Origin of the sequence: Micromonospora sp. NPDC050187 (genome assembly GCF_044459745.1) — a bacterium.
Taxonomy (GTDB): Bacteria; Actinomycetota; Actinomycetes; order Mycobacteriales; family Micromonosporaceae; genus Micromonospora.
Genome location: NZ_JBITJH010000010.1, coordinates 1 through 57,342, shown reverse-complemented (window position 1 = coordinate 57,342; position 57,342 = coordinate 1). Strand labels below are relative to the sequence as shown.

The window sequence follows — 57,342 nt, the reverse complement described above, 5'->3', positions numbered from 1 at the left end:
CGGCACGCCGACGTTCCCCGTCGAGCCACTCGCTGATCAGCCGCCGGTAGAGGTCCGCCACGGTGACCCGGCCGCCACCGGAGGCGGCGGCGCGCAGCCGCTGCTCGTCGATGTCGGCGATGAAGGCGAGCATTCGTGGGTTGCGGGCCATCCCCAGCAGGCCGCCGACCCGCCCCAGCAGTTCCAGCCGGACCCGCGCCCGCTCCGGGCCGCCGAGCCGCCGGGCGAGGAAGTCGCTCATCCGCTCCCGGTCCAGGCCGACGAGGCGGACCCAGCGAACCGCCGCGTCGGTCGGGTCCCCGGTGGCGTACGGGCCGAGCGCGTCGGCGAGCAGGTCGGCGTCCCGACCCACCAGGACGACCTTGCTGCGGCCGGGCCAGATCCGCGCGCCGGCCTCCCAGCCGGCCACCCAGTCCCGCAGCTTGTCGTGGGCGGTACGGGCCGCGAAGTCGTCGAGCCCGTCGCACAACAGCACGACGCGCCCCTCGTGCAGCAGGTACCGGCTCAGGTCCAGGTCCACCCGACGTACGCCGCCCCGAGCCAGGTTGATCGCCATCAGTTCAGCCAGGCCGACCCGCAGGTCCAGGCTCCGCAGGTCCACCAGGATCGGCACGACCGGGTCATGGTCGGCGTACAACCGACGTGCCAACTCCCGGAGCAGGAACGTCTTGCCGCTTCCCGAGTCGCCCCACACCGCGATCATCTGCCCCTCGGGGGCGGCGAGCCAGTGACGGAGGCGGGCCAGCAGGTCGGGCGCGGGCTCGACCGCCGCCCGAGCCGGCGGGGCCGATCCGGTGACGGGGTCGAACAGGACGTACGGCTGCGGGACGTACCAGGTGGCCGGGAACGCCGTGTCGGCGGCGAGCCACGCCGCCCGACCCTCGGCGTACCCGAGCACGTCGTCGCCGAGTTCGAAGTCGGCGAAGGTGACCAGCCGGACTCCCTGGCCGAGGGCCTGTTCCCGGAGTCCGGGGTCGGTCGGCGCCGAGCGGCAGATCAGCGTGGCGTCCCGGTGCGGACCCGCCGGCCGGACCACGTCGTCCAGGAACCGCCGCACGGTCTCCGCGCGCGGCTCGCCGTCGAACACACCGATCCGGTACGGAGCGGAGAGGTGGTCGCCGGCCGGCGAGACCACCAGGTAGCCGGCCACGGGCGCGTCGCGGGACGCACCCGGCCACCGGTGCTCCGCGACGAGGGCACCCGGTGTGCGGGACCGGTACGCCCGGGCCACCCGGGCCACCAGGTCGGTTCGGGTTCCGTCGGTCAGGTCGTCGACGTCGCCGCCCGGCGCACCGGTGTCCGGATCACCGGGCTCGGATGGCCACCAGTGGTCGCCGAAGGCGTGCGAGGCGGCCGGCGCGCCCGTCCGGCCCGGCCGTTCGCCGTCGCCGCGCGGCAGCACGCGCAGCGTTCCCGGCCGGAGGTCGACCAGCTGGTAGCGGTACCCGCCGGCCGTCCCCGCCCGGTCCGCGTCCGGTGGCGTGGAGGCGTCCGCGTCGGGCAGACCGACCGCCGGCACCCCGGTCAGGCCGATCTCGCGTACGCCGCCCCGGTGGCCGTGCAACACCACGTCGAGTTGAGGAGCGAGCAGGCGGGTGAGCGCGCCGGTGTCGCGCAGTCCCGAGTCGTCCGCACCGTCGGTCGGGTCGTGGTGCAGGACGCCGACGCGCAGCCAGCCCCGACGTTCGTAGTCGCGCAGCCGGTCGGCGAACCACCGCAGCTGGGCGTCACCGAGCCGGCCGAACCGCTCGCCGGGCAGGTGGCTCACGGACATGGTGGAGTTCAGTACGGCGACCACCGTGCGCGCGGCGGGGAGCGGGAGCAGCTGCCACGGCTGGTGCGGCTGGAACGCCGTCGCGCCGGGCAGGCGGGCGGTCAGCTCCGCGAACGGTTCCCACTTCGGCCAGTACGGCGGGACCGGCTCCGCACCGTCGGCCGCCCGGTCCAGGAAGTGTGCCCGGCACCGGCCCTCGTTGACGTCGGACAGACCGGGGACGACGACCATCCGGCCGGTGGGCAGGCCCAGCCGCGTCCGCACGTCCTCCAGCAGTCGGTACGCCACCTGGTACTCCGCCGGGGTGGCCCGCCGGGTCAGGCCGGCGGTGACGACGACCAGGTCCGGTTTCATCCGGTCCCGGCGGCACGTGGCCACGAGGTCGTCGAGCAGTGGGCCGAACCGTCCCGACGCGGCCCCGGAATCGCCCGCGCCGCCCGGCGCGTCCGGGTCGTCCACGTGGGCACCAGCCGGGTCGCCACCAGCCGGACCGTCTGCCCTGTTCGGCGTCGACCCGGTCAGGTGCAGGATCGTCAGGCGGCCGAGGGCTGCCGCCGCCGGACCGGGCCGCGTCCGCCGCGCCGGGACACCCGTCGACGGCCCCGGGCCGCCCGCCGGCTCCGCGTCACCGGCTGGGCCCGTACGCCCGGCCAGCCTGCGCAGCACCTCGGCGCGGATCTGCGCGAACGGCTGACGCAGCGCCGGGACCGTCAGGCCACCCACCGGCGCGGACACCACCGCGGTGAACGACGCTCCGGTCCGTTCCAGGTGCCGCTCCACGAAACCGGAAACGTCGGCGAGCACCCGGCCCGCCTCCGCCCGGTGCAGCGTGCCCAGCAGCACCTGACGTACGCCCGGATGGAACTCGAAGTGCTGCTCGTCGTCCGCCGCGCCGCCCGACGACACCGGGGTGAGCAGCCCGCCGTACAGCACCTCAGCCAGGTGGGACGGGCGGGCCCGGGGCACCATCGCGGCCTGCACGAGGCGGATCACCGCGAGGTTGAGCGGCACCGCCGCCGACAGGTACCGGGCGAGGTGGTACGCCGGGACCGAGGCTCCGGCCCGGAACTCCCGTACCCGCCGCTCCGCAGAGGGCTCGGCCGGCGGCTGCGCTGCCTCGCTCGGATCCGCGCCACCCGCCGGACCGCCGGTGACCGACACACCGGCGGGTGTCGCGATCGCGTCGATGCCGCCGACCGTCCGGCCGGCGACCAGGTTCGCCCAGGGGCGTAGCCAGCGCGGGTCGAGTTCCAGGACCGGCACCGGCCCGCTGCCTTCCGGCAGGTCGCGCCGCCGCCAGGCGGAGGTGAACCCGTACGCCGCGCTCGGCGCGCCGGCACGCGGGGCTGACAGCCGGCCGGGTACGGGATCGAGACCGGTACGGGACCACAGCCGCTCCGGCAACGGCTGGAGGACCGCCACGGGAGCGCGGCGGGCCCAGTGCCCCAGCACCCGGGACATCTCACCGTCGTGCCAGGGGCGGCTGACGCAGTCGCTGAGCAGCAGGACGAGGTGGTCACCGGTCAGGTCGGTCAGACCCGCTGGTGAGCGCGGTACGACGGTCGGGCCCGATCCGCCGGGCCGGGCGCGCGGGGTGACACCCATGGTCCCGTCGGGACGCAGGCCCAGGTGCACCACCCGGATCGTCCGGAACGCCCCGAGCCGTTCCAGCAGAGTCCGGACCTCGTGCCCCAGCCGCGCCCAGACCCCGTCGACGGAGCTGCGGTCCAGCACGAGGGTGAGGTGCAGCCAGCGGTCCGTCGCCGGCTGCCAGACCGGCGTCCACAGCCGACGCTCGGCGATCTGGCACGCGGTGGCCACCTCGTCGAGGGTGGCGCGGTGGCCGGACCGGACGCGCCGCTTCAGCGGGCGCAGCGCGCGCAGGACCTGTCCACCTTCCGGCAGCGCGCTGGCGGTGGGCACCGACAGGGGCCAGCCGGGCACCGCCGCCACGCTCGGCCCGCCGTCGGCATCCCCGCCCCCCGGGACGGCGGCGGGGGTGCCGGGCACCGGCGATGCCGGTCCGTCCGCCCCCTGCCGGGCCGGGTCACCCGACGCTCCGGTCACCCGGTCGGCCGGCTGCGGGTTCTCGCCGGTGGGCACCGGCAGGCGCAGGTCGACCTGCTCCCGGTCGGCCGGACGAGACGCCGGCCCCGGCACGGAGTCCGCCGCACCGGATTCGGGGTTCTGCGTGGACCCACCGGTGGAGGCGTCGACGGCCGGGGCCGACATCCGCCCGGTCACGTCCACCCGCAGGGCGAGCCAGATCGCCTCGGCGAGTTCGGCAGGGGTCAACCGAACGCCGGCGGCGTCGAGGACGGCGAGCAGGCGGTCGATCCGTGCGGTCACCCCGGACCGCTCAGCTCTCGCAGGACCACGTCGACCAGTTCGTCCCGGTCGGGCCGGCCGTCGCCGCTGGCCCGGTGAAGCAGGTACACCGCGTTGAGCAGCTGGTCCGTGGCCAGCTGCCCCTGTTCGCGGCGGGCCAGGAAGTCCTCGACGAGGTCAGCCGCCTCGGCGAGGGCGGCGTCTCCCAGGTGCGCCCGGACGATCGCGGCGATCCGCCGCTCGTCCGGCTGGGCCAGGTCCAGCTGGACGCAACGGCGCAGGAAGGCCGGCGGGAACTCGCGCTCCCCGTTGCTGGTCAGGACGATGAACGGAAACTCGTGACAGCGGACCCGCCCGTCGTTCACGGTCACCGGACCGCCGTTGTCCGCCGGGCGCACCCGCACCTGCGGGACGAGGTCCGCGATCCGTTGCAGTTCCGGGATGGCGTACTCACCCTCCTCGAACACGTCGAGGAGCTCGTTGGGCAGGTCGATGTCGCTCTTGTCGATCTCGTCGACGAGCAGCACGCGGGGCGACGCGTACGGGGCGAGGGCGGTGCCGAGCGGCCCCAGCCGGAGGAACCTGCCGATGTCGACCGGACCCCACCGACCCGGTTCGCTCCCGCTGCCGCTCGCGGCGTCCGGCTCCGGGATGGCCGGGGCGGTTCCGGAGGTCGACAGACCGGCCTGGCGGGCGTTGGCCTCCTCGATGCGTCCGACCGCGTCGTACTGGTAGAGGCCCGAGGTCAGGGTGGAGCGGCTGGTGATCGACCACCGCAGCACCGGGCCGAGCCGCAGCTCGTGCGCCACGGCATAGGCCAGGGTGGACTTGCCCGTGCCGGGATGACCGGTCACCAGCAGTGGACGACGCAGGTGGAGCGCGACGTTGACCAGTCTGACCGTGTCCTCGTCGGCCTGGTAGGGCACTGTCCTGGTCCGGTACGGGAGTTTGCGGCCCACCGGCGCGTCGCGGTCCAGCGGGGTCAGCGGCTCCCCGTCGAACACCCGCCACGGTGGGGGTTCCGCCCGCCGCAGGATCCGGTCGTCGTCGCGGTCGGCGACCCCGGTGCCTCGATAGATGAGGAACTCACCCAATGGACCGCTCCCCCGTCGGTGGCGCCATCCGTGGCCGCGGAAGCCGGCGGCCCGGGTCGTCCCACAACAGGACGACGTCGTGTCCGCACTCGGGATGCCCGTCGGCGCCGGCCCGGTTGCGCAGTCGCATGACCCGCTCCGGGACGTCCTCCCGGCCGGCCTTGCCGAACTCGGCCACGACCGCTTCGGCGAGACGGCTGCCCGGGCAGTCCCGATGCGAGACCTCGGGCTGCCCGGTGCACCCGCGTCGACGCCACACCATGATCGGAATGCCACAGTGGAGCCCGACCTCGAGCGCCGCGCGTGCGGGCGCCTCCTGCGGTGAGCACGGCAGCACGAGCGCGCCCAGCGTGGGTTCGAGCTGGAACCAGGCGTGCAGGGCCCGGTGTCCCCGCCGTTCCGCGCAGGCGACCGGGGTGAGCACCGCGCCGACGTCCTGGCCGTCGAGCGCCTTCCAGCGTCGCCGCCAGGCACCGAGGCGGTCGTCGTCCTCGTCGAACCGCTCCAGCTCACGGACCACCACGGGGTTCGTCTGCCCGATCACCGACCAGGGGTTACGGTCCGGGGCCTCCAGCCAGTGGTCGACGTCCTCGTCGAGAAGGTGGTGCGGAAGCACGAGTTCGATCCTGGGACGTGGCCCGTCGTCGGGTCCGCCACGGGCCAGTTCCGGCAGCCGGGCCCGCAGGTGCCGGCGCAGCTCGTCCAGCGACCGGTCCGGGTCGTCCGTGGCGATCGGCGTGATGTCGTCGCCGTCGTCGTAGCGCCACAGTTCGCAGCGGTAGCGCCGCCGGTCCTGGCCCGCCGGGCGTACGTACACCAGCACCGACGGCGTCCGGGAGGTCCCCGTGTCCGGGACATCGGCCCGCCCGTCGGCCAACCGGGTGGCCGCCTCGTCCCGGTCCCGGGGAAACTGGGGGGACATCCGTGCCCACACCCGCAACGACTCGGCGATGGACTGGTCGGCGACGACGAAGGACAGGTCGATCGCGTACGCCAGCACGTGCGGGAAGCCGTCCTCGGCCGGTAGCAGCCCGGCCAGCTCGCTGATCACGTCGCCGTGGTCGTGCAGGGGGTGCCGGGGCGGCACCGCCAGCTCGCCGGCCACCGCCCGGTAGGCCGTCAGGTGCTGTTCGTGGTCGGCCGCCGGCAGCCCCGCGAGTATCGCGCGCAGCTCCCGCTCGGCCCGGCGGCTGACCGGCCCCGCCGCACCCGCGAGGTCGTCCGCCAGTCCGGTCCAGCGCCGGTTGCGTCGGTGGTAGGCGTCGTGCTCCCGGCGCAGACGCCGGTACGGGGCCGGTTCCATGATCTCCCGGAGGGCCCGCACCGGGACGGCGACGCCGCCCGAGGGCTGTCCCGACCGCCGGGTCGCCTTGGTGATGCCGCACACGCCACCGGTCTCCGCGTTCAGGACCGGCGCGCCGGACATCCCCGGCGCCACCTCGTCCCCGGTCAGCCGGATCATGTCCTCGTAGTCGCCGCCGTGGGCGAACCACCCCGAGGTCCGGCCGACCTGCGGACCGTACGTCCGGGCGTGTCCGACGACGACGAGCCGGGCCGACATGGCCGGCAGATGGTCGTCCAGCCACACCGCCGGGTGGCCGCCGGACGGCACGGCCACCTCGACGACCGCCAGGTCCGGGTACGGTGCGATGCCGCGACCGTTCAGCGTGGAGGCCCAGCGGACGGTGCCCGGCAGGGCGGCGTCCCGCCACTGCACGGTGACAGGGTCGCCGGTCGCGCCGGCCACATGGGCACAGGTGGCCACCAGTCCGGGGCCGACGAAGAAGCCGCTCCCCTCACCGCGCCCGGAAACCAGCACCAGGCAGCCCTTCAGCAACGTGGTCAGCTGGTCGGTCGGGTCCTGGACGGCCATGCCGTCACCGGGGTTGCGCGGCCGAGGGTTCCGTGCCCGGGTCGTCGTCGTCCGGCCCCCAGCTCATCGTCACCTTGACGGCGGTCTTGCCCCCGAGTCCACCGAGCGCGGCGACCAGGCCGCGCTCCCCGACCGCCAGCTCGACGCCGAGCTCGGCGGTCAGCCGGTCCGGCTTGGCGTGCCGGAGTCCGGCGGTCACCCCGGAACTCACCCACTCGACGATCTCGGCCAGCCCGGGAAGCTGGGCGAACCGCTCGCCGAACCCCACGTCGCGTGATTCCTGGTCCGAGTCCACGGTGACCCACATGGACCGCCCGGAGGGAAGTTGGACCTCGATCAGCTCGCGCACGCGTGCTCCTCCGTCCCGATGCGGTGACTCTTCGTGCAACGGTAGTGCCACCGGGACTCCCGAAGAAGAGCCGATCTCGGATCCGCCCGGTCCGTCCACCAAGGTACGAATGGCCCGCCACGGACTCCGGCATCACGTGCCGACGGCCGTCCGGCGCGACCGGACGTGACCACGGCCCGACTTTTCGCTCCCGCCCCTACGGCCGGCGACGCTCCGTGACCGGCTCGGCCACCACGCCAACGGTGGAGCCGCCCCCCACGTGCTGGACGCGGCTAACCACCCAGGTCAACGGGGGTCGATCGACGACCGCAGGTGAGGCCCACCGGAACCCGCCCGCTACGGTAAGGCGAACCTAATCTCGTGTTCGTGGGAGACCCGTGACCGCCCTCGTCAGCCAGCCGGCCGCCGCCGGCCACCGCAGCGGCGCCCGGAGTGGCCGCCGGTTCGCGGTCGCCCTCGCGGCCGCCGTCGTGCTGCTCGTCGCCGTGCTGGCCAGCTTCGCCCTCGGCAGCCGTCCGCTCACCGTGGACCAGGTGTGGCACGCGCTGGTCTCCCCGGACGGCGGTGAGGCGAGCACCATCGTCCGCGAGCTGCGCATGCCGCGTACCGCTCTCGGTCTCGCCGTCGGCCTGGCGCTCGCAGTGGCCGGGGTGCTCTTCCAGGCCCTCACCCGTAACCCGCTCGCCGAACCCCGGATCCTCGGCATCAGCGCCGGTGCGTCGTTCGGCGTGGTGCTGGCCATCTCCGTGTTCGGGGTCGGCACGCTGGCCGGATACGTGTGGTTCGGGATCGGCGGCGCGGTCCTCGCCGGGTTGCTGGTCCTCGCCGTCGCGGCACGCGCCCGGGAGGGTGCCAGCCCGGTGACCCTCGCGCTGGTCGGCGCGGCCCTCGACGCGAGCCTCGCCTCCGTGGTGTACGCACTGCTCAGCATCGACGCCCGGACCTTCGAGGAGTACCGGTTCTGGGTGGTCGGCGGGCTCGCCGGACGGGACATCTCCGTCGCCGCGCAGGTCCTTCCGTTCGTACTGGCCGGACTGGTGCTGGCGGCCCTGGTCGCCCGTGGTCTGGACGCGCTCGCCCTCGGCGACGATGTGGCCCGTGGCCTGGGCCACCGGATCGGCCTGGTCCGGGTCGGCGGAGGCGCGGCCGGCGTGCTGCTGACCGGGGCCGCCGTCGCAGCCGCCGGGCCGATCGCGTTCGTCGGGCTGGCCGTGCCGCACCTGGCCCGGGCCCTGGTGGGCGCCGACCACCGATGGACCCTCACGGTCTCCGCGCTGCTCGGGCCGGCGTTGCTGCTCGGTGCCGACGTCGTCGGCCGGCTGGTCGCCCCGCCCGGTGAGATACCCGCCGGCATCGTCACCGCGCTGATCGGCGCGCCCCTGCTCGCCGTCCTGGTCCGCCGCGCCCGGTTGGTGACCACATGACCGCTGCTGCCGAGCGCACCGGGCGGGGCTCCGCCGCGCCGGACGACACCTTCACACCACCCGGTCGCTGGCTGCTGCGGGCCGGGCCGGTGGGTGTGCAGGTCCGACGCCGCTCGGTGCTGGTCGCCGTCGCGTTGACCGCGCTGCTGGCGGTCGCCATGGTGCTGAGCCTCTCCATCGGCACCCCGTACGTCGCCACGCCCGACGTCCTGCGGGCGCTCTCCGGCGCCGGCACCCCCTACGACCTGGTCGTCCTGGAGCTGCGGCTGCCCCGGCTCGTGCTGGCCGCGGTGGCCGGCGCGGCGTTCGGGGTGGCCGGCACGCTGATCCAGAGCGTCTCCCGCAATCCCCTCGCGAGCCCGGACGTCATCGGCATCACCCAGGGGGCGGGGCTCGCCGCGACGATCGCCCTGACCGGTGGCGCGGCTGCCGTGCTGGTCGCGCCGGCGGCGCTGACCGGCGGCCTGGTCGCCGCCGCCGTGGTGCTCGCCCTCGGCGCCCGGCACGGACTCGCCGCCCAGCGGTTCGTGCTGGCCGGCGTGGCGATCGCCTTCGCCCTGCGGGCGCTGACCGAGGTGGTCATGCTCACCGCCGACCCGATCGACGGGCTGCGCGCGCAGGTCTGGCTGATCGGTACGCTCGCCGGCAGGGGCTGGACGGAGACCGCCTGGATCGCCGCCACGCTGCTGGTCCTGCTGCCCGTGCTGCTCTGGGCCGGCTGGGCGCTGAACAGCGCCGCGCTGGACGACGACACCGCCCGGGGCATCGGGCTGCGTCCGGTGGCCCGCCGGATCGGGCTCGCCGGCACCGGTGTGCTCTGCGCCGCGATGGTCACCGCCCAGGTCGGCGCGGTCGACTTCGTCGCCCTGGTCGCGCCGCAGGTGGCGCGGCGGCTGGTGCGGGCGGAACGACCACCGCTGCTGTGTTCCGCGCTGTTCGGTGCCCTGCTGCTGGTGCTGGCCGACCTGGCGGCCCGGCGGCTCTTCGCGCCCACCCAACTGCCGGCCGGCGTGCTGACCGCCGCGATCGGCGGCCCCTACCTGCTGTACGTGCTGCTGCGGGGTCCCCGGAGGTCGCGGTGACCACCGCCGGTGACCGGCGTCCCGCCACACCCCCCTGTCGATCCCCACGAGGAGGCGTGATGCTCTCCACCCGCGACCTGGTCGCCGGCTACGACGAGCGGACCGTGCTGGACGGGCTGGACCTGGATCTGCCCGCCAACGCCTTCACGGTCATCGTCGGGCCGAACGCCTGCGGCAAGTCGACCCTGCTGCGGACGATGGCCCGGCTGCTCACGCCACGGCGGGGCACCGTGCTGCTGGACGGTGCCGCCATCCGGGAGGTGCCCACGAGGGAGGTGGCCCGCCGGCTCGGCGTGCTGCCGCAGAGTCCGCTGGTGCCGGAGGGCGTCACCGTGGCCGACCTGGTCGGCCGCGGGCGGCAGCCGTACCAGCGCTGGTGGCGGCAGTGGTCGGAGCAGGACGCCGCCGCGGTGGACCGGGCGATGGCGTTGGCCAACGTCGCCGACCTCGCGGCCCGGCCGGTGGACACCCTCTCCGGTGGTCAGCGGCAACGGGCGTGGATCGCGATGACCCTCGCCCAGGACACCGAGGCGCTGCTGCTGGACGAGCCGACCACCTTCCTCGACCTGGCCCACCAGGTGGAGGTCCTGGACCTGCTGCACCGGCTGCGTGTCGAGCGCGGCCGCACCGTCGTCGCCGTGCTGCACGACCTCAACCAGGCCGCCCGCTACGCCGACCATCTGATCGCGATGCGCTCCGGCGCCGTGGTGGCGGCCGGGCCGCCACGGGAGATCCTCACCGCGGACCTGGTCCGCGAGGTGTTCGGGCTCGACTGCGTGGTCGTGCCCTGCCCGGTGACCGGTGCTCCGCTGGTGGTGCCCGCGCTGACCACTCCCACGCTGGCCGTCGGTGCCAGCACCCCGGCCGCCGGATCGTCCGGCGCCGTGCCTGTCGCCGGCGAGGAGGCCCTCGCCGGCTCGTACCCCTCGGAAGGAACCTGATGCGTCGTCTCGTCGCCGCTCTCGCCGCGACCGCCGCCCTCGGCGTCGGACTCACCGCCTGTGGTGAGAGCGACCCGATCGCCGACACCGCTGGCGGCCAGACCCGGGAGATCACCCATGTCATGGGCACCACCAAGGTCCCGGTCGAGCCCAAGCGGGTCGTCGTCCTCGACACAGACAAGATCGACACCGCGTTGACACTCGGCGTCACACCGGTCGGCGCCGCCACCGCCGGCGAGGCGCGGAGCTGGCCGACCTACTTCGGCGAGGAAAAGCTCGCCGGCATCAAGGAGGTCGGCGTCCTCACCGAACCCGACCTGGAGGCGATCACCGCCCTCAAGCCCGACCTCATCCTCGGCAGCAAGTTCCGCCAGGAGAAGTTCTACGACGAGCTGAGCGCCATCGCGCCGACGGTCTTCACCGAGATGGTCGGCATCACCTGGAAGGAGAACTTCCTCTTCGACGGCGCGGCGCTCGGCAAGGAGCAGCAGGCCAAGGACCTGCTCGCCCAGTACGAGGCACGGGCCGAGAAGTTCGGCACCGACCTCGGTGACGCCGCCACCCGCAAGATCTCCATCGTCCGGTTCATGCCGACCGAGATCCGCGTGTACGGTCCCGACTCGTTCTCTGGCATCGTCATCGGCGACACCGGCCTGGGCCGGCCCGAGCGGCAGCTGCTCACCGGCAAGGAGGACCGGCGGATGGACCGGGTCAGCCCCGAGCGGATCAGCGAGGTCGACGGTGACGTCGTCTTCGTGACGGCGTACGGCGAGAAGGGCACCACCGAGCAGAGCAAGATCACCGGCGGTACGCTCTGGAAGGGCCTGTCGGCCGTCAAGGCCGGCAAGGCGTACGTGGTCTCCGACGAGGTCTGGATGACCGGCATCGGCGTCGGAGCCGCCAACGCGATCCTCGACGACCTCGAGAAGCACCTGGCTGCCTGACCTCGGCCCCACCTACCACCCCGTGGTGGCCCGCCGGCTCCCCGTGCCGGCAGGGCCACCACGGCTGCGTCCCGGGCCCGACCGTCCGGCGCGAATTCCGCTACCGCGGTGACGGCGTGGCTGTCTACCCTCGCGCCATGGCCAGGAGCCGCCAGCGGGAGATCCGCGTCGACGGTGTCGACTACCGATGGGCCGTCCGTCACCTCGACCCCGGCCACGTCGTCGTCCGGGTCTGGCACACGGCGGCCCGGCGGGGCACCCCGTTGGAGGTCCGGGTGGCCTTCGACGACCCGTGGCTCACCTTCGGGCCGATCGTCACCGCACCCCCGGGCCGGGTGGCCGAGGTGTTCACCCTGACCCCGGTCACGCCGCAGCTGGTCGCGGATCTGATCCGGGCGGCACTCGCTGCGGGCTGGCAGGTGGACGACGACGGGCCCCGGCGCTTCCGGCTCACTCGCGACCGGGAACGACTGGAGCCCCTGTCCGGGTAGCAGACCCCCTGCACAGGCACGGACCACGACCACCCGGAACGCGGCAGCTCGGTACGCTCGACCGGCGGGTCACGCGGTGTCGACCGGCCGATGGGTGAAGCGCGCGACGAAGGCACGCTGGGCCTCGTTGAAGGCAGGGTCCTGGTAGGCCGCGAAGAGCGCACCGAGCCGCGACCCCTCGAAGGACGGGAGCCGGCTGTCCTCCAGGTGCCCGAACGTGCGCTGGTAGTCCGCGAAGAGCTGGTCGACATCGGTCGCCGGCGTCTCGGCGTCGAGCGCGCTGAATCGGTTCGCCAGGGAAGTGGTCGCCGGTAGCAGGTCGGGGTGGACGAGCGCGGTGAAGAAGTCCGTCAGAGCCCGTCTGCCGTCCTCGTCGAGAACGTGGTGCATGAGTGTCAACAGGTCCCGGTCCTGTCGCGCGGCGGCCGGTGTCACGCCCGGCTGGCCGCTCGTGACCGCGACAAGCCCGGCCAGTTCCGGTGGTGTGTCGGGGCTCGCCCCCGCCGCGCGGAGCCGGGCGATGACCTCCCGGCGGGCCGTGAGCCGCTCGATCTGCACGGCCAGTTCGCCGTCGAGCTGCTCCAGGACGGAGTCGGCGTGGTCGGTGGAGGCGAGCAGCGGTGGGATCTCGTCGAGCGACAGGCCGAGATCGGTCAGACGGCGGATGCGCAGCAGCAGGATCAGGTCGTGGACGGTGTACTCCCGGTAGCCGTTCGCCCGTCTCCTGGGCTCGGGAAGCACGCCGACCCGGTGGTAGTGCCGCAGGGTGCGGACGCTGACTCCGGCCAGGCGCGCGATCTCACTGCTGCTCATGGTGCTACTTCCTCCGCTTCCAGACTACGCGGCCGGCCGCTGCCGGAGGGCTGCCGTTCCAGGTCGCGCAGTGGCCTCGCCCAGAACGCGACGACGCCGGTGGTGATCCACACGGCGGCGAGGGCGATCGCGGCCGTGCCCGCCCCGGTCGTCTCGGTGAGGATCGCGGCGCCACCCAGGCCCAGGGCGGGCGCGAGGGTGAGGATGGCGTTCTGGGTGCTCAGGACACGGCCCTGCATGCCCTCCGGGATCCGCTCGACCATGAGCACGCCGATCAGGCTGCCGAACAGCCCGTTGCCGAGACCGACCACGGCGGCGGCGGCGAGGAGGACCCAGGGGGCGGCCAGGGACGCCATCGCGGCGAATCCGGCGACGGTGAGGGCGAGGCCGGCGAGGAACCAGGTCCGGCGACGGCCGCGACTTCCGGCTGCGGCATACACTCCCCCGCCCGTCAGGAGGCCGAGCGCGAGCGCGCTGAGCACGAGACCCAGTAGCTCCGGCCGGGCGACCACGGTGAAGTGGACTGGCAGCACCAGGGCCTGGAAACCACTCAACACCAGCACCAGGACCGCGCTGAGGGCGGTGGTCGCCAGGAGGAAGGGTGACCGGGTCAGCGTGTGCCATCCGTTCCGGAAGCCCATCCTTCCGGTTCGAGGGCTGGAAACGGCGGTCGCGCCGACCCCGTGTGGGATGGTCATCGTGACGAGGGCGGCCGCCGTGGACGTCGCCGCGGTGACCCACAGGATCGCCGTACCGTCGATGACCGCGATCATCGCGCCCGCCGCCGCAGGGCCGAGCAGCAGGACCACCGCGCCGAGGGACTCCCGCAGACCCAGCAGCCGCTCGACGCTCATCCCGCCGGCCCGGGTGATCGCCGGGAGCATCGCCTCCCGCGCGGTGAGGCCGGGCACGTCGCCGAACGACCCGACGACGGCGAACAGGACGAACCACCCCAGAGCCAGCCCCACCGTCGAGTCCACCACCGGTAGTGCGGCAACCGACAGGGCGGAGATCAGGTCGGTGAGCACCGACGCCGTCCGCCGGTTGATCCGGTCGATCACCATGCCCATGACCAGGCCCGCGAGCGCCGCCGGCACCGCGGAGGCCACCGCGACGGCCCCGGCGGCCAGGGCGCTTCCGGTGCTCTGCAGGACGATCAGCGGCAGGGCGACTCCGGCGATGGAGTTACCGAGCAACGACAGGACATACGAGGCGAGATACGCCGACGACGTGCGGTTCACTCGGTCATCGGAAACCATGACGTCGCGTCGGGGTCAACCACCGCTCCCGCGGGCCACGCTCCTGCACCCGGGGTGACGCGGGTTCCCCTCGTCCTCTTGCCACATCAACAACCACCTCTTTATCCTCCTGGGAGGAAAGCGCTTTCCAGTAGCACCCGGATCGTCCCATCCGACGTGGCGAGCGCCCACCCACCTGTGCACACCTGCACGCACCGACCACCACGACAAGGCGAGGCGAAAATGAGACGACCAGTCGCACTGCGACTTAGCGCGGCGCTGGCCACGACGGCCGTCGGGGCCGCGATCTGCGTGGCCCTACCGATCCCCCAGGCGTCGGCGGCGACCGGCAGCGCCACCGGGTTCGCGACCCAGAACGGTGGGACCACCGGCGGTACGGGCGGACAGACGGTGCGCGCCACCACGGGCACCGCGATCCACACGGCCCTGTGCACCCGGCCCAGCAGCAGCACCCCGATCATCATCCAGGTCGAGGGAACCATCAACCACGGCAACACCAGCAAGGTGTCGGGCGACAGCTGCAACACCGCCGCCGGCGTGATCGAGCTCAAGCAGATCAGCAACGTCACGATCATCGGGGTCGGCAGCGGTGCCGTCTTCGACCAACTGGGCATCCACATCCGCGACTCCAGCAACATCGTCATCCAGAACGTGACCATCCGGAACGTCAAGAAGTCGGGCTCGCCCACGTCCAACGGCGGGGACGCCATCGGCATGGAGAGCACCGTCCGCAACGTCTGGGTCGACCACGTCACGCTCGAGGCCTCGGGCGGCGAGGACGAGGGCTTCGACGGCCTCTTCGACATGAAGGACAACGTCCAGTACGTGACCCTGTCCTACAGCATCCTGCGCAACTCCGGCCGGGGCGGCCTGGTCGGATCCAGTGAGAGCGACCGCTCGAACGGCTTCATCACGTACCACCACAACCTGTACGAGAACATCGACTCCCGTACGCCCCTGCTGCGGGGTGGCATCGCCCATGTCTACAACAACCACTACGTGAACCTCCACGAGTCCGGCATCAACTCCCGGGCCGGAGCACGCGCCAAGGTGGACAACAACTACTTCAAGGACTCGAAGGACGTCCTGGGCACCTTCTACACCAGTGAACGTGGCTACTGGCAGGTCAGCGGCAACACCTTCGACAACGTGACCTGGTCCAGCCCGGGCACCGACAACTACCCGGCCGGCCCGAACCCGCAGTCCAACACGACCGTCAGCATCCCGTACTCCTACCGGCTCGACGGAGCCAGCTGCGTGCCGGACGTCGTGCGGCAGACGGCCGGCGCCAACAAGGGTCTGCGGGTGTCGGACGGCAACTGCACGCCGCAGACCCCGACGCCGGGGCCGACCAGCCCCACGCCCGGACCGACCAGCCCCACCCCGGGGCCGACCAGCCCCACGCCCGGACCGACCAGCGGGACCAACCTCAGCATCGGTGCCGGCGCCGACGGCTCCAGCAAGGCCAGCGGAACCAGCTACGGCAACGTGCGGGACGGCAGCCTGAGCACCTACTGGTCACCGGCCGGCGCGACCGGTTCCATCTCGATCAAGTGGGGTTCCGCCACCGGGGTCGCCCGGGTCGTCATCCGTGAACCCTCCGGCACCCAGGGCAGCATCGGCTCCTGGCAGCTCGTCAACCACGAGACCGGCGCCGTCCTGGCCAGCGGCAGCGGAGCGGGAACCATCACCTTCCCGGCAGTCTCCCTGACCAAGATCACCTTTAAGATCAACAGTTCGTCCGGCGCCCCGAGGGTCGCCGAGTTCGAGACCTACGCAAGCTGACAGCGCGGTCCGCTGTCCGGCGGGGCCGGTGTCCCCGACCCCGCCGGACAGCAGCCGGGCTACGGCCGACCGTCCAGAAACATCCGCAGCCGGACCACGGTCTGCCGGTCGTCCCCGGGGACGTGCCCGTTGACGGCACGGCAGACCCAACCGAGGCGCAGCGCCACCCGGACCGCGGCCACCAGGTCACCGGCGAAGCGTTCGGCGTACGGCCGGAGGTAGGCGTCCCGGAACGGCGCGATGTCGACCGAGTCCTGAACGTCCTCCAGGCCCCACGCCACCCCACCCTCCAGGGTGACGGAGAGGCTGAAGAAGGGGTGCGACACGCAGGCGTCGCCCCAGTCCATCACCAGGTGGCGGCCGTCGCGCACGAAGACCTGGGCGTCGTGCAGATCGTCGTGCTGGAGCAGCTCCGGCAACCCGTAGCCGGCGAGTTCGTCGCACAGGTCAGCCACCATCGGCACCGCGTCGTGGAAGCGCCGGTCCGCGCCGACCTCGTCGAGCAGCCTCGCGTACGCCTTGGGCAGGGTGGCCAGGCGCAGGTCGGGCACCCCGAGCGCGAGCAGGTCGTCGACCTCGTCCGCGAGGTCCAACTGGACGCCGGCGTAGAGCGGCAGGACGGCGTGCCACCGGTCCAGGCTCTGCTCGCGCTGCGTAACCACCCGCAGCGTCTCCCCCGCGTCCGGCATCAGCATCCAACCGGTCGCGGTGTCGGCCGCCAGCAGCGGCGGCACTACGTCGGGACGGCGGGCGGCGATCCGCTGCACGAGGGCGGCCTCGTGCCGCAGCGACTCGCTGTTGGCCTTGAACCAGACGTCACCCTGATCCGTCGGTACGCGCAGCACGGTCGACCACGGGTAGACGTGCGGCTGGGCGGCGGAGCCCCGCCGCGTCACGCCCAGTTCCCCGAGCCGATCGTCGATCCACTTCCCCACCTCGGCCAGCCACACCGGGTCGCGCCACCGCCTGTCGTCCACGGGCCGATGCTAGTGAGCCGTCCGCGCCGGGCGGCACTCCTTTTTCCGCCCTGAGCACCGGGCCGGGCAGCCTCGGCCGTCGCGCGGTGGCCCACGCCGGCTAGGGTGCCGTTCCTTTGCGGAGGGCACGGGCGAGGCGACGGACGGCCTCGTCCATGAGGTCGGGTGGGGCGGCGGCGTAGGTCAGGCGCAGGTGCGGGGCCGGGGGTTCGGCGGCGTACCAGGGACGACCGGGGAAGACGACGACACCTTCGGCGGCTGCGGCGGCGGCCAGCGCGACGTCGTCGGTCCCCTCGGGCAGGCGGACCCAGAGGTGCAGGCCACCGCGCGGGACCGGCTGCCCGACGACGTCCGGGAGGTGCCGGCGGAGCGCGCTCAGGAGCGCCTCACGGCGGGTCCGTAACGCGGTCCGCAGGGCACGGCGGTGACGTGCCCAGGCCGGGGCGGTGACGAGTTCCAGTGTGGCCTGTTGCAGCGGACCGGCGACGAAGAAGTCGTCGAGCAGTCGGGCCGCACGCAGCCGGGCGCCGGCCGGGCCGCGCGCGCCGATCGCCGCGACGCGCAGCCCGGGAGCCGCCGACTTGGTCAGTGAGCGCAGGTAGACGACGTGTCCGTCGGCGTCGTCGGCGGCCAGTGGGGGTGGTGGCTCCCCGTCGATGGTGAGGTCCCGGGCGTAGTCGTCCTCGATCAGGAACGCGCCGGCCTCGCGTAGGGCCTCGGCGACCCGGGTGCGACGGTGACCCGCCAGTGTGGCGCCGTGCGGGTTGGCATGGAGCGGCTGGCAGTAGAACAGCCGGGCACCGGTGCGGGCGAAGGCCGCGGCGAGGTGGTCGGGTCGTACGCCGTCGGCGTCGGCGGGCACGGGCACCACCCGCAGTCCGGCCGCCTGGGCGGCGGCCAGCGCGCCCAGGTAGGTCGGCGACTCGACGAGCAGGGTGTCGCCGGGGGCGGTGAGGGCGCGCAGCGCCGTCGACAGCGCGGCCTGCCCGCCGGGACAGATCACCATGTCGTCGGCGCGTAACCCGGCCCCGGCCTCGCGGGCGAACCAGGCGCGCAGGTCCGCACGCCCCTCGGCCGGTCCGCGCTGCCAGGACGCGGGCTGCCGGGCGGCGCGGGTGAGCGCGGCACCGAGCGCGGCGGCAGGTTGCAGATCCGCGTCCAGGTAGCCGCCGGACAGCGGGATCGCCCCCGCTGGCGGTAACGCCAGTAACGCCTGCATGTGCTCCTCGCCGGGCCGGCGAGGGCCGAGCGTCACGGTCTGCCAGGACAGGTCCGGGACGCGCCGCTCGTCCGGCGGGGTGGCCACGAAGGTGCCCCGGCCGGACCGCGCCTCGATCAGCCCCTCCGCGACCAGATGCCGGATCGCCTCAGCGACGGTCACCGGCGACGCCTGGTGCCGGGCGGTCAACTGGCGCACCGACGGCAGGCGGTCGCCCGGGCCCGCAGCAGCCACCAGCCCACGCAGATCTTGGACAACGCGGTCGGCAGCGCTACCGTGATTCATGAAGCACCAGAGTAGCGCTACGCTCGCCACCACGGTAACACCGGATCGGCTGGTCGGTCTCCTCCTCGGCACGCTGGGCGTGCTCGCCTTCAGCATGTCGCTACCGGCCACCCGCGTCGCCGTGCAGCACCTCGACCCGTGGTTCGTCGCGTTCGGTCGGTCCGCCGGCGCGGCGCTGCTGGCCTGGGCGTACCTGCGGTTCACCGGCGCGGCCCGACCGACCCGCGGGCAGTGGCGGCGGCTGTCGATCGTCGCCCTCGGCGTGGTGGTCGGCTTCCCGCTCTTCACCTCGTTGGCGCTTGTCACCCAGACCGCCGCGCACGGCGCGGTCGTCATCACCGTGCTGCCCGCCATGACCGCCGTGTTCGCGGTGTCCCGGGCCGGTGAGCGTCCACCGCCGCTGTTCTGGGTCGCGAGCGCCGGTGGGCTGGTGGCGGTCCTCGCCTTCCTCGGTGCCAGCGGCGCGGTCCACGGTGCGCTGTCCCCGGCCGACCTGTTCCTGCTCGCGGCGGTCGTGCTCTGCGGCCTCGGGTACGCCGAGGGCGGCGCGCTCGCCCGGGAACTGGGCGGCGCCCGGACGATCTGCTGGGCGTTGCTGCTCTCGCTGCCGGTCACCGTGCCCGTCACGGTCGTCGCCGCCGTGACCAGCCCTCCGTCCGCCGACGCCGCCGCCTGGTCGGCTTTCGGTTACCTCACCGCGATCTCCATGTTCCTGGGCTTCTTCGCCTGGTACGCGGGCCTGGCCCGGGGCGGGGTCGCGCAGGTCGGCCAGGTCCAGCTCGCGCAGCCGGTGCTCACCCTGCTCTGGTCGGTGCTGCTGCTCGGCGAGACCGTCACCCCGGCCTCGGTCGCGGCGGCGCTGGTGGTGCTGGCCTGCGTCGTACTGATCCAACGCACCCGCGACCGGGCGCGGTGACGGGTACGGGGACACCCGCAACCGACCGCAGGGGGACCGGGGTCACGGGATGCGCCCGCCCGCCGTCCGGGGACCGGGACGACTCGTACGCTGGACGACGATGACACGGAGGATCCTGGGGCGGCCGGTGCGCAGCGTCGTCTTCGACGTGGCCGTCGCGGGCGTGGTGGCGCTCCTCGCGGTCGCCGCCGCACCCACGGCGGGCGGCTGGGGGGCTGGCGTCGTCGGCCTGGCGATGGCGGTGGTCCTGGTGTGGCGTCGGGTCCGGCCTGTCGCGGTCACCGCCGTGGTGGCGGTGCTGGCGTTCAGCCAGGTCGTGTACGGCTGGGGGCCGATGCCGTACGACGTGGCGGTGCTGGTCGCCCTGTACAGCGTGGTCAAGTACGCCGACCGGCTGCGCGACGGGATCGTCGCCGGGATCGTCGCGGCGGTCGGGGTGGTCCTCGCCGCCGTGCAGACCCCGTCGCAGGTCGCCTGGTACTTCTCGGCCATCTACTACGGGCTGGTCACCGGGGCGGTGTGGCTGGTGGCGCTGAACGTGCGCACCCGGCGGCTGTACGTGCTGAGCCTGGAGGAGCGGGCGGCGACCCTGGAGCGGGAACGGGAGGCCGAGGCGCGGGCTGCGGTGGCCGAGGAACGCACCCGGATCGCCCGCGAGCTGCACGACGTGGTGGCGCACAGCATGGCCGTCATGATCGTCCAAGCGGACGGGGCCCGATTCATGATCGACCAGAGTCCGGAGACCGCCCGCAACGCGGTCCGGATCGTGGCGGACACCGGCCGGCAGGCGCTGGAGGACATGCGTCGCCTGGTGGGCGTCCTGCGCGAGCCGGACCCGGCCGGGCCGGCGGCCGGTGTCGAGGCCGGGTCGGGAGCCGCTGTCGGGCCGGGTGCCGGCGCGGTCGCCGGGGCCGGGACCGGCCGCGCGGTTGGCACCGGACCGGGCGGGCGGGCCGGCGACGGAGACCGGGCGGGGGCGGCCGGCGGGCCGAATCCCGCGGGACTGGCCGACGAGCCGGCGCACCGGCGGCCGTCGGTGGCCGAACTGCCGGCCCTGCTGGACCGGTTCCGCGCCGCCGGGCTGCGGGTGCGGTTCGCGGTCGCCGGCACGTCCGGGACGCTGCCGCAGGCCCTGGAACTGACCGTGTACCGGCTGGTGCAGGAGGCGCTGACCAACGCCCTCAAACACGCCGGGGTCGGCGCCACCGTGGAGGTCACCCTCGAACACGCCGTGGACGCCGTCGTGCTCGACGTGGTCGACGACGGGCGGGGCCGTCCGGCGGTCACCCCGGCGCCGTCCGGTGGGCACGGCCTGGTCGGCATGCGCGAGCGGGTGTCGGTGTACGACGGCAGCCTCACCGCCGGGCCCCGGCTGGCCGGGGGGTGGCAGGTGCGGGTGCGGCTACCGCTACCGTCGACCCCGGCGACGGAGGTGATCACGGTTTGACGGTCCGGGTGGTGATCGTGGACGACCAGGCGCTGGTCCGTGCCGGGTTCCGGATGGTGCTGGACTCCCAGCCCGACCTGGAGGTGGTCGGCGAGGCGATCGACGGTGCGGACGCGCTGCGGGTGCTGTCCCGCGTCGAGGCGGACGTGGTGGTGATGGACGTGCGGATGCCGACCATGGACGGGGTGGAGGCCACCCGGCGGCTCTGCGCCGACCGCCCGGCCGGGGCGCCCCGGGTGCTGGTGCTGACCACCTTCGACACCGAGGCCGACGCGTTCGCCGCGCTGCGCGCCGGGGCCAGCGGCTTCCTGCTCAAGAACGTCCCGCCGGAGGAACTGCTCACCGCGATCCGGGTGGTGGCCCAGGGCGACTCGGTGGTCGCCCCGTCGATCACGCGGCGGCTGCTCGACCGGTTCGCCGGGCAGCTCGGCGTCGGCCCCGCCGAGGATCCCCGGCTCGCCCAGCTCACCGAGCGGGAACGGGAGATCCTGCTGCTGGTGGCGCAGGGCCTGTCGAACGCGGAGATCGCCAGCCGGGTGCACGTGGCCGAGGCGACGGTGAAGACGCACGTCGGCCGAATCCTGGCCAAGCTCCAGCTCCGCGACCGGGTGCAGGCGGTGGTGCTGGCGTACGAGAGCGGTCTGGTCACCCCCGGCGGCTGATCCGGCGTACGACCTGAGTCGTACGGCCCCTCCGGGCAGGGGCGACCCGGGGCGTACCGGAGTCGAGCGTACGGGTTGATCTCGGTGGGCGGGTGCCGGCCATAGCGTCGGAGACGTCCGAGAGACCTTCCATCCGTACGGGGAGCACCACGTGTCCGTCGCACCACCCGTCCACGCCGCCGCCGGGGTCGCCGTCACCGCCCGGGGCCTGGCCAAGCGCTACGGCAGCGGCCATGCCGCCGTCGTCGCCCTCGACGGCGTCGACGTCGACTTCGCCGCCGGCCGGTTCACCGCGATCATGGGACCGTCCGGTTCCGGCAAGTCGACGCTGATGCACTGCCTGGCCGGCCTGGACCGGCCCTCCGCCGGGTCGGTCCGCATCGGCGACGCCGAGCTGGCCAGCCTGGACGACCGCCGGCTCACCCTGCTGCGCCGCGACCGGGTCGGCTTCGTGTTCCAGAAGTTCAACCTGCTGCCGGCGCTCACCGCCGAGGAGAACGTCGTGCTGCCGCTGGCCATCGCCGGCCGGCGCCCCGACCCGGCCTGGCTGCGGCAGGTGGTCGCGGCGGTCGGGCTGACCGAACGGCTGCGGCACCGCCCGGCCGAACTCTCCGGCGGCCAGCAGCAGCGGGTGGCGGTGGCCCGCGCCCTGATCACCAAGCCCTGGGTGATCTTCGCCGACGAGCCCACCGGCAACCTGGACTCCCGGGCCGGCGCGGAGGTGCTGCGGCTGCTGCGCGAGGCGGTGGACACCCTCGGGCAGACGGTGGTGATGGTTACCCACGACCCGGTCGCCGCCGCCCACGCCGACCGGGTGGTCTTCCTCGCCGACGGCCGGCTGGTGCGGGAGCTGACCGCGCCGACCGCCGAGCGGGTCCTCGACGCGCTGGCCCACCTCGACCCGGCCACCGCCCCGGCCGGCGACGTGCGGGGGTGGTGACGTGTTCCGCCTGACCCTGCGCTCGCTGCGCGCCGAGGCACTGCGGATGCTGCTCTCCGCCCTGGCCGTGGTGCTCGGCGTGGCCTTCATCGCCGGGACGTTGATCTTCATTGACGGCATGCGCGCCGGCACGTACGAGCGGGCCGGCACCTTCGACCGGCACACCGACGTCGGCGTCTACGCCGAGCAGGACCCGATCCCGGCCGCCCTGGTCGAGAAGGTCCGCGCCGTCGAGGGTGTGCGCGCGGCCGAGGGGGAGCTGACCGGCACGGCCGGGGTGGTCGGCGCCGACGGCCGCCCGGTGCTGGGCTTCGGTTTCCTCGCCGCCGTGCCCACCGACCCGGCCCTCCAGTCGTACGACGTGGTGGCCGGCCGGCTCCCGGCGCGCCCCGGCGAGGTGGTGCTCGACGAGGGCACCGTCGCCGACGAGGGGTTCACCCTCGGCGCGCCGGTGCGCGTCGGCGGTGCCAGCGGGGCCGCGCGCGCGTACACGCTGGTCGGCACGGTCGACGTGGCGGACACGGCGCGGGACATCGGCGGGCCGTTCATCGGTCTGGTCGGCGCCGACGCGCTCGCCGTCACCGACGTGGGCGGGTACGGCCGGATCATGGTGGCGGCCGAGCCGGGCGTCGCCGACACCGTCCTGGCCGACCGGATCGCCGAGGTGGCCGGCACCGGCACCACGGTGCGCAGCCGCGAACAGATCCTCGACGCCGCCGTCGCCGACGCCGTCCGCGACCTGCGTCAGTTCAACCTGGTGCTGCTGACCTTCGCCGGGGTGGCGGTGGTGGTGGCCGCGTTCGTGATCGCCAACACCTTCACCATCGTGCTCGCCCAGCGCGCCCGCCGCACCGCGCTGCTGCGCCTGGTCGGCGCCACCCGGGGTCAGGTGTTCCGGGCGACCCTGCTGGAGTCGGCGCTGGTCGGGCTGGCCGCCTCGGCGATCGGCGTGCTGGTCGGCGCCGGTCTGGCGGCGGGGATGACCGCGCTGATGGCCTCGCTGGACACCCCACTGTCCGGCACCCTCACCGTGACGCCGGCGACGGTGCTGGGCTGCCTGCTCGCCGGGACCGTGCTCACCGTCGGCGCGGCCTGTGTGCCGGCCTGGCAGGGCACCCGGGTCGCTCCGGTGGCCGCGCTGACCGACGCCGCCGTGCAGGTCACCCGCCCCGCCGGTCGGGTACGCCTGGCGGTCGGCGCGACGGTCCTCGCCGCCGGGGTGGCGGCGCTGGCCGGGGCCGCCTCGGCCGGCCAGGTGCTGCTGGTGGCCCTCGGCGGGGTGCTGAGCTTCCTGGGCATCGTCCTGTTCGGCCCGGTGCTGGTGCCGGCGCTGGTCCGGGTGATCGGCGCACCCGCCCGTCGGGTCTTCGGCACCACCACCGCCCTGGCGGTGGCCAACGCGGTCCGCAACCCCCGGCGGGTCGCCGCCACGGCGACCGCCCTGGTCATCGGGATCGGTCTGGTGACGTCGTTCGTGGTCGGCGCGCAGAGCACCAAGACGGCCATCGAACGCAGCGTGGACACCCAGGTCGGGGTGGACCTCCTGGTCACCGGGATCGGTGGGGACCTGCCCGCCGGGGTGGTCGACGATCTGGCGGCCCGCCCCGAGCTGGGGGTGGTGCACGAGCGGCGCAGCGAGGTGGCCGACGACGTCGAGTTCCGGGCCGCCCACCCGGCGCTGGTCGGTCGGACCCTGACCGGAGTGGACTCCGGGCAGGTCGACCGGCTGGGGCCGGGCCGGGTGCTGGTGCACCGCGAGCTGGCCCGGGAGCGGGGCTGGTCGGCCGGTGACCGGGTCACCCTGGGTGACCGGTCGTTCGAGGTGGCCGCCGTGGTCACCGCCGACCCGTCCGCCGCCGACGGGTCGGTGCCGGCCGGGCACGTGGTCGAGGTGACTTCCGCCGATCTCACCCGTCTCTTCCCCGCCGCCCGGGGCTACCTGGCCGAGGTCGACCCGGCCGAGGGGGTCGACGCGTCCGCCGCACGGGCCGCGGTCGAGTCGGTGCTGGCCCAGTACCCGACGGTGAACCTGATGGACCAGGCGGCGTACAAGCGGATGCTCACCGGCACGGTGGACATGCTGCTCGCCTTCGTGGTGGCCCTGCTCGGCCTGGCTGTGGTGATCGCCCTGGTCGGGGTGGCCAACACGCTGAGCCTGTCGGTGGTGGAGCGGACCCGGGAGAACGCGGTGCTGCGGGCCGTCGGGCTGACCCGGGGCCGGATGCGGGCCATGCTCGCCGCCGAGGCGGTGCTGACCGCCCTGGTCGGCGCGGTGCTCGGGGTGGCCCTGGGCGTCGGGGTGGGCGCGGGGGCGATGGCCTTCCTCGCCGAGCTGGCCGGCGACTTCACCCTGGTGCTGCCGTGGGGGCAGCTCGGCGGCATCCTCGCCGCCGCGGTACTGGCCGCCCTCGCCGCGTCCGTGCTGCCGGCCCGGCGGGCGTTGTCCCGGCCGGTGGTGGAGGCGCTGGGCGCGGAGTGAACGCGCGGGCGGTCGGGGCAGACGCCCCGACCGCCCGCACCGGTCCGGGCCCCGGCGCTCCGGCCCGGTGCGCTCACGTGGGTGCGACGTCGTAGGGGAAGGCGACGTCGACGCAGTGTTCGTCCGGCGCGGCGGTCTCCGTCGGCCGGGGCCCGGTGACGAGTCCGCACGACAGGCGATCTTGTGTAGCATCGATAAATGTGCATATCATGCCGCTGCATGGTCGTCGGATTCGGGCGGAGGTCGGTCGGATGGCAACCGCAGGGGCGCCGGTGACACATCGGGCGGTCGACGGGCATCGTTTCCAGCTCGACGGCGCGCTCGATCTCAGCGCACCGTTCACGTCCGTGGTCGACGTGGCGATCAGCGGCCGGCTGCACGAACTCACGGCCGGCGCGATCGGGCTCGCCGACGACGTGGCCCGAGCGCTCGGCGTCGACCGGTTCGACGAGGAGCTCACCTACCAGGACGGCACGCTGCTGACCGCGCGTACCCGGCCCCACGACCCGCAGATCCGGCTGACCGAGGACCGGCTCGTGGCGGTCTGGCGGGGAAAGCGGCACTCCTTCTTCACCGAGTTGTACGGCGCGACGACCACCCACCTGCTCGGGGTGCTGCGGACCCTGCGCATCGAGGAGCACGACGACGGCCTGACCCTGCGCCCGGCCACGAAGGGCGGCGCGGAGTTCGCCGAACCGGCCACCGTGCTCAAGGAGATCCCCGGACTCGGCCTGCTGGAGGTGGCCCCGCTCACCAAGCAGCGTGCCGAGCAGCTGCCGTCGTGGCGGGGACTCCAGACCCAGGCGGGCGAGCTCTTCCGGGATGCGCTCTCCGACGGGAAGCCCTACTTCGTCCTGGCCACGGCGGACACCTGGCTCAGCCTGGTACCGCTCGCCGACACCGACGTGGAGCAGGTGCCCGCCCTGGTGGACCGGCTCCGCGTGCAGAAGGTTCGGTAGGTCGCCGATGTCCGCACTGCTGGCCGGCGTGGCGGCGTACACCGTGGTGTTCACCATGCTGGCCGCCACCGCCGAGCACCTGTCTCGACCGGCGGCGCTCGGCCGGGCCCTGGCCGCGCACCGGGTGTTCCCGACGCCGGCCCCGGTCGCCGTCCTCGTCATCGTGAGCGAAGGGTTGCTCGCCGGCACCGGGATCGTGGCGCTGCGCGACGACAGCGGCCGGGGCCTGCTCGTCGCGTTCCTGCTCGGCAGTGCCACGCTGCTCGGCCTGTACGCCGGCTACGGCCGCCACGTCATGGCGACCGGGCGCGGCGGGCCGTGCGGGTGCTCCCGGCTGGAACTGCCGATGACCGGATGGGTGGTGGCGCGGGCGGCGATCCTGGCCGGTCTGGCCCTGGTCGGACTCGCCCTGTCCGGCTCGGTCACGCCATGGGGGCGGGCAGATGCCACCCTCGCCGTCGTGCTGCTGGCCGCCGCCACGTTCGCCGCGCTGCTGTGGCATCTGCCTGCCGCGATGACCCACCCGGCCGAGGCAGCGGCGCGGCCGGGCGGGCGGCCCCGGGTCACGACCGAAGGAGACCTGACCGCATGAGCTTCCAGACCAGCGCGCTGATCCTGAGCTGGATCGCGATCCTCCTGCTGGCTCTCGTGGTGTCGGGCCTGGTACGCCAGGTGCACGCGCTGTCGAGCGGGATGGTCCAGCACCCCCCGCAGTCGGTCGGCCTGCGGCCGGGAGCACCGGCTCCCGGATTCGCCCAGTTGGCACCGGCACGTCCGACGGTTCCGCTGGTGCTGCTCTTCCTCGACCCCGAGTGCGGGACCTGCGGCGAGGTGCTGACCGAGGCGACCGGCCGGGTCGATCGCGGTGGCCTGGAGTTCCGGGCCCTCTACCGGGACAGCACCCCGGCACGGGCCGGGGAACTGCCGGTCACCGTACTCGGCGGGCAGGCGGAGCTGTTCGAGCGGTACGACGTCCTCGTCACCCCGTTCGCCACCGTGGTCGACCGCGCCGGGCGGGTGCTCCGCGCCGAACCGATCGGGTCCCGCGCGGCACTGCGCCGCCTGCTCGACGAGATCGACAGCCCACCAACCGCCGTCTCCGCTGCCGCCGTCGCCGACAACCACCAGGGAGGCCGGGCATGACCACTCTCGATGCCGTGCCCGCGTTGCGCGGCACCGACCCCGGGACCGGAGCCGCCGTCCGGCGCCCCCCGTCGCGTTCCGGCGGCCGTACGCGGATCGCCTGGACGCTGTCCCGACGCACCCTGCTGCAGGCCGGCACCGCAGTGGGTATGGCCGCGCTCAGCGTCTTCCCGGCAGCCCGCCGGGCGTACGCCGACGGATACACGATCTACGCCGGGTGCCCCAGCTACGCCAGCGACCACAACTGCTCGCCGGGCTGCGGACCGAGCACGATCTTCGCGGACGCCTGCAACACCAGTGGGACCTACACCGGCTTCCACAAGAACGACGGCGTCACCTGGATCCTGCGTCCGAACGAGTGCTACACCGGGACGTACGACGGCTGGCTGTGGCGCTTCCAGGGGGCGTGCGGCGCGTGCGCGTGCTCGGTCGAGCGCCGGTGCCACGACGGGTTCCGGAAGACCAGTTCGGGATGGGTGAAGGCGATCTGCCGATGGAACACCCAGTGCGGCTGTATGGGCACGGTGAGCTGGCCCACCGTGCGGCGGGGCAACAGCGGGGTCAACATCTACACGGTGCAGCACCTGCTGACCGCCCGGGGCCACGCGACCGACATCGACGGGGTCTTCGGCCCCGACACCGAGGCGAAGGTGAAGAGCTTCCAGACGGCTACCGGCATCGCGGCCACCGGTGTCGTCGACGCCACCACCTGGCCGTCCCTCGTGCTCACGGTCCGTTCCGGAAGCACCGGTCAGGGCGTCCACGCTGTCCAGCGACAGTTCAACAAGCACGGCTACCGGCTCACGGTCGACGGGGCCTTCGGCCCGGCCACCGACGCCGCGGCGCGGGACTTCCAGCGGCAGAACGGGCTCACCGCCGACGGGATCGTCGGGCCGAACACCTGGCGGACCCTCACCGGCGCACCGGTATGACCGGGACGGAACGGACACCGGTCCGGCCCGTCGGGGTGGTCCGCCGGTGGGTCACCGATCCGCTCGTGCCCGCCCTGCTGTTCGCCGTCGGCGTCCTCGGCACGGCCGCGTCCGGGCACGTGCTCACCTGGGCGGTGATCGGCGCGCTCACCGGTTACACGCTCTCCGGCTCGGTTTGAACGCACAACAGCGCGTACGCGCTGGCCTCGCCCGGGTGGCGGGATCGAGATCGGCAGGGTGTCCTGCTCGCCCTGTTCACCACCGGACTGGTCGCCGGTGGTCTGCTCAGCGCGGTGGCGCTGGGGTTGCTCTCCGGGCTGTCCGCTCCCCTGCCCCCGTCGGTGCGGTACGCGGGCATCGTGGTGGTGGCGGTGGTGGGGCTGCTCCGTGAACTCGGCCTGGTGCGGATCCGGCTGCCGCAGAACGCCCGTCAGGTGCCGCAGGACGTCCTCCAGCGCAACCCACGGCGCGGGGCGCTGCAGTTCGGCTTCGAGATGGGCACCGGGGTCCGCACCTACGTCTCGTCGAGCGCTCCGTACGTGCTGGCCGCCGCGCTCCTCCTCGTCGGCCAGCGCCTGGAGGTCGTGGTGCTCGCCGGGGTCGGATTCGGCGTCGGGCGCGCGTTCACCCCGCTGACCCGCCGCGCCGCCGGCAGCGGCGACCGGTGGGACGCGGACCTGCGGGTACGGCTCCGGACGATCACCGTCACCGGGAGCGTCGTGCTGGTGGTCGCCTTCGGCCTGCTGGCCGTCCGGCACTGGTGGCCGTGACCGCGCGGGGCGGGTGACCCGCAGGCGGTGCACGGAGCCGGCGTCGCGCCCCGCCTGGCACAGTCGCCGCCATCGACGCCCCCGCTCTGGTGCTGGTACTGCGCTACCGCAAGGCGGTCACGTACGGATTCCACGTGCTCGGCGTGCCGGCCGGGTCATCCGGCAGCAGCGGGTGGGATCACACCGTCCCGACGGGACGCTGGTGCGCCCCGGTGATGTCGGTGCCGACGATGTGGGGCGTCGAGCCCGTGACGAACAACCGGTAGCCGTCGTGGTAGCCGACGTAGGAGCCACGCTGGTGATGGGTGACGGTCAGTTTCAGTCGCGTGCCGGCCGCCACCTGGACCTGGATCGTGTCGGCCAGCTCGACGGAGTCCGACACGGCGAGCACCCGCCCGGTGTCGTCGGTCAGGCGCAGGTCGAAGTCGTCGACGAGCGCGGTCCCGCGAGCCGCGCCGCTCGGGTAGTTCAGCCGGTTCCCCGCAGCGGTGTTCACGTACGCCGACAGGGTCGCGAGGTCGTAGCGCATCCACATCGGCACGACGTTGATGGTCACCCACTGGGTGTGGCGGGAGGTGAACGAGTACTCGACCGCGCTGCCGGGGGCCAGGGAGCTGCGCTCCACCATGAACGAGGTGTCGTTGTCGTATCCGAGGTTGCGGGCGTACTGGTCGCCGTAGGACTCGTACAGCTCGTACCGGCGGGTGGACGACCCGTACGGCACGTCCACGTTCCGCTGCACCGACCCGCCGCTGCTGACGTACGCGCCGTTGGCGTTCTGCCCGAAGCCGTGCGCGCCGACCGGACCGAGTGGACCCAGCGGGCCGAGCGCGCCGAGTGGGCCCACCGGGCCCAGCGCGCCCCACACCCCGCCCGCCTGCAACTGCTTGCTGAAGTCGCCGAGGCCGGGCAGCGTCTGATGGTACGCCTGCGGGGATAGCGGGCCTCCGGGGCCGAGCGGTCCCCACTCGCTCATCGGGCCGCCGTACCAGCCGAGCATGGTGGCCCAGTCGTCCCAGACCGTTCCGGTGATCCAGTTCGAGGGGTGCCAGACGGCGTCGCCGATCGGGCCGGCGACCCCGAGTGGTCCCCAGGGGCCGATCAGCCCGTAGTAGCCCAACGGACCCATCGGTTTGAGGTAGTCGGCGGCGAGCAACGGGTCTCCCGGGTAGGTGGTCTGCACCGCCGGGCTGACCGTGGACAGCTCGCCGTGCAGCGCCTCCACCGAGGTCGCCGACACGTACCCGGGTGTGACGGCCTGCGCGGGAGTCGCCATCGTGACCACGGTCGCCGCCGCCACGAGCACCGCGGCGAGGCGACGCCACCGGGCGGAGGTCGCCGGGCGAGGTGGTACCGCAGTCGTCCGCATGAATCGTCCGCCCTTCACGTCACCGGCCGTGAATCCGCCCGGCGCTCGCCGCCGACCCGGCCGCGCACCGCACCTGACCCGTCAGCCGGAATGCTAGGTGCGGGGAGGGCCCGGACAGCGGCAGGCCGGATGTCCTGTGCCGACCGTCACGCTGTCCACTCTGCCGGACGACCGACGGGTCGGGAGGGATCGGCAGACCCGGACCGGTGACCGGGGTGCCGCGCGGGGAGCGACGTCACGGGCCGCTGTGGTTGTTCCGCCAGTGGCCCCCGAGCGCGGGGGTGTCGGCCTGGATGGGGGTGCGGTTGCCGTCGAGGTCGTTCTCGACGACCCGGCAGTTGAGGCAGTTGCCCCGGTCGGTGATCCAGAGGCCGTGGGTCTGGGTGCCGGGGCCGTTGTCACGGATCAGGTTGCCGCGAATGGTGACCGAGTCGACGGTGGCATTGATCGTGATTCCGGAGCGGTTCGGGGGCGGGGCCGGCAGTTCGTACGCGGTGCCGGGCGCTGGTGTGTCGGCCGACCAGGCGCTGGAGGCACCGGGACGGATGGCGGCGAGGGTGAGGGTGTTCTCGTCGTTGGCCGCCACGACGGCGTAGCGGTCGCCCACGCGGAGCACCTTGCCACGGTGTCCGTCCTCCAGCCAGGCGGCCTGGTGGTCGACGAGGGTGGTGTCGCTGTAGCCGACGGACTCGCCGCCACCGGTGGCGGCGGGGGCGCGCTGCCGGCCGTTGTTGCGGATCCGGTTGTTGATGACGACGGTGTCGCGCAGCGGGCGGTCGAAGCGGAGCCCGTCGAGGCTGTTGCCCCAGATGTCGTTGCTCTCGATGACGATCTCCTCGGCGGCGGTGCCGTCACTGCCGCCCAGGTCCTGGTGGTGGTAGCCGTAGCGGCCGTTGCCGGTGATCCGGTTGCCCCGCACGGTGTAGGGGCCACGGGTGTTGCCGATACTGACGCCGTCGCGCAGGTTGCCGTCGATGACGCAGTCGGTGAGCAACCCACCCCTGCCGGGGATACCACTGGTGCCCTTGGCGGACACCTGGAAGCCGGCCTCGAGGTTCCCGGTCATCGTGCATCCGGTGACGATGAGTCCGTCGGCACCCCAGTCGGCGATGCCGAACCGGTTGCCCTGGGCATGGCAGTTGACGATTCGGATCCCACGCGGCTGGGGTTTGTCCGGGTACTGCATCTCCAGGAAGATCCCGTTGGTGGCGTTGCCCACGGCGCTGCAGTTGACGATGGTCAACCGCTCCACCGCACCCCACGCGCCGATGCCGACGCCGATGCCGGCACCGCCCATCTCCAGGCCGTTGTCCATCCGGCCGCACCCGACCACCCGTACCGCCTCGACCAGCGTGTCCTGGAGGAAGTCGCAGCCGAAACCGGTGGCCGCGGTGTGGTGGATGAACAGGTTGCGGAACAGCCCGCCGATCACGTACTGCAATCCGATCCCCTTGGCCAGGGGGTTGTAGTCGGCCGACGCCACGCCCGACCCGTCGATCTCCAGGTCGGCGAAGGTGCAGTACGCGAGGTGCCGGTCGGGGCTCGCGCCGTGCAACTGAGTGGTGTGGAAGGCCAGCGGTACGGGCTCGGCCCGGTTGCCCTCGTTGCTCAGCATGAAGCGGGTGGCACCCGGTCCCGCCCCCACCAACGAGACTCCGCTGCGCCAGACGGTACCGGCGTCGCGGATCGCGTACACACCGGGCGGGCAGTAGATGATCCGGGCCTGCCCGTCCGCGACGAACGCGTCACCCAGCCGGTTCACGAGGGCGGCGAGCGCCGGCTGGTCGTTCGTCCTGCCGTCCCCGGTCAACCCGTGGTCCCGGGCGTCGCACAGCAACGGTGTCCCCGCCACCCCGTACGGGGGTGCCCCCGCGACGGTCGACGGCGTCTGGCGCGGCACCGGACTTCCCTCCTGTCTGGCGCCCGGAACTCCTCGGCCCGCCCCTGAACCCCTGGCCTGACGCTACGGTGGCTCTGTCGCACGAGGGGGCGGAACGGTGGAAATCGGCCGCCGCCTCGCGGCCCGGACTCCGCACGGGCGGCCTGGTTCAGATGAGCCCGTGGGCGAGCATCGCCTCGGCGACCCCGCGGAAACCGTCGATGTTCGCTCCGACCGCGTAGTTGCCGGGCATGCCGTACTCCTCGGCGGTGGCATGGCAGCGAGCGTGGATGTCGCGCATGATCTCCCGCAGCCGCTGTTCGGAGTACGCGAACGTCCACGAGTCACGGCTGGCGTTCTGCTGCATCTCCAGCGCGCTGGCGGCGACACCGCCGGCGTTGGCGGCCTTGCCCGGCGCGAACCGGACACCGGCCTCGGCGAAGGAACGGATCGCCTGCGGGCTGGTCGGCATGTTCGCGCCCTCCGCGACGATCATGCAGCCACCCTTGATGAGCGCGCTGGCATCGTCCTCGGTGATCTCGTTCTGCGTCGCGCACGGCACGGCGACCTGGCACGGCACCTCCCAGACCGTCCGGCCGGCGACGAAGGAGGCGTGGGGCCGGTCCACGACGTACGCGTCGATGCGGGCCCGCCGAACCTCCTTGAGGTCCTTGAGCAGTTCGACGTCGATGCCCTTGTCGTCACGGACGTAGCCGGAGGAGTCCGAACAGGCGACGACGATGCCGCCGAGTTGATGCACCTTCTCGATGGCGTAGATCGCCACGTTGCCCGACCCGGACACCACCACCCGCTTGCCGTCGAAGCTGTCGCCGGCGGCGCGCAGCATCTCCTCGGCGAAGAACACGGTGCCGTAACCGGTCGCCTCCCGGCGTACCTGAGCGCCGCCGTAGCTGAGTCCCTTCCCGGTCAGGACGCCGGACTCGTACCGGTTCGTGATCCGCTTGTACTGGCCGAAGAGGTAGCCGATCTCCCGACTGCCGACGCCGATGTCGCCGGCGGGCACGTCGGTGTACTCGCCGAGGTGTCGGTACAGCTCGGTCATGAACGACTGGCAGAACCGCATCACCTCCCGATCCGAGCGGCCCTTCGGATCGAAGTCCGATCCTCCCTTGCCGCCACCGATCGGCATACCGGTCAGGGCGTTCTTGAAGATCTGCTCGAAACCGAGGAACTTCACGATGCCCAGGTACACCGACGGGTGGAAGCGCAGGCCACCCTTGTAGGGGCCGAGCGCGCTGTTGAACTCCACCCGGAACCCTCGGTTGATGTGCACCACGCCACGATCGTCCTCCCACGGAACCCGGAAGATGATCTGCCGTTCCGGCTCACAGATCCGCTCGATGATCTTCGCGTCGACGTACTCGGGGTGCCTGGCCAGGGCGGGAACCACGCTGTCGAGCACCTCACGCACCGCCTGGTGGAACTCCGCCTCACCGGGATTGCGCCGCACCACGTCGGCGAAAATCGTCTCGATCTTGTCTGGTGAAGTCACGAGGGTCCTCCCGGATACGTGGCTGGTTCGTCACCCGCCGACAGCACTGTCGCCAGTAGCGTCGCCCACACCGCTGTGGACCTGCTCGACCACGTTCGACCGGCCGGCAGGACGGGGCCGGTGACCGACAGCCACGTCTGGGCGCGTCCCCACGAGGCGACGCTCCCGCCCAGAGCCTACGACACCAGACGGCTGCGGCGGGTGCCCGTGTGATCCACCCACGGTGAGATCCCGATGCCCATCACGAGACCGGAGACCGGCCCGGTCCCGAGCCGCCGCCCGGCCGGAGATACCACGGTCCGGCCACGACGTCTGCCAGATGACGCCAGATCACAACAGGTCCGGGCCATGGATGCGCTGAACCGACCGCAGCACCCGGATCAACCTCTCGCGTACGTCAATGTCGCGGGCGCGTCGCCGGCGTCGGACCACCTGTCCAGGCCATCGACCAGCGTTTTCGCCACCTGAACTCCGGAAACGCGACGGACGGTCCACCGGAACCCGGAACATGAAGGTTGCTGTCAGGTAACGCAGAGGTGTCTGGAGCATTTCTTCAACCAGAACCGTTGGTAGGGTGCGGCGGTGCCTCCCCCCTCGGTTGCCGAAGACGCCGGGACCACGGTGGCCACGACCGCCGGTCCCCCCGCGTCCGGGCGGCCGCGTGGCGAGCGTGGCCTCTCCTGGTTACTGCTCCTGCCATCGGTCGCGGTCTTCGCCCTGTTCATCTTCTGGCCCCTCGGCCGAACCTTCTACCTGTCCACACACGGCAATGACATCTTCGGCGCACCGAGCGCCTACATCGGCTTCGCCCACTACGCCGAGATGCTGTCCGGCGAATTCCTCGGAGTGCTCGCCACCACCGCGATCTTCACCCTGATCAGCGTCCTCCCGGCGGTGTTCGGCGCGCTGCTGGTGGTCCTGCTGCTGGAATCGCGGATCCGGGGCGTACGGGCGTTGCGTACCGCCTTCGCCCTGCCGTTCGCGTTCTCGGTGGCCACCGCGTCCGTGGTCTTCGCCGTGATCTACAACCCGGCCATCGGCATCGCCAACGGGCTGCTCGGCGCGGTCGGCGTCGACCGGGTCAACTGGCTCACCGACCCGTCCATCGCCCTGCCCGCGGTCGGCGTCGCCACCGTCTGGATGAACCTCGGCTACAACGTGCTGGTGCTCTCCGCCGGAGTGGCGGCCATCCCGCAGGAGGTGGTCGAGGCGGCCCGGCTCGACGGCGCGACCGGCTGGCGGCTCGCCCGGAGCGTCACCATCCCGCTGCTCTCCCCACAGCTGTTCTTCCTCGTCGTGGTCTCCACCATCCACGCGCTGCAGAGCTTCGGCCAGATCCACATTCTCACCAAGGGCGGGCCGGACGACGCCACCACCACCCTGGTCTATTCCATCTACGAGAAGGCGTTCGCGTTCGGCTCCGCCGACTTCGGTGCGGCGAGCGCCCAGGCGGTCGTCCTGCTGCTGATCATGTTGATCTGCACGGGCATCCAGTTCGGCATCCTGGAACGGCGGGTGCACTACCGATGAACCGACGCGTCTCCCCCGGCCGCATCGCCGTCTACGTCGTACTCGGGCTGGCGCTGATCCCGGTGCTGTTCCCGGTCTACTACGCGTTCGCGGGTGCCGTAATGGGCCCCGGCGATCTGGCCACCTATCCCCCGGCGCTGGTGCCGGGCGCCCTGCACTGGCAGAACGTCGGCGACGTGTTCGACGCCGTGCCGCTCGGCCGGTTCTACGTCAACTCCGCCGTGCAGGCCGGTGTGATCACCCTCGCCCAGGTGGTGACCAGCATCCTCGCCGCGTACGCCTTCGCGTTCCTGCGGATGCCGGCGAAGGCGGCGACCTTCGCCCTCTTCCTGGCCACGCTGATGGTGCCGTGGGAGAGCATCATCATCCCCAACTACCTGGCCATCTCGGACTGGGGGCTGACCCGGGGTGGACTGACCTACCTCGGACTGGTCCTGCCCTTCCTCGCCTCGGCGTTCGGCACGTTCCTGCTGCGCCAGGCGTTCCTCCAGTTCCCTGGTGAGCTACGCGACGCGGCGGTGATCGACGGTTGCGGGCACTGGCGGCTGCTCTGGCGGGTGGTCGTGCCCCTGTCCAAGCCGTCCATCGCGGCGGTCGGGGTGTACGTCTTCCTCTCCGCCTGGAACCAGTACTTCTGGCCGCTGATCCTCATCCGGGACCCCGAGTACCAGACCCTCCAGATCGGGATCTCCCAGCTCAACGACGCCGAGGCAGCCCAGCCGGGGCTGATCCTGGCCGGTGTCGCGCTCTCCCTGCTCCCCACCCTGGCCGTCGTGATCTTCGGCCAGCGGTACATCGTCCGTGGTCTCACCGCGGGCGCACTGCGTTGAACCCCCACCGAGGAGAGGCAATGGCACTTCCCCGACCACGCCGTACCGGCGCAGTCATCCTCGCCCTGATCACCGCCGCCGCGCTGGTCGGCGGCTGCGGCTCCGACTCCGGCGGCGACTCGTCCGACGCCCTGGACGCGCCGGGCGCCGAGGCGCTCGAGAGCGCCGACGGGAAGACGACGGTCGAGTTCTGGCATTCGATGAAGGGCGCGAACGCCACCGCCGTGGACAAGCTGGTCGCCGACTTCAACGCCGCCAACGGCGGCAAGGTCGAGGTCAAGCCGGTCTTCCAGGGCAGCTACGACGAGACCATCGCGAAGTACAAGGCGTCGGTGCAGCAGAAGAGCACCCCGGCCCTGATCCAGGTGTACGACATCGGCACCCGCTTCATGGTCGACTCGAAGCAGGTCGTCCCGGTGCACCGGTTCATCGAGAAGGACAAGTTCGACGCCGCCGAGATCGAACCGAACATCGCCAGCTACTACTCGGTCGAGGGCAAGCTCTGGTCGATGCCGTTCAACACCTCCACTCCCCTGCTGTACCTCAACAAGGAGGCGTTCGAGTCCGCCAAGCTCGACCCGAACCGGCCGCCGAAGACCCTGGCCGAGCTGGGCGAGCTGGCCAAGAAACTCACCGTGAAGGACGCCAGCGGCAAGACCACCCGGTACGGCTTCGGCGCGGCCATCTACGGCTGGCTGCTCGAGCAGCTCCTCGCCACCGACGGCAAGGAGTACTGCGACAACGGCAACGGACGCCAGAAGCTCGCCACCCGGGTGCAGTTCGACCAGCCGGCGGCGGTGCAGGTCGCCCAGTGGTGGGCGGACCTGGTCCGCGACGGGTACGCCACGAACACCGGCCGGAAGACCGACGACGCCCAGGCGGCCTTCAAGGCCGGTACGGTCGCCATGCACCTGGAGTCGACCAGCGTGCTGCGCGGCTACGTGGACGCGGCGGCGGGCCGGTTCACCGTCCTCACCGCGCCGTACCCGAAGGTGTCGGACTCCTCCACCGGCGGGCCGATCATCGGCGGCGCGTCGCTCTGGATCAGCGGGGTCGGCCACAGCGCCGCCGAGAAGCGGGCCGCCTGGGAGTTCGCGAAGTTCTCCGCCGGCGCCACCCCGCAGGCGCAGTGGCACACCGGCACCGGCTACGTGCCGATCAACGTGCGGGCCCTGGACCAGGTCGACAAGGCCTGGGTGGCGAAGTACCCGCAGTTCCGTACCGCCGTGGACCAGTTGCACGCGCTGCCGCCATCCGTCGCCTCGGCCGGCTGCCTGCTTGGCGTAATGCCGCAGGCGCGTAAGGCCGCCGAGGACGGGTTGGAGGCGGCCATCGTCGGCACCAAGCCCGCCGAGCAGGCCATGAAGGACGCCGCCGCGAGCGTCCAGGCGGCGATCGAGAGCTACAACACGTCGGTGAGCTGACCGACGGTCCCGCCGGCCCACCGCACCCCGGTGGGGGGGGGGGGGCCGGGGGGGGGGGGGGCCCCCCCCCGGGGGGGGGCCCCCCCCCCCCCCCCCCCCGCCCCCCCGGGGGGGGGGGCCGCGCCCCACGACGCTGGCGCGCCGGGGCTCCGACCCCTTCGCGACCGGGTCAGGCGTGGGCCATGGCCCGGGTGCCGATGAACTCGATCATGGCTCGGTTGACCTCGTCGGCGTTGGTCCACGGGATGCCGTGCGGCGCGCCGCGCAACGTGACCAGGTCGCTGTCCGACAGCATCGGCGCCAGCCGCTGGCCGGTGGCCGGGAACGGCAGCACGGCGTCCGCGTCGCCCTGCACGATCAGCACCGGTACGTCGATCCGGGGCAGGTCGGCGCGGAAGTCGGTCAGCCAGGCGTCCACGCAGTCCAGGGTGCCCTTCGCCGACGCCTGCGCGCCGATGTGCCAGTGCGCCCGGTACGCCTCCTCGCTGACCAGCCGGCCCTTGTTCTCCCTGTAGTTGAAGAAGTTGTCGCAGAAGCTGGTCAGGAACGCGAACCGGTCGGCCGCGATCGCCTGCTTGAAGCCGTCGAAGAGCTTCTGCTCGACACCCTCGGGGTTGTCCGCCGTCTTCAACAGGAACGGTGCGAGCGGGGCCAGCAGCACCGCCCGGCTCACCCGGCCCGACCCGTACGCGCCGAGGTAGCGGGTGACCTCGCCGGTGCCCATCGAGTGCCCCACCAGCACCGCGTCCCGCAGGTCGAGCTGGTCCATCAGCATCTTCAGGTCGGCGGCGAACGTGTCGTAGTCGTACCCGAAGGTGGGCTGGCCGGAGTTGCCGAAACCCCGCCGGTCGTACGTGATCACGCGGTAGCCGGCGTTCAGCAGGGCGATGGTCTGCTTCTCCCAGGTCGCGCCGTTGAACGGGAAGCCGTGGATGAGCACCACCGGTTGCCCGGTGCCGTGGTCCTCGTAGTAGATGTCGATGGGCCCGGAGTTCTCCGAGCCGACGGTGATGAAGGGCATGCGGCCTCCCCGAGACGTGACGGTCCGACGTCGGCGTCTTCCCGTACCGTCCGGGGTTATGCCCGTCCGGGTGGCGCTCCCGCCGAACCGGCGTACCTGGCTCCCTCAGAGCGGGTACGGCAGGTCGACGATCCGGTCGTCGGTGACGTCCGTCGCCGGGGCCCAGGTCTCGTAGACGCCCCGCTCGTGGCACTGCGCGCCGGTGGCCGCCACCGCCTCCGGACCCGGCCGGCACAGCCGCAGCCGCAGCCAGCCCGTCTCCTCCCGCAGCACCACGCAGTCCGCGCCGCGCCAGTGGGCGTACCGCAGCCGCCGGGCGACCGACTCCACCGGGTAGCGGGCGGTCCGGGTCAACGCCTGCACCCGGAACCCGCCGGGCAGGTCGGCCACCGCCTCGTACTCGTTTCCGGCGTAGCCGCCGACCAACCGGGTCGACGCAGCCGGCTCGGCGATCGGCACGTACTCCTGTTCGGAGGAGAGGCCGGGCACCGTGGCGAGCAGGTGCCGCCAGCGCGGCCCGACCATCCGCAGCCAGCCCCGCTGCTCCGCCTGGTAGGCGTAGAGCACCACCTCGACGCCCTCCGCCGGGTAGGCGACCAGGGTGGCGTTCGCCGGCATCGGCAGGTCGGCGAAGTCGCGGGTGACGAACTCCGGGACCACCTGCGTGCTGCTCGGCGCGAACCCGGTGCCGAGCACCGCCGCGCCGACCCGGTCCCCGGACGCCAGCTCCACCAGTCCCCGGTGCGCCTCGCCGATGGGAATGTCGTAGTCGGCCGGGTCGACGGCCCGCCAGCGCAACGCGTACACCACGTCCTGGGCGGGACCGCCGTCGGTGCGCAGCACCGCCAGCGCCGACGGGGTACGCAGGTGCGCCACGTCGTGCTCCCGGTGGCAGAAGCCGTGCGGCAGCAGGCCCCGTACGTGTCCGGCGAGCTGCCGGGCGGAGAGCACCTTCACCATCCGGGTGCCCCGACGGACGACGGCCGAGGCGCGCAGCGTGGCGAGCACCGGGTCCCCGGCGGCGGCCGGCTGCTGGGTGAGTTCCTGGACCTGCGACCAGGTCCGGTCCCGATGCAACGGCACCAGCAGCGGCGCGTCCGGTTCCTCGTCCGCCGGCCCCGGTCCGTCGTACACCGCGGTCACCTCGGTCGCGTGGACGAAGCGTCGCCACGGCAGGGGCGCGCCGGGGCGGGGTGCCCACTCGAAGCCGGGCAGCTCCATCCCGCTGAAGATCTCGTACGCGGCCCCCCGGGCGATCACCTCCGCCGGGTACGCCGTCCCCCGGTAGGTCACGCGCGGCCCGACCCGGGGCGGGGCGGCGTCGCCGGTCTGGGTGGGGACACTCACCGGCCGAACGGTAAACGCCCTGGGTACCACACGGATGAACAGTGGATTGCCGGTCGGGTACGGCGGGCGCGGGCGGTGTGTGATGCTCATCGGCGATGAGTGAGCCGACCGAATCCCGCCGCCAGCGTGCCGCCCGCCGGGCCGGGGAGTTCCCGCCCGCCCCGGAGCGGCTGCCGCACCCCGTCCCGGACAGCCACACCCACCTCGACATCACCGTCAGCGAGGCCGGTACGCCCGGTGGCCCCGCCGACGACCCGGTCGCGGCGGCGATCGAGGTGGCCGCCGGGGTGGGTGTCGACCGGATGGTCCAGGTCGGCGTGGACGTCGACTCCTCCCTGTGGGGGGCCGACGTCGCCGACCGGTATCCGGCGGTGGTCGCCACCGTCGCCCTGCATCCCAACGAGGCCCCCCGCCTGGCCGACCTGGACGAGGCGCTGCGCCGGATCGAGGCGCTCGCCGCCCGGGACCGGGTGCGCGGCATCGGCGAGACCGGGATGGACTTCTTCCGTACCGGGGAGGAGGGGCGTGCCGCGCAGGAGGAGAGTTTCCGGGCGCACGTCGCCATCGCCAAGCGGTACGCGAAACCCCTGGTCATCCACGACCGGGACGCGCACGCCGACGTGCTGCGCGTCCTCGACGACGAGGGCGCGCCGGACACCGTGGTGCTGCACTGCTTCTCCGGCGACGCCGAGTTCGCCGCCGAGTGCGTCCGCCGGGGATACCTGCTCAGCTTCGCCGGCACGGTCACCTTCGCCAGCGCACAGGCGCTGCGGGAGGCCGCCGCGCTGACCCCGCCGGAGCAGATGCTGGTGGAGACCGACGCGCCGTACCTCACCCCGATGCCGCACCGGGGACGGCCCAACGCCTCCTACCTGGTCCCGCTGACCGTCCGCGCGCTGGCCGTCACCACCGGCACCGACCTGGCCGAACTGTGCGCGCACCTGTCGGCGAACGGGGAACGGGTCTTCGGCCCGTGGCGGTGAGGTCGCGGCGTGCCGGATCCGGCTTGGGTGCCTGCAGGGGACCCTTGTTCGACAAAAAGCGGTAACAGGGGACCCCTGCTACCACCCCTGCTACCGCCGGAGCCCGCCACCCCGGCGGAGGGTGGGCGGCGGGCGACGTAGGGTGTGGGGCCATGGCCGCAGACCTGCTCGGCCCGGCGGAGATCCGGGATCTGGCCGCCCGACTGGGCGTGGCACCGACCAAGAAGCTCGGCCAGAACTTCGTGCACGACCCGAACACGGTGCGCCGGATCGTCACCGCCGCCGGGCTGACCCCGGACGACGTGGCCCTGGAGGTCGGCCCCGGGCTCGGGTCGCTCACCCTCGGGCTGCTGCCGGCCGCCGCGCACGTGCACGCCGTGGAGATCGACCCGACGCTGGCCGGGGCCCTGCCGGAGACCGCCGCCCGGTTCGCCGGCCCGGACGCCGCCCGGCTGACCGTGCACCGCGCCGACGCGTTGCGGATCACCGCCGCCGAGCTGGCCGACCCGGCGCCGACCGCGCTGGTGGCCAACCTGCCCTACAACGTCGCGGTGCCGGTGGTGCTGCACCTCCTCGCCGAGCTGCCCAGCCTCCGCAGCGGGCTGGTGATGGTGCAGAAGGAGGTCGCCGACCGGCTGGTGGCCGGCCCCGGTTCCCGGGTGTACGGCATCCCCTCGGTGAAGCTCGCCTGGTACGCGTCCGCCCGGTCGGCCGGCCGGGTCCCGCCGAACGTGTTCTGGCCGGTCCCGAACGTCGACTCCGGGCTGGTCGCCTTCACCCGGCACGAGCCGCCCCGGCCCGACGTACCCCGGACGCGGGTCTTCGCCGTGGTGGACGCGGCGTTCGCGCAGCGCCGCAAGACGCTGCGGGCCGCGTTGGCCGGCTGGGCGGGGGGTGCGGACCGGGCCGGGGCTGCGCTCACCGCAGCCGGCGTGGACCCCGGCGCCCGGGGGGAGCAGCTGACCGTCGAGCAGTTCGCCGCGATCGCCGCGTCGGCTCCCGCCGGTACGCCGCCCGCACAGTAGGCTGACGCGCGAGTCCGCCTCCGCCAGGAGGACTCGGGTACCGACGACCTGGTCGACGGCCGCCACGAGCCGGCCGCCGACTTCGCCGAGGAGCTGACCGTGAAAGAGCCGTTCGACATCCGCCTGCGCGTCCGGGACGTCACCCCGTGACCGGGGCGTGGCGACCGGACGAGGACGACCAGCAGCGGGGGGCCACTGGCCCGGTCCGGGTCCGGGTACCCGCCAAGATCAATCTGCATCTCGGGGTCGGCCCGCTCCGTGCCGACGGCTACCACGAGCTGAACACCGTCTACCACGCCATCTCGATCCACGACGAGCTGACCGCCCGTCGGGGGGACACCCTCACCCTCACCATGGAGGGCGAAGGTGCCGGTGAGCTGGCCCTGGACGACTCGAACCTGGTCATCCGGGCCGCCCGGGCGCTGGCCGCACAGACCGGCCGCCCCGCCCACGCCCGACTGCACCTGCGCAAGCAGATCCCGCTCGCGGGTGGGCTGGCCGGGGGCAGCGCCGACGCGGCGGCGACCCTGGTCGCCTGCGACGCGCTGTGGGGCACCGGTCTGTCCCGCGACGACCTCGCCACGATCGCCGCCGATCTCGGGTCCGACGTGCCGTTCCTCGTCCACGGCGGCACGGCGCTGGGCACCGGCCGGGGGGAAACGGTCAGCCCCGTCCTGGTCCGTCCCACCTCCTGGCACTGGGTGGTGGCGATCGCCGACGGCGGGCTCTCCACCCCCGAGGCGTACCGGGAACTCGACCGGCTCCGCGACACGGGCGACGCGCCCGCGCCGATCGGCAGCACCGACGCGCTCCTCGCCGCCCTGCGCCAGCGGGACCCGGCCGTGCTCGCCACCGTGCTCGGCAACGACCTTCAGGCCGCCGCCCTGTCCATGCGGCCGACGCTGGCCGCCACGCTGCGGGCCGGGGAGGCGGCCGGCGCGCTCGCCGGCATCGTCTCCGGCTCCGGCCCTACCTGCGTCTTCCTGGCCAAGGACGCCGACGACGCGGAACGGGTGGCCGGGGAGCTGACCGCCGCGGGGGTGTGCCGCCAGGCGCGTCCCGCCCACGGTCCGGTCGCCGGCGCCCGCGTCACCTGACCGATACCCACCCGGTCCTGACGGGGTGCGCGTCGTCGACGGGCAGCACGCTGCGGCGGGTGGTGTCAAGGCGTTGCGGTTCGGCAACTGTAGGTGGATCCGTCCCTGGCGAGGTGCAATGCTTGTCTCCTCGATCCAGATTTCAGCCGCGGAGCAGTCATGACACACGGGGCGGACCGCATGACGGCAATTCACCACAGCCAGGGCATCCAGGTCGGTGACGGCAATACTCAGTACGTCACGTTTCCTGGCCGCTGGCGGCTGCGGGTGCTCGTCAGCTACACGGACGAGATCGACCGTGGCCCAGCCCCGACCTATCTGGACGCCGTACGGAACGCGATCCAGGATGTCGAACTCAGCTTCTGCGACGCGTCCAATTTCACGACGCCGGCCGAGCACGACGGCTACGACGTATACGTGAACCTCGTGGGATTGCTGTACGGCCCGGAGCTCCATGACGGGTGTTCCCAGCCCGAGGTCGCATTCGACGCTGCGCTACGGTCGGGGAAGCCCCACCTCGCGTATCTCATCGACAACGTTCACCTCGAGAACGGTCGGCGAAAGCTGGCGGAGTTAGCCCGCCAGGAAAAGTTCCAGACCAAGGTCGAGGCTTCCCGAACGTCGTTGTTCGAGGTCGCCGGCCCGCAGCAACTGCGGAGAAGGCTGCACCAGGACCTCGCGTCGCTGATAGAGTCTTCGCCCCCGTCGTTCCGATCCCCACCTTCCGGCCAGCTGGACGGGGATCGTCAGGTCGAGCCTGTGGTACCCGGTGTGCCCGGAGGCGAGAAGAAGTCGTTCGACTGGGTGACCGTGGCGATCGCGGTCGTGCTGGGCCTGGTGTTCTACGCCGTCGCGCTGTGGGCGGTCGACGCCGGGAGCGCCCGGAGCCTCGGAGCGGGCGTCGTTGTCGCGGTGGTGACCGCCACCGCCGTTCTGGCTTTCCAGAGGCTTACAAAGCCGTCATTATCCGACTGAAGGCCTGTTTCATCGACTCAGGGTCGTTACCATTCCAGCTTGAAGCTGTTGGCTTCTTGTTGCAGGTGGCGAGGCGTTCCATTGCGTCCTTGCCAGCCTTGATTCTGGACTCAGAGTAATCCTCATCCTCGTACGGCTCGTAGTAGATCGTGTGAACGACGGGCACGCGGGCAAGGGTTGGTTTACTCCACTCGTTGCAGACGGTGTCCACCGTTTCGTTTGTGTCGTCCCAGTCGTCGATGCCATCGCTGACGATGATGACGGCGTCCACGGTTTTCTCTTCCGCGAGTTTGTCGTCGGGCTCCTGCCGTACGCCAGACATCGCCTTGTAGGCCTCTTTGGAGGTGTGCAAGAAAGCGGTCTGTTGAGTATTTCGGGAGTGGGGCTCTTGTTTGAGTTCGGGGAATTTTGGCTGCTTTCCCACCTTGCGCATATCCAGGACCGGCCAGTAGGGATCCTGATAGTCCTTCGTGCCGGCGAACTGCCAGACTTCTACCTGGTCATCGGCCCTTAGTCTCTCCTCCATGCTCTCGCGGACGGCCGCGATCGCGGTGTCGAGCCTGTCCTTCTTCATGCTGCCCGAGACGTCCATCGCGATGAGGATACGGCGCGGTGACTTGAGGCTCCGCCATGCTTCATGCATCGCCTTCTGCATGTCGACAGTCGGCAGGTCGAGCGCCTGGATTTTCTTGTTTAGGTCGATCCGCTCGTTGGGTCCGGCGCCTTCGGGGATCGAGCAGTTCGCCGTCGACATGCGTTCCGGTGCCCGGAAACCCCATTTACACAGGGTATTTTCCTGAGTGATGAAGGAGAAAAAATCCTCGGCTGCATCCTGCTGCTTCGGCGATTCGTGTAGCGACACGTATGGATGATCGGTGAACAGGGACTCCGCCGTGCTCCTGTCCCCCTTGGTGACCGGGTACACCGCTACTAGAGGGACTTCGGGGGCTTCCCCGTCGGGGGCGTACTGGCCGGAGTTGTAGTACCAGGCCATCTGCTCCTGGATGATGAATATCGTGTCTTCCGGAACTGCGTCATCCCTGGCCCAGTTCTTCAGGATCTCGATTGAATCGCTCGAGTATCCGCTTTCTGCCGCGCGCTGCACATCCTGCACGTACTTGCGGATATTCTCGTTTCTGACATCATCCTCGTTGATCGTCTTCGGATTCAGCCTGGCCTTTCCGTTGGCTAGTGCAGCGGCGTCAAATGTCAGAAAGGTGGCCATCGAGCCCGAGGTCGAGCCTCGCGGGTCCTCCTGCGTGTATTTTGCCCCCTGGTCTTGAAGCAATTCAATGGCCTCGCCCCAAGTCGGGGTATTCTTATTCCAGCGCTGCGCGAGTTTCTCGTGCATCGCGAGCACCATCGGGCTCCGGGCGAGACTGCCGAGGCTCTTCAGCTGAACTTTATGCCCTGTGTCCAGCGAGAGCCGGTCCAGCCAGAGCGTCGATGACGGCGTCCAGACCTGCGCGCCCTTGACCTTTGCCCGGTCATTTCCGGTGATGGCGGGATCCTCGACGCCCGGATTGGCCAGCAGTAGTTCGGCGGTGCCCGACGAGACGCCCTCGACTGTTACGTCCGCGCAGGTCGTCCCCCGCGGCCGTAGCGTCTCGTCCTTGTTGTAACGGTCGGCGAGTTCCTGGATGGCTTTGTGCTTCTCCGTGGAGGAGACCACCTTGATGGGTTCCCGCTCGCCGCACGGTACGAGCTCCGAATCCGGTCCCGCCTTCGAATCCGGTCCCGGCAACCAGCCCAGGATCAACATCAGGACCGTTCCGAAAGCTACGCCAACCGCGGCCCCGCGAGTGTGGTGGCTCTTCCACCAGTCATCGGCTACCACGAGCGGTCAGCCGAAGTGGTTGGACTGCTGATTGTGGTCCCCGACCTGAAGACCCTGGGAGTCGTGGATCTCGACCCGGTACCTGCCCAGGCGGGCCTGTTCCGCCGCATCGAGCAACTCGCGGGCGGCGGCCAGAACGTCCTGGTCGTCGGCAGCCCCGCTCTCCGCCACCGGGCCACCGAGCCTGGTCCTCCAGACGCCGGACGTGGCCTGCTCCGCATCGAGCGTCTCGATCTCGGCCGCGACGTTCCCCCGGCCCTGGAGCGCTCGGCGCAGCAGCGCCTTCAGTTCGGCATACGAATCCTGCACGGCCTGGGTCGCGGCACCGCTCACGCCGGCGCTCGCCCCGGCGGCGAGCGCCGCCGCGATCAACTCGAGCCCGCTCACCTGGTTTTGGCCTCTCCTGGCAACGTCAGCCACTTCTGGGGATTCAAGCTACCGGGAAGTCTTCGCCAAAGCGGTCCCTGTGCCTGATTGGCGACAGTGCAGCTAGGACAGGACGGCCAGGGTGCAGTTCGTCGCGCCGCACCGGCGCAACGCCGGACGCCCAGACCGGACGTACCGGCCTGGGTCGTGCGGCGGGGAGTCGAGCTCGAAGCGGGACGGGACGGTCGGACGGCTAGGCTTGGGTCGGCGTCCCGTGGTGCCCGTCCGGCACCCGGACGCCTTGATCATGAGAGGTGGGGGAGTGGCCAACATCGTCAACCTGGACCGCGTGTCCAAGGGGTACGGCGCCGCCGGGCCACTGCTCACCGACGTCTCGCTCGGTCTCGACGACGCCGACCGGATCGGCGTGGTCGGGCTCAACGGGGCCGGCAAATCCACCCTGCTGCGGATGCTCACCCGGCAGGAGGAGCCGGATGACGGCCGGGTCACCCACCGGCGCGACCTGCGGGTCGCCTGGCTGCCGCAGACCCTGACGCTGGCCCCGGACGCCACCGTGCGGGACGTCGTCCTCGGCACCGCCTGGCTCGGCGAGAGCATGGGTGCCGAGCACGAGTGGGCCGGCGACGCCGGGGTCCGGGCGATCCTCGACGGCCTCGGCATGCCCCACCTCGGCCTCGACCAGCCGGTCGGTCCGATGTCCGGTGGGGAGCGCCGCCGGGTCGCCCTCGCCGCGCTGCTGGTCCGCGAGTGCGATTTGCTCATCCTCGACGAGCCCACCAACCACCTCGACGTCGGCGGCGTCGACTGGCTGGCGAGGCACCTCCTCGGGCGTAAGGGCGCGTTGGTCGTGGTCACCCACGACCGGTGGTTCCTCGACGCGGTCTGCACCACCACCTGGGAGGTGGCCGACCAGAGCGTCCGCACCTACGAGGGCGGCTTCGCCGCCTGGACCCTGGCCCGCGCGGAGCGGGAACGGGTCGCCGCCGCCACCGAGGCCCGCCGGCAGAACCTGCTCCGCAAGGAGATCGCCTGGCTGCGCCGTGGCCCGCCGGCCCGGACCTCCAAGCCCCGGTTCCGGATCGACGCCGCCAACGCGCTCATCGCCGACGTGCCGCCGCCGCGCGACACCATGTCGCTGCAACGGCTCGCCACCGCCCGGCTCGGCAAGCAGGTGTACGACCTGGAGCAGGTCACCCTGCACGCCGGCCCGAAGGAGATCCTGCACGACGTCACCTGGCAGGTCGGTCCCGGCGACCGGATCGCCATCCTCGGCGCGAACGGGGCCGGCAAGACCACCCTGCTGCGGATGCTCGCCGGGGTGACCCGTCCGGACGGCGGTCGCCTGGTCACCGGGTCGACCGTCCGGCCGGCGTTCCTCTCCCAGGAACTGGCCGAGCTCCCGGGCCACCTGCGGGTCCTGGAGGCCGTCGAGGAAATCGCCCGCCGGGTGCAGCTCGGTGACCGGGAACTCTCCGCCGCCCAGCTCGCCGAGACCTTCGGCTTCGACGACCGGCGGCTCTGGACTCCGGTCGGGGACCTCTCCGGTGGCGAGCGGCGGCGGCTCCAGATGCTCCGCCTGCTCGCCGGGGAGCCCAACGTGCTTCTCTTCGACGAGCCCACCAACGACCTGGACACCGACACCCTGGCCTCGCTGGAGGACCTGCTCGACTCCTGGCCCGGCGCGATCGTCGTGGCCAGCCACGACCGGTACCTCGTCGAACGCGTCACCGACGTGGTCTACGGGATGTTCGGCGACGGCCAACTGGTGCACCTGCCCGGCGGCGTCGACGAGTACCTCGCCCGGGCTGCCGGGCGGATCGCCCCGGCGCCGGCCGTGACCGGCCCCGCGACGCCTGCCGTGCCCGCCACCACCGGCATGTCCGCCGCCGAGGCCCGGCAGGCCCGCAAGGAACTCGCCCGGCTGGAGCGGCAGGTCGGCAAGCTGGAGCAGAAGGAGACCGCCCTGCTCGACCAGCTCGCCGCGAACGCCACCGACTACGCCCGGGTCGCCGACCTCGACGCCCAGCTCAAGGAGGTACGCGCGGAGCGGGAGCGGACCGAGGAGTCGTGGCTCGCCCTCGCCGAGGAGATCCCGGAGAGCTGACGGGGCCGGGTCGCCCACCGTCACAAAGCCGGGGTCCGTTGCGGCGTCAGCACACGGTATGCGGGAGAATCACTCGCGAACCCCTCAACCGACCGGCGTTGGAGACTCAGACATGGCCCACACCCCCGTCAACCACCCCGCGCGGCCGATCTACCGGGCGATCGGCGGGCTGACCGGTCTGTACCTGGTGGTCTTCGGTGTCCTCGGCGTCGTCACCACCATGGGCGACGAGCTCTTCGCCCAGGATGACACCAAGGTCCTCGGCCAGGGGGCGAATCTCGGATTCTCCCTCCTCGCCATCGTGATCGGCGCCGCCGTGCTGGCCGGCACCGCCCTCGGCCGTAACCGCGACGTCGCGATCAACCAGTGGACGGCGTACGGGCTGATGGCGCTCAGCCTCTTCGAGCTGGCCTTCCTCCAGACCGACGTCAACATCTTCAACTTCAGCATGGCCACGGTGGTCGTGACCATGCTCCTCGGCCTGGTCCTGCTGATGGTCGGCATGTACGGCAAGGTCGGCACCGCGGAGGACCACAAGGCCTGGCAGGACGCCCGACTGCTGCTCTGAGGCGATTCCGGCGCCGGTCTCGGCGGTTCGTCGGACACCCTCCCCCGATCCGGGTGACAATTCGGGATATTGCTTCCGGATTCGGAGGAGGGTGTCATGCCGCACTTCCCGGTCAACCATCCGGCGCGCCCGCTCTACCGGGCCTTCGCCGGCCTCGTCGGCCTCTACATCCTGGTCTTCGGCGTCTGGGGCGTCGTGCAGACGTGGGGCGAGCCGCTCTTCGACCGGGGCAGCCACTGGGCCCTCGGGCTGCGCACCAACCCGGCCTTCTCGCTGGCCTCGGTGCTCTTCGGCATCGTGCTGCTGATCGGCGCGTCCCGCCGGAGCAACCTCGGGCACTACATGAACCTCACCGCCGGGGTGGTCTTCATGGTCACCGGCGTGCTGATGATGAGCGTGCTCCAGACCGACGCGAACTTCCTGAACTTCTCGATGTCCACGGTCGTCGTCTCGATGATCTTCGGGCTGCTGCTCCTCGCCACCGGCCTTTACGACAAGGTCGGCCCGCCCGAACACGCCGAGGCCGAACGACGCCAGCGGAGCCCCCTCATCACCGGTCCCCGCTGAGCGTCCGCACCGCACGCGCCGCCGGGGCCACGCGGCCCGTCGGCGGTGCGGTCCGGGTCACCGGCTGCGGACGGTGATCATCCCCGGCTTCGCCTCCAGGTGGGACAGACCGTTCCAGGCCAGGTTGACCAGGTGCGCGGCCACCGTCTCCTTACGCGGCTTGCGCACCTCCAGCCACCAGCGGCCGGTCAGCGCCACCATGCCCACCAGCGCCTGCGAGTACAGCTCCGCCAGCTTCGGGTCGTACCCCCGGCTCTTGAACTCGGCGCCGAGGATGTGTTCCACCTGGTGCGCAACGTCGTTGAGCACGCTGCTGATGTTTCCGGTGGCGGATAGCAGCGGTGACTCCCGGACCAGCACCCGGAAGCCGCTGGCGTCCTCCTCGATGTAGCCGAGCAGCGCCATCGCCGCCTGTTCCAACAGTTCACGGGGGTGGCCGGCGGTCAGCGCGGTGGTGATCCGGTCCAGCAGGGCGGTGACCTCCCGGTCCACCACCACCGCGTACAGGCCCTCCTTGCCGCCGAAGTGCTCGTAGACGACCGGCTTGGAGACCTTCGCGCGGGCGGCCACCTCCTCTATCGACGTCGCGTCGAAACCACGCTCGGCGAAGATCTGCCGCGCGATCGAGATGAGCTGCTCCCGGCGCTGGGCCGCCGGCATCCGTACCCGGGACGCCGGTTTCGTCGCGGGCGGCGGGGCGGCCCGCCGCCGGACCGCACCGCCGTCGCCGTCGGGGACGTTCGCCATGTCATCACCTCGCGGACGCTCGGTGACGCCCTGTCGTGGAACGGAGCCTCCGCTGTGCGTGCTCACGCGCCCGCCCCGCTGACACCCGTCCGGATCACGGTCCTGGAAGATCCGACCGTACCCGGACGGTGCCCGTCGGCGGTGCCCCCGGGCTGCCCGATTGTGTCCCCGTTGTCCTCTGTCACCCGGCAATACTGCCAGGTAGCGTCGGGCGGCACCGCTCGGTTTGTCGATCCCTGGCCGGTTGCATGGTTGGCGGCGATCCGCTCGGGCCGTCGCGGGCACACGGCGGCCCGCTTTCCGCTCGACCTGCCCTCGACGGGACGGCTCCGCGAGAGGATCGTGATCCCGGGTGGGAATGAGCGATGAGCATCCGGAGCCGGGGCGCTAAGGTGTAGGGAGCGTTGCGGCCACGGACTTTTGTCCGCTTTAGACCTTCCCGGGTCGTCTAATGGCAGGACGTCAGGTTTTGGTCCTGATTGTAGGGGTTCGAGTCCTCTCCCGGGAGCTTGTACACATGAGTGGTTGATGCGTGGTTAGCATGGCCGCAGACTGTCCGACTGCCGACGGGAGCATTCGTCGTGTCCCAGCCGCCCCCCCGCATCGTTGTCGTGCTCGCCGCTGGTGAGGGCAAGCGAATGAAGTCGGCGTTGCCCAAGGTGCTGCACCCGATGCTGGGTCGTACCCTGGTCGGCCACGTTCTGACCGCCGCCGCGCCGCTGCGCGCGGAGCGCACGGTCGTCGTGGTCGGGCACGGCGCGGACCAGGTCCGGGCGCACCTGACCGAGGTCGCCCCGGAGGCGACCCCGGTCCTCCAGGCCCAGCAACTGGGCACCGGGCACGCCGTGCGCATCGCGCTGGAGGCAGTGCCCGACGCCACCGGCACGGTGGTCGTCCTCAACGGCGACGTGCCGCTGCTCCGGCCCGAGACGGTGACGGACCTGGTCGGGGCACACGAGGAGGCGGGCGCGGCGGCGACCGTGCTGGCCGCCGAGGTGCCCGACCCGACCGGCCTCGGACGGATCGTCCGCGACAGCACCGGCCGCCTCGAGCGGATCGTCGAGGAACGGGACGCCACCGCCGGGGAGCGGGCCGTCCGCGAGATCAACGCCGGCATCTACGCCTTCGACGTGGTGCGGCTGCGGGACGCGCTCGGCAAGCTCTCCACCGACAACGACCAGGGCGAGGAATACCTCACCGACGTCTTCGGGCTGTTCGCCTCGGCCGGGGAGCCGGTGGCGGTGCACGTCGCCGCCGACCACACCGAGACCCTGGGCTGCAACGACCGGGTCGAGTTGGCCGGACTGCGCCGGCTGCTGCGGGACCGGGTCAACGAGGACTGGATGCGCGCGGGCATCAGCCTGCTCGACCCGGAGACCACCTGGATCGACGTGACGGTCACCGTGGAACGGGACGCGGTGATCGACCAGAACACCCAGCTCAAGGGCGCGAGCGTGGTCGGGGCCGGTGCACTGGTCGGGCCGGACGTGACGCTGGAGGACACCGTGGTCGGCGCGGGCGCGACGGTGGTGCGCAGCCACGCGGTGGGCGCCGAGGTCGGCCCCCGGGCCAGTGTCGGCCCGTACGCGTACCTGCGCCCGGCGGCGAAGCTGGCGGAGAAGGCCAAGGTGGGCACCTTCGTCGAGGTGAAGAACTCCGAGATCGGGGCGGGCTCCAAGGTGCCGCACCTGACCTACGTCGGGGACGCCACCATCGGCGAGCAGAGCAACATCGGCGCGGCGACGGTCTTCGTGAACTACGACGGGGTCAACAAGCACCGCACCGTGATCGGCAGCCACGCCCGGACCGGGGCGGACAACATGTTCGTCGCCCCGGTCGAGGTGGGCGACGGCGCGTACACCGCCGCCGGCTCGGTGATCGACAAGGACGTGCCGCCGGGCGCGCTGGGGGTGGCCCGGGCACGGCAGCGCAACATCGAGGGCTGGGTGGAGATGCGCCGCGCCGGTACGGCCGCCGCAGAAGCCGCGCGGCGGGCCACGGAGGCTGCTTCCGGACAGGCGGCGGGGGTGCGCGAGGGTGAGGCAATCCACGGCGGTGCCGAGCCGGTTCGAGCGGCCGTCGGCGAGGTAGATACTGCAACCGAGTAGTCCCGGATCACCACCTACCCACGGGAGCAGACGGGCCATGGGCAGCATCGTCGCCGAAAACCGCAAGAGCATGATGCTCTTCTCCGGACGCGGCTTTCCGGAGTTGGCCAGGGAGATCGGCGAGGTGCTCGGCGTCGCGCCGACTCCCGCCGACGCGTACGAGTTCGCCAACGGCGAGATCTTCGTACGGTACAAGGACTCGGTGCGTGGGTCGGACGCGTTCGTCGTGCAGTCCGTGACGCACGGTGTCAACACCTGGGTCATGGAGACCCTGATCATGGTCGACGCACTGAAGCGCGGTTCGGCCAAGCGGATCACGGTGGTACTGCCGTTCTACCCCTACGCGCGGCAGGACAAGAAGCACCGGGGGCGGGAGCCGATCTCGGCCCGGCTGATCGCCGACCTGCTCAAGACAGCGGGAGCGAACCGGATCCTCACCGTCGACCTGCACACCGCGCAGATCCAGGGCTTCTTCGACGGCCCGGTGGACCACCTCTTCGCGATGGACATCCTCGCCGAGTACGTCGAGCGCAAGTACGCGGGCCGGCCGATGACGGTGGTCGCGCCGGACTCCGGCCGGGTTCGCGTGGCGGAGCGGTGGACCGACCGACTGGGCGGCTGCCCCCTGGCCTTCATCCACAAGACCCGGGATCCGCTGAAGCCGAACCAGGTGGTGGCGAACCGGGTGGTCGGTGACGTCGAGGGGCGGGTCTGCCTGATCGTCGACGACATGATCGACACCGGTGGCACGATCGCCAAGGCGGCCGACATCCTCCAGGAGTCGGGCGCGGCCGACGTCATCGTCGCCTCCACGCACGCGCTGCTCTCCGACCCGGCCACCGAGCGGTTGAAGAACAGCCCGATCAGCGAGGTGGTGGTGACCAACACGCTGCCGTTGCCGCCGGAGAAGCAGCTCGACAAGATCACCGTCCTGTCGATCGCGCCGCTGCTGGCCCGGGCGATCCGGGAGGTCTTCGACGACGGGTCGGTGACCACCCTTTTCGGTGGACTGAGCTGACGTCACGGCGGTGGGGCACGTGCCCCCGCCGCCGGTGCGGCCCACGTCGCGTCGCTGTTCCCCGCCGGCCTCCAGCCGGCGGGGCGGTGATGTGTGGGGACTGGTGAAGGGCGCGGAATGTGCTCGGGTAGACTGGTCCGGTTGCCACGGCGAGGGTGCCCTGCGGGCCGCTGAGAAGCGCCGCACGGAGGCACCGTCATCGACGCGGTGCTCCGGGCAGTCGTTCCGACTCAAGCGCCCCAGCGAGCCCCTCGCCCCAGCACCGCCAGACGACTAAAGCCGCCGCAGCGAAAGCATTCAGGAGTTTTGCCGTGTCCGAGGTAAAGATCAGCGCCGAGCCCCGTACCGAGTTCGGCAAGGGTGGTGCCCGTCGTACCCGCCGGGCCGGCAAGGTGCCCGCCGTGCTGTACGGCCACGGCGAGAAGCCCAAGCACATCGCGCTCCCGGCCCGCGAGTTCGCCGCGGCGATCCGCAAGGGCGGCGCCAACCAGCTCTTCGCCATCGAGGTCAGCGACGGCACCCAGGTGCTCGCGCTGCCGAAGGCGATCCAGCGTGACCCGATCAAGGACACCTTCGAGCACATCGACCTGCTGCTGGTCCGTCGGGGCGAGAAGGTCACCGTCGAGGTGCCGGTGCAGCTGACCGGTGAGGCGGCGCGGGACACCCTGATCGTGCACGACCACGACACCCTCACGGTGACCGCCGAGGCCACTAAGGTCCCGGACCACCTGGAGGCGTCCGTCGAGGGCCTCGAGGCCGGCACCCAGGTCACCGCCGCCGACGTCGAGCTGCCGGCCGGTGTCGAGCTGGTCGCCGACCCGGAGCTGTCGGTCGCCGCGGTGACCGCCGCGCCGACCGCCGAGCAGCTCGAGGCGACCCTGCCCGAGGTCGAGACGGCGGCCGAGGAGGCCGAGGTCGTCGAGGGTGAGGCTGCCGAGGGTGCCGAGACCCCGGCCGCCGAGGGCGAGGAGACCCCGGCCGAGGCGCGCACCGAGGCCTGATCTAAGCCGTGCGGCAGGCGTCCCCGATCGCTTCGGGGGCGCCTGTCGTCGTATCACGGCCATCGGAACGGCCCGGCGGGGAACGTGACGGTGGCTGTCGGGACGGAGAGGGCGGAACGTGACGGACGAGGACCGGCCGTGGCTGGTGGTCGGCCTGGGTAACCCGGGCCGGGAGTACGCGGGTCACCGGCACAACGTCGGCTTCATGGTGGCCGACCTGCTCGCCGGTCGGGTGGGCGGGAAGTTCGGGCGGCACCGCCGGGCGGTGGCCGAGGTCGCCGAGGGGCGGCTCGGGTTCGGTGGGCCGCGGCTCGTGCTGGCCAAGCCGCTGACGTACATGAACCTCTCCGGTGGCCCGGTCACCGCGCTCGCCCAGTTCTACAAGATCCCCCCGGCGCAGGTCGTCGCCGTGCACGACGAGCTGGACATCGGGTACGGGCAGCTGCGGGTGAAATGCGGTGGCGGCGAGGGCGGCCACAACGGCCTGCGCTCGATGACGAAGTCGCTGGGCACCAAGGACTACGTCCGGGTGCGCTTCGGCATCGGCCGCCCGCCGGGGCGGCAGGACCCGGCCGACTACGTCCTGTCCGACTTCTCCGGCGTCGAGCGCAAGGAGCTGGAGTTCCTGGTCGACCGGGCGGCGGACGCGGTGGAGTCGGTCATCACCCGGGGCGTCGAGTGGACGCAGAACGCCTACCACGGCGGCTGAGGGCGGGGCGTGCCGGTGAGCGTGATGACGGCCGGTAGTCTGCGGCTTTGGTGTGGCCCGAACGGGAGTGTGGCATGAGTCCTCCGATGATCGACGGTGCGTTCGCCCGCTGGTTGGCGGCACGGGCCGGGCAGGCCCTGCTGGACCTGCGGGGCGAGATGGGCTTCACCGACCAGGGAGCGTTGAAGGCGGCCGGGGACAAGGTCTCGCACGACCTGATCCGTACCGAACTGGCCCGCTGGCGTCCGGCGGACGCGGTGCTCTCCGAGGAGGACGAGGGTTCCCGCATGGCCTGGGCGGCCGAGGTGAACACGGAGGCGGTCTCGCGACTCACCGCCGACCGGGTGTGGATCATCGACCCGTTGGACGGGACCCGGGAGTTCTCCGAGGAGGGCCGTTCGGACTGGGCGGTGCACGTGGCGCTCTGGGCGCGGAACGGCTCCACCCCGCACAAGCTGGTCGGTGGGGCGGTGGCGCTGCCGGCGCAGCACCGGGTGCTCGGGACCGACCAACCACCGGCGTACCCGCCGATGACGGTGGAGGCGGCGACCGCACGGGGACGGACGCTCCGGCTGGCGGCGAGCCGGAGCCGTCCGCCGGTCTTCCTGACCGACCTGGCCGGGGACATCGGTGCGGAGTTGGTGCCGATGGGGTCGGCGGGGGCGAAGATCGCGGCGGTGGTGACGGGTGAGGTGGACGCGTACATCCACGCCGGGGGGCAGTACGAGTGGGACTCGGCCGCCCCGGTCGCTGTGGCGACGGCCACCGGACTCCACGCTTCCCGGATTGACGGATCTGCGCTGAAATACAACGAGGCGGATCCGCGCCTGCCCGACCTGCTGGTCTGTCGCAAGGATCTCGCCAGCCGGTTGCTTGCAGCGCTGCAGAGGCATTCCGGGGTAGCCTGACCCCCACTTCCTGAGGTGTCCGACCGGAAAGGTCTGGAATCCATGAGCCGATCCGCACGATTCGAGCCCGCGTCATGACCGCCCCAGCGGCCTACCGCGTCTCCCACCTGGACGCGTTGGAGGCGGAGAGCATCTTCGTGATGCGTGAGGTGGTGGCGGAGATGGAGCGGCCGGTGCTGCTCTTCTCCGGGGGCAAGGACTCGATCGTGATGCTCCGGCTGGCGGAGAAGGCGTTCGCCCCGGCGAACATCCCGTTTCCGGTGATGCACGTCGACACCGGCCACAACTTCCCGGAAGTCCTGGAGTACCGCGACCAGCGGGTCGCCGAGCTGGGTCTCCAGCTGATCGTGGCGAGCGTCCCCGAGGCGCTGGAGCGCGGACTGGTGCGCGAGAGCCCGGACGGGTTGCGCAACCGGATCCAGACGCCCGTGCTGCTGGACGCGGTGGAGAAGCATCGGTTTGATGCGTTGTTCGGTGGGGCGCGTCGGGATGAGGAGAAGGCGCGGGCGAAGGAGCGGGTGTTCTCGTTCCGGGATGAGTTCGGGCAGTGGGATCCGAAGAATCAGCGTCCGGAGTTGTGGTCGTTGTACAACGGTCGGCATCATCCGGGTGAGTCGATTCGGGTGTTTCCGTTGTCGAACTGGACCGAGTTGGATGTGTGGCACTACATCGCTCGGGAGCAGATCGCGCTGCCGTCGATCTATTTCGCGCACGAGCGTGAGGTCGTGGACCGCGACGGCATGCTGTACGCGGTGAACGAGTTCATCCAGCCCCGGGCCGGGGAGGAGCGCCTGAAGGCGCGGGTGCGGTACCGGACGGTCGGGGACGCGTCGTGCACGGCCGCTGTGCGTTCGGATGCGGACACGGTGGAGAAGGTGATCGAGGAGGTCGGGGCGACCCGGATCACGGAGCGGGGTGCGACCCGGGGTGACGACCGGGTGAGTGAGGCCGCCATGGAGGACCGCAAGCGGGAGGGCTACTTCTGATGAGCGTCGAAACGATCGCCCCGGAGACGTCGGCCCGCCCGATGGACCTGCTCCGCTTCGCCACCGCCGGAAGCGTCGACGACGGTAAGTCGACTCTGATCGGTCGGCTTTTGTATGACACGAAGTCGTTGTTCACGGATCAGTTGGAGGCGGTGGAGGCGGTCTCCGCTGCTCGTGGTGACGAGTACACGAATCTTGCTCTGCTGACTGACGGGTTGCGGGCGGAGCGGGAGCAGGGCATCACGATCGATGTCGCCTACCGGTACTTCGCGACCCCACGGCGGAAGTTCATCATCGCCGACACTCCCGGGCACACCCAGTACACGCGGAACATGGTCACCGGCGCGTCGACGGCTGACCTGGCGTTGATCCTGGTCGACGCCCGGAAGGGCCTGGTCGAGCAGTCCCGTCGCCACGCGTTCCTCTGCTCGCTGCTGCGGGTGCCGCATCTGGTGTTGTGTGTCAACAAGATGGACCTGGTCGACTGGTCCCAGGAGGTGTTCGAGCAGATCGCCGACGAGTT

Annotated in this window: 50 protein-coding genes and 1 tRNA gene (1 of these 51 only partly in view); 35 read left to right on the top strand and 16 right to left on the bottom strand. The window is 72.1% G+C overall.

From position 1 onward, the window contains the following. The 4 genes in view from ACIBJE_RS17545 to ACIBJE_RS17530 are tightly spaced (at most 4 nt apart) and all read right to left on the bottom strand, a layout consistent with a single transcriptional unit that may run on beyond the window. Positions 1–4,123, bottom strand: the 5' portion of a protein-coding gene (locus ACIBJE_RS17545) for an SAV_2336 N-terminal domain-related protein (protein WP_396749385.1). 566 nt of this gene lie to the left of the window's left edge; only the first 4,123 of its 4,689 coding nucleotides appear in the window; it begins with the start codon at positions 4,121–4,123; the stop codon falls past the left edge of the window. Then, the gene (locus tag ACIBJE_RS17540; RefSeq protein WP_396749383.1) at positions 4,120–5,196 is read right to left on the bottom strand and encodes an AAA family ATPase; all 1,077 of its coding nucleotides are present in this window, start codon (positions 5,194–5,196) and stop codon (positions 4,120–4,122) included. Before ACIBJE_RS17540 ends, ACIBJE_RS17545 begins: the two co-directional genes overlap by 4 nt. After that, positions 5,189–7,069 (bottom strand): trypsin-like peptidase domain-containing protein, encoded by a 1,881-nt coding sequence (locus tag ACIBJE_RS17535; RefSeq protein WP_396749381.1) that lies wholly within the window; start codon positions 7,067–7,069, stop codon positions 5,189–5,191. Before ACIBJE_RS17535 ends, ACIBJE_RS17540 begins: the two co-directional genes overlap by 8 nt. A gap of 4 nt (positions 7,070–7,073) precedes the next feature. Further along, entirely contained in the window at positions 7,074–7,418 is a 345-nt protein-coding gene (locus tag ACIBJE_RS17530) for a CU044_2847 family protein (RefSeq protein ID WP_396749379.1), read from the bottom strand. Positions 7,419–7,795: 377 nt separating this feature from the next. On the opposite strand from ACIBJE_RS17530, the gene ACIBJE_RS17525 reads away from it, so the two are divergent. The 5 genes from ACIBJE_RS17525 to ACIBJE_RS17505 all read left to right on the top strand — a co-directional run bounded on the left by ACIBJE_RS17525 (position 7,796) and on the right by ACIBJE_RS17505 (position 12,300). Continuing rightward, positions 7,796–8,842 (top strand): FecCD family ABC transporter permease, encoded by a 1,047-nt coding sequence (locus ACIBJE_RS17525; RefSeq protein WP_396749377.1) that lies wholly within the window; start codon positions 7,796–7,798, stop codon positions 8,840–8,842. Continuing rightward, positions 8,839–9,924, top strand: coding sequence for a FecCD family ABC transporter permease (locus tag ACIBJE_RS17520; RefSeq protein WP_396749375.1), 1,086 nt, complete (start codon positions 8,839–8,841; stop codon positions 9,922–9,924). The genes ACIBJE_RS17525 and ACIBJE_RS17520 overlap by 4 nt, the downstream gene beginning before the upstream one ends. Positions 9,925–9,983: 59 nt before the next feature. Beyond that, positions 9,984–10,865: an ABC transporter ATP-binding protein gene (locus tag ACIBJE_RS17515; RefSeq protein ID WP_396749373.1), complete on the top strand. Its 882-nt coding sequence runs from the start codon at positions 9,984–9,986 to the stop codon at positions 10,863–10,865. Continuing rightward, positions 10,865–11,809, top strand: coding sequence for an ABC transporter substrate-binding protein (locus tag ACIBJE_RS17510; RefSeq protein WP_396749371.1), 945 nt, complete (start codon positions 10,865–10,867; stop codon positions 11,807–11,809). Before ACIBJE_RS17515 ends, ACIBJE_RS17510 begins: the two co-directional genes overlap by 1 nt. A 137-nt stretch (positions 11,810–11,946) precedes the next feature. Continuing rightward, positions 11,947–12,300, top strand: coding sequence for a hypothetical protein (locus tag ACIBJE_RS17505; protein WP_396749369.1), 354 nt, complete (start codon positions 11,947–11,949; stop codon positions 12,298–12,300). Positions 12,301–12,369: 69 nt separating this feature from the next. Here ACIBJE_RS17505 and ACIBJE_RS17500 read toward each other — a convergent pair whose 3' ends face one another. Both ACIBJE_RS17500 and ACIBJE_RS17495 read right to left on the bottom strand, forming a co-directional pair. Beyond that, positions 12,370–13,113, bottom strand: coding sequence for a MerR family transcriptional regulator (locus ACIBJE_RS17500; RefSeq protein WP_396749367.1), 744 nt, complete (start codon positions 13,111–13,113; stop codon positions 12,370–12,372). Continuing rightward, on the bottom strand, positions 13,110–14,354 hold the full coding sequence (locus tag ACIBJE_RS17495; RefSeq protein ID WP_396749365.1) for an MFS transporter: 1,245 nt from the start codon (positions 14,352–14,354) through the stop codon (positions 13,110–13,112). Before ACIBJE_RS17495 ends, ACIBJE_RS17500 begins: the two co-directional genes overlap by 4 nt. Positions 14,355–14,594: 240 nt before the next feature. On the opposite strand from ACIBJE_RS17495, the gene ACIBJE_RS17490 reads away from it, so the two are divergent. Continuing rightward, positions 14,595–16,157: a polysaccharide lyase family 1 protein gene (locus ACIBJE_RS17490; protein WP_396749363.1), complete on the top strand. Its 1,563-nt coding sequence runs from the start codon at positions 14,595–14,597 to the stop codon at positions 16,155–16,157. 59 nt (positions 16,158–16,216) lie between these two features. Here ACIBJE_RS17490 and ACIBJE_RS17485 read toward each other — a convergent pair whose 3' ends face one another. Next, on the bottom strand, positions 16,217–17,134 hold the full coding sequence (locus tag ACIBJE_RS17485) for an aminoglycoside phosphotransferase family protein (RefSeq protein WP_396749361.1): 918 nt from the start codon (positions 17,132–17,134) through the stop codon (positions 16,217–16,219). 100 nt (positions 17,135–17,234) lie between these two features. Then, positions 17,235–18,638, bottom strand: a complete 1,404-nt coding sequence (locus ACIBJE_RS17480) for a PLP-dependent aminotransferase family protein (protein ID WP_396749359.1) — start codon at positions 18,636–18,638, stop codon at positions 17,235–17,237. On the opposite strand from ACIBJE_RS17480, the gene ACIBJE_RS17475 reads away from it, so the two are divergent. The 11 genes from ACIBJE_RS17475 (at position 18,637) to ACIBJE_RS17425 (ending at position 28,886) form a co-directional block, all read left to right on the top strand. After that, positions 18,637–19,554: a DMT family transporter gene (locus tag ACIBJE_RS17475; RefSeq protein WP_396749357.1), complete on the top strand. Its 918-nt coding sequence runs from the start codon at positions 18,637–18,639 to the stop codon at positions 19,552–19,554. The genes ACIBJE_RS17480 and ACIBJE_RS17475 overlap by 2 nt on opposite strands. Before the next feature lie 100 nt (positions 19,555–19,654). Next, entirely contained in the window at positions 19,655–21,001 is a 1,347-nt protein-coding gene (locus ACIBJE_RS17470) for a sensor histidine kinase (protein WP_396749355.1), read from the top strand. Next, positions 20,998–21,663, top strand: a complete 666-nt coding sequence (locus ACIBJE_RS17465; RefSeq protein WP_396749352.1) for a response regulator — start codon at positions 20,998–21,000, stop codon at positions 21,661–21,663. The genes ACIBJE_RS17470 and ACIBJE_RS17465 overlap by 4 nt, the downstream gene beginning before the upstream one ends. Before the next feature lie 151 nt (positions 21,664–21,814). Further along, complete coding sequence (locus tag ACIBJE_RS17460) at positions 21,815–22,603, top strand: ABC transporter ATP-binding protein (RefSeq protein ID WP_396749350.1); 789 nt, start codon at positions 21,815–21,817, stop codon at positions 22,601–22,603. Between the two features lies 1 nt (position 22,604). Beyond that, entirely contained in the window at positions 22,605–25,082 is a 2,478-nt protein-coding gene (locus ACIBJE_RS17455; RefSeq protein WP_396749347.1) for an ABC transporter permease, read from the top strand. Between the two features lie 272 nt (positions 25,083–25,354). After that, positions 25,355–26,041, top strand: coding sequence for a hypothetical protein (locus ACIBJE_RS17450; RefSeq protein WP_396749345.1), 687 nt, complete (start codon positions 25,355–25,357; stop codon positions 26,039–26,041). A 7-nt stretch (positions 26,042–26,048) separates the two neighbouring features. Next, positions 26,049–26,633: a MauE/DoxX family redox-associated membrane protein gene (locus ACIBJE_RS17445; RefSeq protein ID WP_396749342.1), complete on the top strand. Its 585-nt coding sequence runs from the start codon at positions 26,049–26,051 to the stop codon at positions 26,631–26,633. After that, entirely contained in the window at positions 26,630–27,184 is a 555-nt protein-coding gene (locus ACIBJE_RS17440) for a hypothetical protein (RefSeq protein ID WP_396749340.1), read from the top strand. The genes ACIBJE_RS17445 and ACIBJE_RS17440 overlap by 4 nt, the downstream gene beginning before the upstream one ends. Next, a complete protein-coding gene (locus ACIBJE_RS17435; RefSeq protein WP_396749338.1) occupies positions 27,181–28,116 on the top strand; it encodes a peptidoglycan-binding protein in 936 nt (311 codons plus the stop codon). Before ACIBJE_RS17440 ends, ACIBJE_RS17435 begins: the two co-directional genes overlap by 4 nt. Beyond that, complete coding sequence (locus ACIBJE_RS17430) at positions 28,113–28,295, top strand: hypothetical protein (protein ID WP_396749337.1); 183 nt, start codon at positions 28,113–28,115, stop codon at positions 28,293–28,295. The genes ACIBJE_RS17435 and ACIBJE_RS17430 overlap by 4 nt, the downstream gene beginning before the upstream one ends. A 114-nt stretch (positions 28,296–28,409) precedes the next feature. After that, on the top strand, positions 28,410–28,886 hold the full coding sequence (locus ACIBJE_RS17425) for a hypothetical protein (protein ID WP_396749335.1): 477 nt from the start codon (positions 28,410–28,412) through the stop codon (positions 28,884–28,886). Between the two features lie 178 nt (positions 28,887–29,064). Here ACIBJE_RS17425 and ACIBJE_RS17420 read toward each other — a convergent pair whose 3' ends face one another. The 3 genes from ACIBJE_RS17420 to gdhA form a co-directional block, all read right to left on the bottom strand. Continuing rightward, positions 29,065–30,255, bottom strand: coding sequence for a hypothetical protein (locus ACIBJE_RS17420; protein WP_396749332.1), 1,191 nt, complete (start codon positions 30,253–30,255; stop codon positions 29,065–29,067). Between the two features lie 235 nt (positions 30,256–30,490). Further along, on the bottom strand, positions 30,491–32,155 hold the full coding sequence (locus ACIBJE_RS17415) for a right-handed parallel beta-helix repeat-containing protein (protein WP_396749329.1): 1,665 nt from the start codon (positions 32,153–32,155) through the stop codon (positions 30,491–30,493). A gap of 148 nt (positions 32,156–32,303) precedes the next feature. Continuing rightward, entirely contained in the window at positions 32,304–33,647 is a 1,344-nt protein-coding gene (gene gdhA, locus ACIBJE_RS17410; protein WP_396749326.1) for an NADP-specific glutamate dehydrogenase, read from the bottom strand. A gap of 582 nt (positions 33,648–34,229) precedes the next feature. On the opposite strand from gdhA, the gene ACIBJE_RS17405 reads away from it, so the two are divergent. The 3 genes from ACIBJE_RS17405 to ACIBJE_RS17395 are packed head-to-tail and all read left to right on the top strand — an operon-like array spanning position 34,230 to position 37,431. Continuing rightward, the gene (locus tag ACIBJE_RS17405) at positions 34,230–35,177 is read left to right on the top strand and encodes a carbohydrate ABC transporter permease (RefSeq protein WP_396749324.1); all 948 of its coding nucleotides are present in this window, start codon (positions 34,230–34,232) and stop codon (positions 35,175–35,177) included. Further along, a complete protein-coding gene (locus tag ACIBJE_RS17400; protein ID WP_396749321.1) occupies positions 35,174–36,007 on the top strand; it encodes a carbohydrate ABC transporter permease in 834 nt (277 codons plus the stop codon). The genes ACIBJE_RS17405 and ACIBJE_RS17400 overlap by 4 nt, the downstream gene beginning before the upstream one ends. Positions 36,008–36,027: 20 nt before the next feature. Continuing rightward, positions 36,028–37,431 (top strand): ABC transporter substrate-binding protein, encoded by a 1,404-nt coding sequence (locus tag ACIBJE_RS17395; RefSeq protein WP_396749319.1) that lies wholly within the window; start codon positions 36,028–36,030, stop codon positions 37,429–37,431. Positions 37,432–37,600: 169 nt separating this feature from the next. Here ACIBJE_RS17395 and ACIBJE_RS17390 read toward each other — a convergent pair whose 3' ends face one another. Beyond that, on the bottom strand, positions 37,601–38,452 hold the full coding sequence (locus tag ACIBJE_RS17390; RefSeq protein WP_396749317.1) for an alpha/beta fold hydrolase: 852 nt from the start codon (positions 38,450–38,452) through the stop codon (positions 37,601–37,603). A gap of 105 nt (positions 38,453–38,557) precedes the next feature. Continuing rightward, positions 38,558–39,799, bottom strand: a complete 1,242-nt coding sequence (locus tag ACIBJE_RS17385; protein WP_396749314.1) for a hypothetical protein — start codon at positions 39,797–39,799, stop codon at positions 38,558–38,560. Between the two features lie 95 nt (positions 39,800–39,894). On the opposite strand from ACIBJE_RS17385, the gene ACIBJE_RS17380 reads away from it, so the two are divergent. The 4 genes from ACIBJE_RS17380 (at position 39,895) to ACIBJE_RS17365 (ending at position 43,879) form a co-directional block, all read left to right on the top strand. Continuing rightward, positions 39,895–40,782 carry a TatD family hydrolase gene (locus tag ACIBJE_RS17380; RefSeq protein WP_396749311.1) on the top strand — a complete coding sequence of 296 codons (888 nt, stop codon included), beginning with the start codon at positions 39,895–39,897 and terminating at the stop codon, positions 40,780–40,782. Between the two features lie 152 nt (positions 40,783–40,934). After that, positions 40,935–41,807, top strand: coding sequence for a 16S rRNA (adenine(1518)-N(6)/adenine(1519)-N(6))-dimethyltransferase RsmA (rsmA, locus tag ACIBJE_RS17375; protein ID WP_396749309.1), 873 nt, complete (start codon positions 40,935–40,937; stop codon positions 41,805–41,807). Positions 41,808–41,953: 146 nt separating this feature from the next. Then, on the top strand, positions 41,954–42,904 hold the full coding sequence (locus ACIBJE_RS17370; protein ID WP_396749307.1) for a 4-(cytidine 5'-diphospho)-2-C-methyl-D-erythritol kinase: 951 nt from the start codon (positions 41,954–41,956) through the stop codon (positions 42,902–42,904). A gap of 159 nt (positions 42,905–43,063) precedes the next feature. After that, the gene (locus ACIBJE_RS17365) at positions 43,064–43,879 is read left to right on the top strand and encodes a hypothetical protein (RefSeq protein ID WP_396749304.1); all 816 of its coding nucleotides are present in this window, start codon (positions 43,064–43,066) and stop codon (positions 43,877–43,879) included. Here ACIBJE_RS17365 and ACIBJE_RS17360 read toward each other — a convergent pair. Then, entirely contained in the window at positions 43,854–45,641 is a 1,788-nt protein-coding gene (locus ACIBJE_RS17360; RefSeq protein WP_396749302.1) for a hypothetical protein, read from the bottom strand. The two genes, ACIBJE_RS17365 and ACIBJE_RS17360, sit on opposite strands and share 26 nt — an antisense overlap. 81 nt (positions 45,642–45,722) lie before the next feature. After that, positions 45,723–46,103 (bottom strand): hypothetical protein, encoded by a 381-nt coding sequence (locus ACIBJE_RS17355; protein WP_396749299.1) that lies wholly within the window; start codon positions 46,101–46,103, stop codon positions 45,723–45,725. 301 nt (positions 46,104–46,404) lie between these two features. Between ACIBJE_RS17355 and ACIBJE_RS17350 the strand changes: the two genes are divergently transcribed. From ACIBJE_RS17350 to ACIBJE_RS17340, 3 genes are all read left to right on the top strand, one after another. Next, entirely contained in the window at positions 46,405–48,207 is a 1,803-nt protein-coding gene (locus tag ACIBJE_RS17350; RefSeq protein ID WP_396749297.1) for an ABC-F family ATP-binding cassette domain-containing protein, read from the top strand. 112 nt (positions 48,208–48,319) lie between these two features. Next, the gene (locus ACIBJE_RS17345; protein ID WP_396749294.1) at positions 48,320–48,775 is read left to right on the top strand and encodes a DUF4383 domain-containing protein; all 456 of its coding nucleotides are present in this window, start codon (positions 48,320–48,322) and stop codon (positions 48,773–48,775) included. A 96-nt stretch (positions 48,776–48,871) separates the two neighbouring features. After that, the gene (locus tag ACIBJE_RS17340) at positions 48,872–49,342 is read left to right on the top strand and encodes a DUF4383 domain-containing protein (protein WP_396749292.1); all 471 of its coding nucleotides are present in this window, start codon (positions 48,872–48,874) and stop codon (positions 49,340–49,342) included. Positions 49,343–49,399: 57 nt separating this feature from the next. Here ACIBJE_RS17340 and ACIBJE_RS17335 read toward each other — a convergent pair whose 3' ends face one another. Then, positions 49,400–50,089 (bottom strand): TetR/AcrR family transcriptional regulator, encoded by a 690-nt coding sequence (locus ACIBJE_RS17335; RefSeq protein WP_396749288.1) that lies wholly within the window; start codon positions 50,087–50,089, stop codon positions 49,400–49,402. A 437-nt stretch (positions 50,090–50,526) separates the two neighbouring features. Between ACIBJE_RS17335 and ACIBJE_RS17330 the strand changes: the two genes are divergently transcribed. From ACIBJE_RS17330 to ACIBJE_RS17295, 8 genes are all read left to right on the top strand, one after another. Beyond that, positions 50,527–50,597, top strand: a tRNA-Gln gene (locus ACIBJE_RS17330). A gap of 73 nt (positions 50,598–50,670) precedes the next feature. Beyond that, positions 50,671–52,197 carry a bifunctional UDP-N-acetylglucosamine diphosphorylase/glucosamine-1-phosphate N-acetyltransferase GlmU gene (gene glmU, locus ACIBJE_RS17325; RefSeq protein ID WP_396749286.1) on the top strand — a complete coding sequence of 509 codons (1,527 nt, stop codon included), beginning with the start codon at positions 50,671–50,673 and terminating at the stop codon, positions 52,195–52,197. Between the two features lie 37 nt (positions 52,198–52,234). Continuing rightward, positions 52,235–53,215 carry a ribose-phosphate diphosphokinase gene (locus ACIBJE_RS17320; RefSeq protein WP_088980780.1) on the top strand — a complete coding sequence of 327 codons (981 nt, stop codon included), beginning with the start codon at positions 52,235–52,237 and terminating at the stop codon, positions 53,213–53,215. A 311-nt stretch (positions 53,216–53,526) separates the two neighbouring features. Continuing rightward, complete coding sequence (locus ACIBJE_RS17315) at positions 53,527–54,216, top strand: 50S ribosomal protein L25/general stress protein Ctc (protein WP_396749283.1); 690 nt, start codon at positions 53,527–53,529, stop codon at positions 54,214–54,216. A 118-nt stretch (positions 54,217–54,334) separates the two neighbouring features. Next, positions 54,335–54,925 carry an aminoacyl-tRNA hydrolase gene (gene pth, locus ACIBJE_RS17310; RefSeq protein WP_396749281.1) on the top strand — a complete coding sequence of 197 codons (591 nt, stop codon included), beginning with the start codon at positions 54,335–54,337 and terminating at the stop codon, positions 54,923–54,925. 86 nt (positions 54,926–55,011) lie between these two features. Then, a complete protein-coding gene (locus ACIBJE_RS17305) occupies positions 55,012–55,833 on the top strand; it encodes an inositol monophosphatase family protein (protein WP_396749683.1) in 822 nt (273 codons plus the stop codon). A 74-nt stretch (positions 55,834–55,907) separates the two neighbouring features. Further along, the gene (gene cysD / locus ACIBJE_RS17300) at positions 55,908–56,819 is read left to right on the top strand and encodes a sulfate adenylyltransferase subunit CysD (protein ID WP_396749279.1); all 912 of its coding nucleotides are present in this window, start codon (positions 55,908–55,910) and stop codon (positions 56,817–56,819) included. Beyond that, positions 56,819–57,342: GTP-binding protein (locus ACIBJE_RS17295; protein ID WP_396749277.1), on the top strand; the 524-nt coding region annotated here is incomplete at its 3' end. The genes cysD and ACIBJE_RS17295, both read left to right, overlap by 1 nt.

What these genes read in the sequence shown, in the direction of transcription:
- ACIBJE_RS17480 (WP_396749359.1), bottom strand. Translation starts at nt 18,638, where the DNA reads ATGAATCACGGTAGCGCTGCCGACCGCGTTGTCCAAGATCTGCGTGGG.
- ACIBJE_RS17360 (WP_396749302.1), bottom strand. Translation starts at nt 45,641, where the DNA reads ATGTTGATCCTGGGCTGGTTGCCGGGACCGGATTCGAAGGCGGGACCG.
- ACIBJE_RS17470 (WP_396749355.1), top strand. Translation starts at nt 19,655, where the DNA reads ATGACACGGAGGATCCTGGGGCGGCCGGTGCGCAGCGTCGTCTTCGAC.
- ACIBJE_RS17500 (WP_396749367.1), bottom strand. Translation starts at nt 13,113, where the DNA reads ATGAGCAGCAGTGAGATCGCGCGCCTGGCCGGAGTCAGCGTCCGCACC.
- ACIBJE_RS17490 (WP_396749363.1), top strand. Translation starts at nt 14,595, where the DNA reads ATGAGACGACCAGTCGCACTGCGACTTAGCGCGGCGCTGGCCACGACG.
- ACIBJE_RS17390 (WP_396749317.1), bottom strand. Translation starts at nt 38,452, where the DNA reads ATGCCCTTCATCACCGTCGGCTCGGAGAACTCCGGGCCCATCGACATC.
- ACIBJE_RS17430 (WP_396749337.1), top strand. Translation starts at nt 28,113, where the DNA reads ATGACCGGGACGGAACGGACACCGGTCCGGCCCGTCGGGGTGGTCCGC.
- ACIBJE_RS17395 (WP_396749319.1), top strand. Translation starts at nt 36,028, where the DNA reads ATGGCACTTCCCCGACCACGCCGTACCGGCGCAGTCATCCTCGCCCTG.
- rsmA (WP_396749309.1), top strand. Translation starts at nt 40,935, where the DNA reads ATGGCCGCAGACCTGCTCGGCCCGGCGGAGATCCGGGATCTGGCCGCC.
- ACIBJE_RS17505 (WP_396749369.1), top strand. Translation starts at nt 11,947, where the DNA reads ATGGCCAGGAGCCGCCAGCGGGAGATCCGCGTCGACGGTGTCGACTAC.
- ACIBJE_RS17515 (WP_396749373.1), top strand. Translation starts at nt 9,984, where the DNA reads ATGCTCTCCACCCGCGACCTGGTCGCCGGCTACGACGAGCGGACCGTG.
- ACIBJE_RS17320 (WP_088980780.1), top strand. Translation starts at nt 52,235, where the DNA reads ATGGGCAGCATCGTCGCCGAAAACCGCAAGAGCATGATGCTCTTCTCC.
- ACIBJE_RS17440 (WP_396749340.1), top strand. Translation starts at nt 26,630, where the DNA reads ATGAGCTTCCAGACCAGCGCGCTGATCCTGAGCTGGATCGCGATCCTC.
- ACIBJE_RS17345 (WP_396749294.1), top strand. Translation starts at nt 48,320, where the DNA reads ATGGCCCACACCCCCGTCAACCACCCCGCGCGGCCGATCTACCGGGCG.
- ACIBJE_RS17475 (WP_396749357.1), top strand. Translation starts at nt 18,637, where the DNA reads ATGAAGCACCAGAGTAGCGCTACGCTCGCCACCACGGTAACACCGGAT.
- ACIBJE_RS17400 (WP_396749321.1), top strand. Translation starts at nt 35,174, where the DNA reads ATGAACCGACGCGTCTCCCCCGGCCGCATCGCCGTCTACGTCGTACTC.
- ACIBJE_RS17335 (WP_396749288.1), bottom strand. Translation starts at nt 50,089, where the DNA reads ATGGCGAACGTCCCCGACGGCGACGGCGGTGCGGTCCGGCGGCGGGCC.
- ACIBJE_RS17510 (WP_396749371.1), top strand. Translation starts at nt 10,865, where the DNA reads ATGCGTCGTCTCGTCGCCGCTCTCGCCGCGACCGCCGCCCTCGGCGTC.
- ACIBJE_RS17380 (WP_396749311.1), top strand. Translation starts at nt 39,895, where the DNA reads ATGAGTGAGCCGACCGAATCCCGCCGCCAGCGTGCCGCCCGCCGGGCC.
- ACIBJE_RS17365 (WP_396749304.1), top strand. Translation starts at nt 43,064, where the DNA reads ATGACACACGGGGCGGACCGCATGACGGCAATTCACCACAGCCAGGGC.
- ACIBJE_RS17305 (WP_396749683.1), top strand. Translation starts at nt 55,012, where the DNA reads ATGATCGACGGTGCGTTCGCCCGCTGGTTGGCGGCACGGGCCGGGCAG.
- ACIBJE_RS17420 (WP_396749332.1), bottom strand. Translation starts at nt 30,255, where the DNA reads ATGCGGACGACTGCGGTACCACCTCGCCCGGCGACCTCCGCCCGGTGG.
- ACIBJE_RS17445 (WP_396749342.1), top strand. Translation starts at nt 26,049, where the DNA reads ATGTCCGCACTGCTGGCCGGCGTGGCGGCGTACACCGTGGTGTTCACC.
- ACIBJE_RS17435 (WP_396749338.1), top strand. Translation starts at nt 27,181, where the DNA reads ATGACCACTCTCGATGCCGTGCCCGCGTTGCGCGGCACCGACCCCGGG.
- ACIBJE_RS17340 (WP_396749292.1), top strand. Translation starts at nt 48,872, where the DNA reads ATGCCGCACTTCCCGGTCAACCATCCGGCGCGCCCGCTCTACCGGGCC.
- ACIBJE_RS17520 (WP_396749375.1), top strand. Translation starts at nt 8,839, where the DNA reads ATGACCGCTGCTGCCGAGCGCACCGGGCGGGGCTCCGCCGCGCCGGAC.
- cysD (WP_396749279.1), top strand. Translation starts at nt 55,908, where the DNA reads ATGACCGCCCCAGCGGCCTACCGCGTCTCCCACCTGGACGCGTTGGAG.
- ACIBJE_RS17535 (WP_396749381.1), bottom strand. Translation starts at nt 7,069, where the DNA reads ATGGCCGTCCAGGACCCGACCGACCAGCTGACCACGTTGCTGAAGGGC.